Annotated in this window: 43 protein-coding genes and 8 pseudogenes (2 of these 51 cut by a window edge); 26 read left to right on the top strand and 25 right to left on the bottom strand. The window is 58.8% G+C overall.

Going from position 1 to position 57671, the window contains the following annotated elements; translation table 11 throughout:
* Together ACST81_RS27670 and ACST81_RS27665 are read right to left on the bottom strand one after the other, a co-directional pair.
* A protein-coding gene (locus ACST81_RS27670) for a BON domain-containing protein (protein WP_438754792.1) crosses the window boundary here: on the bottom strand, window positions 1–270 show its 5' portion. It extends 48 nt beyond the left edge of the window; 270 of the gene's 318 nt are visible here — the first part of the coding sequence; the start codon lies at window positions 268–270; its stop codon lies beyond the left edge, outside the window.
* Window positions 207–482, bottom strand: coding sequence for a hypothetical protein (locus ACST81_RS27665; protein WP_438754791.1), 276 nt, complete (start codon window positions 480–482; stop codon window positions 207–209). Before ACST81_RS27665 ends, ACST81_RS27670 begins: the two co-directional genes overlap by 64 nt.
* Before the next feature lie 30 nt (window positions 483–512).
* On the opposite strand from ACST81_RS27665, the pseudogene ACST81_RS27660 reads away from it, so the two are divergent.
* From ACST81_RS27660 to ACST81_RS27605, 12 genes and pseudogenes are all read left to right on the top strand, one after another.
* Window positions 513–626, top strand: a pseudogene (locus ACST81_RS27660) (arginine deiminase family protein); the annotation flags it as partial.
* 20 nt (window positions 627–646) lie between these two features.
* A complete protein-coding gene (gene argF / locus ACST81_RS27655) occupies window positions 647–1651 on the top strand; it encodes an ornithine carbamoyltransferase (protein WP_438754789.1) in 1005 nt (334 codons plus the stop codon).
* A gap of 1 nt (window position 1652) precedes the next feature.
* The gene (gene arcC / locus ACST81_RS27650; protein WP_438754787.1) at window positions 1653–2576 is read left to right on the top strand and encodes a carbamate kinase; all 924 of its coding nucleotides are present in this window, start codon (window positions 1653–1655) and stop codon (window positions 2574–2576) included.
* A 300-nt stretch (window positions 2577–2876) separates the two neighbouring features.
* Window positions 2877–4490: an MBL fold metallo-hydrolase gene (locus ACST81_RS27645; RefSeq protein WP_438754785.1), complete on the top strand. Its 1614-nt coding sequence runs from the start codon at window positions 2877–2879 to the stop codon at window positions 4488–4490.
* Between the two features lie 70 nt (window positions 4491–4560).
* A complete protein-coding gene (locus tag ACST81_RS27640; RefSeq protein ID WP_438754783.1) occupies window positions 4561–5511 on the top strand; it encodes an ABC transporter transmembrane domain-containing protein in 951 nt (316 codons plus the stop codon).
* 262 nt (window positions 5512–5773) lie between these two features.
* Window positions 5774–6346: a GNAT family N-acetyltransferase gene (locus tag ACST81_RS27635; RefSeq protein ID WP_438754781.1), complete on the top strand. Its 573-nt coding sequence runs from the start codon at window positions 5774–5776 to the stop codon at window positions 6344–6346.
* A 49-nt stretch (window positions 6347–6395) separates the two neighbouring features.
* Window positions 6396–7376, top strand: a pseudogene (locus ACST81_RS27630) (bifunctional enoyl-CoA hydratase/phosphate acetyltransferase); the annotation flags it as partial.
* Window positions 7373–8575: an acetate/propionate family kinase gene (locus ACST81_RS27625; RefSeq protein ID WP_438754779.1), complete on the top strand. Its 1203-nt coding sequence runs from the start codon at window positions 7373–7375 to the stop codon at window positions 8573–8575. The pseudogene ACST81_RS27630 and the gene ACST81_RS27625, both read left to right, overlap by 4 nt.
* Window positions 8576–8637: 62 nt before the next feature.
* The gene (locus ACST81_RS27620; RefSeq protein ID WP_438754777.1) at window positions 8638–11028 is read left to right on the top strand and encodes a phosphoketolase family protein; all 2391 of its coding nucleotides are present in this window, start codon (window positions 8638–8640) and stop codon (window positions 11026–11028) included.
* Between the two features lie 372 nt (window positions 11029–11400).
* Window positions 11401–14073 carry a cation-translocating P-type ATPase gene (locus tag ACST81_RS27615; protein WP_438754775.1) on the top strand — a complete coding sequence of 891 codons (2673 nt, stop codon included), beginning with the start codon at window positions 11401–11403 and terminating at the stop codon, window positions 14071–14073.
* A 90-nt stretch (window positions 14074–14163) separates the two neighbouring features.
* On the top strand, window positions 14164–14826 hold the full coding sequence (locus tag ACST81_RS27610) for a CBS domain-containing protein (protein ID WP_438754773.1): 663 nt from the start codon (window positions 14164–14166) through the stop codon (window positions 14824–14826).
* 252 nt (window positions 14827–15078) lie between these two features.
* Window positions 15079–16332 (top strand): MgtC/SapB family protein, encoded by a 1254-nt coding sequence (locus tag ACST81_RS27605; RefSeq protein ID WP_438754772.1) that lies wholly within the window; start codon window positions 15079–15081, stop codon window positions 16330–16332.
* Window positions 16333–16525: 193 nt separating this feature from the next.
* Here the strand turns inward: ACST81_RS27605 and ACST81_RS27600 are convergent.
* The 5 genes and pseudogenes from ACST81_RS27600 to blh all read right to left on the bottom strand — a co-directional run bounded on the left by ACST81_RS27600 (window position 16526) and on the right by blh (window position 19702).
* A pseudogene (locus ACST81_RS27600) lies at window positions 16526–17249 on the bottom strand (sulfite exporter TauE/SafE family protein).
* Window positions 17231–17662 carry a YeeE/YedE family protein gene (locus ACST81_RS27595; protein ID WP_060503999.1) on the bottom strand — a complete coding sequence of 144 codons (432 nt, stop codon included), beginning with the start codon at window positions 17660–17662 and terminating at the stop codon, window positions 17231–17233. The pseudogene ACST81_RS27600 and the gene ACST81_RS27595 overlap by 19 nt, the downstream one beginning before the upstream one ends.
* Window positions 17659–18069, bottom strand: coding sequence for a YeeE/YedE family protein (locus ACST81_RS27590; protein ID WP_438754770.1), 411 nt, complete (start codon window positions 18067–18069; stop codon window positions 17659–17661). Before ACST81_RS27590 ends, ACST81_RS27595 begins: the two co-directional genes overlap by 4 nt.
* Window positions 18066–18413, bottom strand: a complete 348-nt coding sequence (bigR, locus tag ACST81_RS27585; protein WP_438754768.1) for a sulfite-sensing transcriptional repressor BigR — start codon at window positions 18411–18413, stop codon at window positions 18066–18068. The genes ACST81_RS27590 and bigR overlap by 4 nt, the downstream gene beginning before the upstream one ends.
* The gene (gene blh, locus ACST81_RS27580) at window positions 18407–19702 is read right to left on the bottom strand and encodes a bifunctional sulfur transferase/dioxygenase Blh (protein WP_438754766.1); all 1296 of its coding nucleotides are present in this window, start codon (window positions 19700–19702) and stop codon (window positions 18407–18409) included. The genes bigR and blh overlap by 7 nt, the downstream gene beginning before the upstream one ends.
* A 732-nt stretch (window positions 19703–20434) precedes the next feature.
* On the opposite strand from blh, the gene ACST81_RS27575 reads away from it, so the two are divergent.
* The 7 genes from ACST81_RS27575 to dhaL all read left to right on the top strand — a co-directional run bounded on the left by ACST81_RS27575 (window position 20435) and on the right by dhaL (window position 28599).
* A complete protein-coding gene (locus ACST81_RS27575; protein ID WP_438754764.1) occupies window positions 20435–20989 on the top strand; it encodes an SIS domain-containing protein in 555 nt (184 codons plus the stop codon).
* A gap of 38 nt (window positions 20990–21027) precedes the next feature.
* Window positions 21028–21981: a sugar-binding transcriptional regulator gene (locus ACST81_RS27570; protein WP_438754762.1), complete on the top strand. Its 954-nt coding sequence runs from the start codon at window positions 21028–21030 to the stop codon at window positions 21979–21981.
* 278 nt (window positions 21982–22259) lie between these two features.
* On the top strand, window positions 22260–23207 hold the full coding sequence (locus tag ACST81_RS27565) for a substrate-binding domain-containing protein (protein WP_438754760.1): 948 nt from the start codon (window positions 22260–22262) through the stop codon (window positions 23205–23207).
* 113 nt (window positions 23208–23320) lie between these two features.
* Window positions 23321–24829, top strand: coding sequence for a sugar ABC transporter ATP-binding protein (locus tag ACST81_RS27560; RefSeq protein WP_438754759.1), 1509 nt, complete (start codon window positions 23321–23323; stop codon window positions 24827–24829).
* Entirely contained in the window at window positions 24819–25781 is a 963-nt protein-coding gene (locus ACST81_RS27555) for an ABC transporter permease (RefSeq protein WP_438754757.1), read from the top strand. Before ACST81_RS27560 ends, ACST81_RS27555 begins: the two co-directional genes overlap by 11 nt.
* 102 nt (window positions 25782–25883) lie before the next feature.
* A complete protein-coding gene (locus ACST81_RS27550; RefSeq protein ID WP_438754755.1) occupies window positions 25884–26768 on the top strand; it encodes a sugar phosphate isomerase/epimerase family protein in 885 nt (294 codons plus the stop codon).
* A 25-nt stretch (window positions 26769–26793) separates the two neighbouring features.
* Complete coding sequence (gene dhaL / locus ACST81_RS27545; protein ID WP_438754753.1) at window positions 26794–28599, top strand: dihydroxyacetone kinase subunit DhaL; 1806 nt, start codon at window positions 26794–26796, stop codon at window positions 28597–28599.
* A 342-nt stretch (window positions 28600–28941) separates the two neighbouring features.
* Here the strand turns inward: dhaL and ACST81_RS27540 are convergent.
* From ACST81_RS27540 to ACST81_RS27515, 6 genes and pseudogenes are all read right to left on the bottom strand, one after another.
* A pseudogene (locus ACST81_RS27540) lies at window positions 28942–29982 on the bottom strand (IS5 family transposase).
* A 291-nt stretch (window positions 29983–30273) separates the two neighbouring features.
* Entirely contained in the window at window positions 30274–31071 is a 798-nt protein-coding gene (locus ACST81_RS27535) for an inositol monophosphatase family protein (RefSeq protein ID WP_438754751.1), read from the bottom strand.
* A gap of 25 nt (window positions 31072–31096) precedes the next feature.
* Window positions 31097–32158, bottom strand: a complete 1062-nt coding sequence (locus tag ACST81_RS27530; RefSeq protein WP_438754749.1) for an ABC transporter ATP-binding protein — start codon at window positions 32156–32158, stop codon at window positions 31097–31099.
* Window positions 32155–34374, bottom strand: a complete 2220-nt coding sequence (locus tag ACST81_RS27525) for an ABC transporter permease (protein ID WP_438754747.1) — start codon at window positions 34372–34374, stop codon at window positions 32155–32157. Before ACST81_RS27525 ends, ACST81_RS27530 begins: the two co-directional genes overlap by 4 nt.
* A gap of 169 nt (window positions 34375–34543) precedes the next feature.
* Window positions 34544–35572: an ABC transporter substrate-binding protein gene (locus ACST81_RS27520; protein ID WP_438754961.1), complete on the bottom strand. Its 1029-nt coding sequence runs from the start codon at window positions 35570–35572 to the stop codon at window positions 34544–34546.
* A gap of 118 nt (window positions 35573–35690) precedes the next feature.
* Window positions 35691–36713 (bottom strand): ABC transporter substrate-binding protein, encoded by a 1023-nt coding sequence (locus ACST81_RS27515; RefSeq protein ID WP_438754959.1) that lies wholly within the window; start codon window positions 36711–36713, stop codon window positions 35691–35693.
* Between the two features lie 210 nt (window positions 36714–36923).
* Here ACST81_RS27515 and ACST81_RS27510 point away from each other — a divergent pair, with 210 nt between their 5' ends.
* Both ACST81_RS27510 and ACST81_RS27505 read left to right on the top strand, forming a co-directional pair.
* Complete coding sequence (locus ACST81_RS27510) at window positions 36924–37664, top strand: response regulator (RefSeq protein ID WP_438754957.1); 741 nt, start codon at window positions 36924–36926, stop codon at window positions 37662–37664.
* Complete coding sequence (locus tag ACST81_RS27505) at window positions 37661–39748, top strand: two-component system sensor histidine kinase NtrB (RefSeq protein WP_438754955.1); 2088 nt, start codon at window positions 37661–37663, stop codon at window positions 39746–39748. Before ACST81_RS27510 ends, ACST81_RS27505 begins: the two co-directional genes overlap by 4 nt.
* Here the strand turns inward: ACST81_RS27505 and ACST81_RS27500 are convergent.
* Window positions 39745–40365 carry a dual specificity protein phosphatase family protein gene (locus ACST81_RS27500; protein WP_438754953.1) on the bottom strand — a complete coding sequence of 207 codons (621 nt, stop codon included), beginning with the start codon at window positions 40363–40365 and terminating at the stop codon, window positions 39745–39747. The genes ACST81_RS27505 and ACST81_RS27500 overlap by 4 nt on opposite strands.
* A gap of 109 nt (window positions 40366–40474) precedes the next feature.
* Between ACST81_RS27500 and ACST81_RS27495 the strand changes: the two are divergent.
* Window positions 40475–41287 (top strand): annotated as a pseudogene (locus ACST81_RS27495) (hypothetical protein); the annotation flags it as partial.
* A 97-nt stretch (window positions 41288–41384) separates the two neighbouring features.
* Here ACST81_RS27495 and ACST81_RS27490 read toward each other — a convergent pair.
* On the bottom strand, window positions 41385–42566 hold the full coding sequence (locus ACST81_RS27490) for a Fic family protein (RefSeq protein ID WP_438754952.1): 1182 nt from the start codon (window positions 42564–42566) through the stop codon (window positions 41385–41387).
* Between the two features lie 305 nt (window positions 42567–42871).
* On the opposite strand from ACST81_RS27490, the pseudogene ACST81_RS27485 reads away from it, so the two are divergent.
* A pseudogene (locus ACST81_RS27485) lies at window positions 42872–43108 on the top strand (hypothetical protein); the annotation flags it as partial.
* 40 nt (window positions 43109–43148) lie between these two features.
* Here ACST81_RS27485 and ACST81_RS27480 read toward each other — a convergent pair.
* From ACST81_RS27480 to ACST81_RS27470, 3 genes and pseudogenes are all read right to left on the bottom strand, one after another.
* On the bottom strand, window positions 43149–43376 hold the full coding sequence (locus ACST81_RS27480; protein ID WP_438754950.1) for a DUF2798 domain-containing protein: 228 nt from the start codon (window positions 43374–43376) through the stop codon (window positions 43149–43151).
* Between the two features lie 605 nt (window positions 43377–43981).
* A pseudogene (locus ACST81_RS27475) lies at window positions 43982–44325 on the bottom strand (type II toxin-antitoxin system VapC family toxin); the annotation flags it as partial.
* Window positions 44303–44548, bottom strand: a pseudogene (locus ACST81_RS27470) (plasmid stabilization protein); the annotation flags it as partial. The pseudogenes ACST81_RS27470 and ACST81_RS27475, both read right to left, overlap by 23 nt.
* On the opposite strand from ACST81_RS27470, the gene ACST81_RS27465 reads away from it, so the two are divergent.
* Window positions 44514–44747, top strand: coding sequence for a hypothetical protein (locus ACST81_RS27465; RefSeq protein WP_438754949.1), 234 nt, complete (start codon window positions 44514–44516; stop codon window positions 44745–44747). The pseudogene ACST81_RS27470 and the gene ACST81_RS27465 sit on opposite strands and share 35 nt — an antisense overlap.
* Window positions 44748–44795: 48 nt before the next feature.
* Here ACST81_RS27465 and ACST81_RS27460 read toward each other — a convergent pair whose 3' ends face one another.
* The 5 genes from ACST81_RS27460 to ACST81_RS27440 form a co-directional block, all read right to left on the bottom strand.
* On the bottom strand, window positions 44796–45200 hold the full coding sequence (locus tag ACST81_RS27460; RefSeq protein WP_438754948.1) for a hypothetical protein: 405 nt from the start codon (window positions 45198–45200) through the stop codon (window positions 44796–44798).
* A 67-nt stretch (window positions 45201–45267) separates the two neighbouring features.
* Window positions 45268–45684, bottom strand: coding sequence for a hypothetical protein (locus tag ACST81_RS27455; protein ID WP_438754946.1), 417 nt, complete (start codon window positions 45682–45684; stop codon window positions 45268–45270).
* Window positions 45685–45845: 161 nt separating this feature from the next.
* Entirely contained in the window at window positions 45846–46703 is an 858-nt protein-coding gene (locus ACST81_RS27450; protein ID WP_438754944.1) for a siderophore-interacting protein, read from the bottom strand.
* 190 nt (window positions 46704–46893) lie between these two features.
* Window positions 46894–47862: an MBL fold metallo-hydrolase gene (locus ACST81_RS27445; RefSeq protein ID WP_438754943.1), complete on the bottom strand. Its 969-nt coding sequence runs from the start codon at window positions 47860–47862 to the stop codon at window positions 46894–46896.
* Window positions 47863–48143: 281 nt separating this feature from the next.
* Window positions 48144–48623, bottom strand: coding sequence for a carboxymuconolactone decarboxylase family protein (locus tag ACST81_RS27440; RefSeq protein WP_438754941.1), 480 nt, complete (start codon window positions 48621–48623; stop codon window positions 48144–48146).
* Window positions 48624–49048: 425 nt separating this feature from the next.
* On the opposite strand from ACST81_RS27440, the gene ACST81_RS27435 reads away from it, so the two are divergent.
* Together ACST81_RS27435 and ACST81_RS27430 are read left to right on the top strand one after the other, a co-directional pair.
* Window positions 49049–54664: a trifunctional serine/threonine-protein kinase/ATP-binding protein/sensor histidine kinase gene (locus ACST81_RS27435; RefSeq protein WP_438754939.1), complete on the top strand. Its 5616-nt coding sequence runs from the start codon at window positions 49049–49051 to the stop codon at window positions 54662–54664.
* A 9-nt stretch (window positions 54665–54673) separates the two neighbouring features.
* Complete coding sequence (locus tag ACST81_RS27430; RefSeq protein ID WP_438754937.1) at window positions 54674–55045, top strand: response regulator transcription factor; 372 nt, start codon at window positions 54674–54676, stop codon at window positions 55043–55045.
* A 45-nt stretch (window positions 55046–55090) separates the two neighbouring features.
* On the opposite strand, the gene ACST81_RS27425 is transcribed toward ACST81_RS27430, so the two are convergent.
* Together ACST81_RS27425 and ACST81_RS27420 are read right to left on the bottom strand one after the other, a co-directional pair.
* Window positions 55091–57376: a PAS domain-containing protein gene (locus ACST81_RS27425; RefSeq protein ID WP_438754935.1), complete on the bottom strand. Its 2286-nt coding sequence runs from the start codon at window positions 57374–57376 to the stop codon at window positions 55091–55093.
* 172 nt (window positions 57377–57548) lie between these two features.
* A protein-coding gene (locus ACST81_RS27420; protein WP_438754933.1) for a LysR family transcriptional regulator crosses the window boundary here: on the bottom strand, window positions 57549–57671 show its end. It continues 768 nt past the right edge of the window; the window shows 123 of its 891 coding nt (coding positions 769–891); its start codon lies beyond the right edge, outside the window; it ends in the stop codon at window positions 57549–57551.

Here is a 57671-nt window from a genome sequence, read left to right as displayed (position 1 = left end):
CCACGCGGCACGCTCGACTGCACTGCGTTCCGGCCAAGCATTCACATGACCTTCCAGAGTCACCTTGCCATCGGCGACCAGAACCGTGATTCCGTTGGCCTCAACTTCGGCTGTGCGTTTCAGTGCATCTTCGATGCGTTTCTTCACATCGAAACTGGAAACGTGCGGCTTGACTTCGATATTGTTGCTAACGCCAATGACGCCGGTTAGGCGTTTGACGGCATCAAATGCCGCGATTTTTTGGTATTGCCACTCGACCTTGCCAGACAACGTGACCCAGCCCTTCGTGACTTGGTCTGTACCGCGTCGTTCGGAACGGTTGTATTCCAGTTGATTGAATTCAAGGCCCGCTTGGCGATTTCGTCATCCGCCGTCGTGTTGGTCCCAAATGGGCGCACCTCGATTTCCTGAGCGATGCCGCGTACGCCCCTTACTCTGCTGACGACGTTTTCGACCTCAATTTTCTGAAAATAGCTGGGCACGTGGCCAGTCAGGGTGACGACCCCGCTGTCACGCTCCTTCGACGCGCCGGTGTCGAGGTCATCACCATCGAGGGGGCGGAACTCAGCCGTGGCCGAGGGGGCGGTCACTGCATGACATGCCCGCTCATCCGCGATCCCATTTAACTCATACCGGAGGCCCGAAAATGTCGATCAATCTCCATGGACGCAGCGTGCTGACGCTTGATGATCTCAGCCCGGATGAAATCCGGTTTCTGCTCCGGCTGGCGGCCGATTTGAAAGAAGCAAAAATGGCTGGAACTGAACAGCCGCGCCTATCGCGCAAAAATATCGCCTTGATCTTCGAAAAGGGTTCCACCCGCACGCGATCTGGCTTTGAAGTCGCCGCCTTTGACCAAGGCGCCCACGTCACTTATATCGGTCCTTCCGGGAGCCACATCGGCCACAAGGAAACGATGAAGGATACAGCGCGCGTCTTGGGCCGCATCTACGATGCGATCGAATATCGCGGATTTGCCCAAAGCTCAGTGGAAGACCTTGCGAAATTTGCAGGCGTCCCCGTCTATAATGGCCTGACAAATGAAGCGCATCCAACTCAGGTTCTTGCCGACTTCATGACAATGCGCGAGTTCACCCACAAGCACCTGTCGGACATGGTCATGGCCTTCGTCGGTGATGGCCGGGATAACGTCGCGCTGTCGCTGGCAACAGGCGCCGCGAAGGTGGGCATGGATTTTCGCGTGGTTTCGCCAAGAGAGCTCTGGCCTGCCCCCGACGTCATCGAAAACCTCGCGGTCGAGGCTCGAAAGAACGGCGGCGGCGTATTCTCCGTTGGCGAGCATATTCGTCCCGGCGTCCTTCGAGCCGATTTTGTCTACACCGACGTCTGGCTTTCGATGGGCGAGGACGAGGCCTCCTGGGCCGACCGCATCCGCCTGCTGTCGCCTTACTGTGTGACGACAGAGGTCATGGTGGCAACAGAAAATCCCTATGCCAAATTCATGAACTGCCTCCCCGCGTTCCACGACAGGAATACGGATGTGGGCGCCCGAATTTTCCAACAGTTCGGCTTGGATTGCATTGAAGTAACGGATGAGGTGTTTGAGTCCAAATCCTCCATCGTCTTCGATCAGGCGGAAAACCGGATGCACACGATCAAGGCGCTGCTTGTCGCGACAATGGGAGGTTAGGATGCTGATCGTCGCGGCACTGGGAGGAAATGCGCTTCTCAAGCGCGGAGAGAAGATGACGGCGGAAAACCAGCGCGCCAATATCGGGCGGGCGGCATCCGCCTTGGCGGCTTTGATCGCGGCCGGCCATGATCTCGTCATTACGCACGGCAACGGCCCCCAGGTCGGGCTTCTCGCACTCCAGTCTGCAACGGCTCCGGGATCGCCGTTTCCCCTCGACGTCTTGGATGCCGAGAGCGCAGGCATGATCGGCTATGTGCTCGAGCAGGAGTTGGCCAACGTCATCGACAACCGCCGGTTCGCGACGCTTCTGACCCAGATCAAGGTCGATCCATCGGATCCGGCTTTCGACCATCCGACCAAGTTCATTGGACCGGGCTACGATGTGGCCAAGGCACGGTCATTGGCCGGCGAGCGCGGATGGAAGATCGCTGCCGACGGCGATAAGTGGCGCCGGTTGGTTGCCTCACCCCGACCAATGGCGATCCTGGAGGTCCCAGTTATTGCCGGTCTTGTTGAACAGGGCATCATTGTTATCTGCGCAGGTGGTGGCGGCATTCCAGTCGTGGAACGCGAGGACGGCACGCTGATCGGCGTGGAAGCCGTCATCGACAAGGACCTGGCGAGTGCCATGCTTGCAAGAGACCTGAAAGCGGACATGCTGCTTTTGCTGACTGACGTCGATGCGGTCTATCGCGACTTCGGCACACCTGCCGCTTGCGCCCTCGGGCATGTCGACCCTGCTTCGCTCCAGGCAAGTGCATTTCCGACCGGATCGATGGGGCCAAAGGTTGCCGCAGCAATCGAGTTTGCGACCCTCACAGGCAAAATAGCGGCAATCGGCAACCTCGAAGAAGCCATCGATATTGTTTCCGGTAAACGGGGGACATGGATCGACGGCACGGTGCCACGGGATCCGTCGTAACTGCAAGCCCCGATGCCACCGCCGCCCGCTAAGCGCAACACATTTGAAAGGAGTGGCAACCGTGATGCAAAAGCTCCCTCTGTTTGTGCTCCTCATCATGATTGCGCTCGTTTTAAGCATCCTGTTCGTCAAACACTCTCAGGATAGAAAATATCGAACCATTCAGACCGAACCCTGGTTGGAGATGAACCGCCGCGCAGATCCATTTACGTCTATTTCGGAGAAATTTGATGCGCATCATTGTCCATCCAGTGCACGGATCTAAGCTGGCATACTGAACCGAAGCGAGGAGACCACTTTATGGCCCAGCCGATCATCCACTTCCACGGCGCTGCCGGGACCGTCACAGGCTCCTGCTTCCTTCTGGAGTACGACGGAAACCGGGTTCTAGTCGACTGCGGCATGTTCCAGGGATCGAAGACGGAAAAGGAGCTGAACTATCGCCCCTTCCCCTTTACCGCAGCGCAGATCGATGCCGTTATCCTGACCCACGCGCACATCGATCACTCAGGTTTATTGCCTAAGCTTGTCAAAGACGGGTTTGACGGGCCGATCTATGCAACAGCGGCGACCCTCGATCTCTGTGCCATTATGCTTGCCGATTCGGCGCATATCCAAGAGATGGAAGTCGAGCATTTGAACCGGCGCAACCAAAGACGGGCAAGGGACCCGGTGGCCCCGATTTACACCGCCACAGATGCGGCGGTGTGTATGACGCAGTTTCAGGCCATTGCATTCCAAGCTTGGCGTGAGGTCATGCCGGGGATTCGGTTCCGCTTCTGGAACGCCGGCCACCTTCTTGGGTCCGCGTCCGTCGAACTTGAAGTTGGGGACGGTGGCAATCGCCAGAGAATCCTGTTTTCCGGCGATCTCGGCCCGTCCCACAAACTCCTGCAGTTCGATCCGGAAGCGCCAACAGGATGGGACTACATTGTTTGCGAAAGCACCTATGGCGACACCACGCGCACCGAGGTGTCCGAAGAGATGCGGCGACGCAGGCTATGTGAGGAAGTCAAGGAAGCTGCGCGCCATCGCGACGGAGCTCTTATCATCCCTTCCTTTGCGGTTGAACGGACGCAGGAACTTCTCGCTGATTTGATGCTCTTAATGGAGAAACACGAGATTGCACCATGCCCGGTCATTATCGACTCGCCCTTGGCTGCCCGCGCCAGTCAGATTTTTCAAAAATACGCGCGGGTTCTCCAGAACGGCGATGCTTTGGTGCGGGCCATGAGGTCGAGGAATGTCCGGTTCACCGAAACTGCAGAACAGTCGAAAGCCATCGATTCCATTCACGGATTTCACATCGTGATTGCAGCAAGCGGAATGTGCGAGGCTGGCCGTATTCGACATCGACTCAGGAACTGGCTCTGGCGCGAAGAGGGAACGGTGCTGCTTGTCGGTTATCAGGCTGCCGGAACACTGGGACGTATCCTGTCGGACGGGGCCTCGATCGTAAAAATTCAGGGCGACGATATCATGGTGCGCGCCAGAGTTCGCAAACTGGACGTCTACAGTGGTCATGCTGACAGCACGGAACTTGAAGCCTGGGTCAAGGCGCGGCTGCCAGTCAGCAAGGCTGTCTTCCTGGTTCATGGCGAAGCGGAGGCCCTCGCGGGGATGCGACTGCGACTGTCGGGTGTCCTGCGGTCGGACCAGATCGTCGAACCGCGGCTGGACGCCGCCTATCGTCTTGACGCTGAAGGCGTCGTGGATATCTCTCCGGCAGCGCCTCCTCCGCGCATCGATCCGATTCAAGCGGGCCATCGCGACTGGCACAATGACGCTCAAGCTCTCATTCTTGACCTTCAGGAGCAATTGGCAGCGGCGGCTGACGAGAAGGCGCGAGGCGTGATCATCCGCAGAATTCGGCGGGCATTGAGCGACCAAATGGACCAAGTTGGGGAACGGTGATGTCCGGTTGACGCGAACATTCACCGCCGAAAACTCGAGACAGACGCAACATTGAAATGGAAAATAGTCGGTGAAACCGTCTTTGCAGGAGTGGCAAACTCCACTGTTTGACAACTCATTGTTCCGCTTCATATGGCGCGTGAGTGGCGCCCATCAGGTGGGTGTCGCAGCTATTTCTGTGGTCCTTTTTGCAATTGGCACAGTTCCGCTGGAGCTTCAACGGAGGATTGTGAATACGGCAACCGACGGAGGGCCTTTCCGGACGATTGCGGTTCTCGCGTGTCTATACGCAGGGCTTTCACTTTTCGAAGGCTTCATCAAGCTCGGCCTGAACATCTATAGAAATTGGATCGGGGAATCGGCCATTCGTTGGCTCAGGCTGACTGTCTTTGAAATGGCCGCGCAGCCGCAAACGAAAACTCCTGATGTCAGCGAGGGCGTCCAACTATCCATAGTGATTGCTGAGGCCGAATCCATCGGCGGTTTCGTTGGCGACAGCTTCTCTCAACCATTGCTACAGATCGGAATTTTGACGACGGTCACATCCTATCTCATTTATCTGCAGCCGCTCATGGGACTGGTGATCGGCCTCGTGTTTCTTCCACAGGTTGCTTTCGTGCCGATTCTGCAAAATGCAATCAACCGGCGAGTCGGTGAGAAGACCTCAATCATGCGCCAAGTGAGTGTCTCCATCGTTGAAGTCGGGGGTGTCTACGACACCGATGGCACGCAGCGGTCGCGTATTCAGACGGTGTTCGAAATCAACATGGGTATCTACAAGATCAAGTTCTCCATGAACTTCGTAATGAACCTGATGACCCAGATGGGTTACATCGGGATCTTGGCCATTGGCGGATATTTCGTTGTGACGAAGAAAACTGAAATCGGGACGGTCATCGCGTTTTTATCCGGCCTGGGCAAGATCAACGACCCGTGGGGAGAGCTGGTCGATTGGTATCGTAGCCTGCGTGTCACCCAGGTAAAGTATGATCTGGTGAAAAGCGTCATGCAGAGCACTTAAAGGCAGCTGGTTTGCTCAACAGGCAGCTGGCGGCAGTATGCGAAGACATCGTCGTGCAACTCATACGATGACTTCTTCCTTACGGCTATCCAGCTAAAAGCAGCGACTTCCGTCGCTTGGCACACGCGATTTTCCAGGTCTTGCGCTAGATCAAAGTGCCGCCAGATTGGACCGCTATTATCCTTGACCAAAGCGCAAAGCAGTTGACCCAGCGCAACGGCGCCAACCAGTAACTGTTCTGCCGGCCCGAAGGAGACATGAAATGCTCGAAGATACCGATGACGACCTGACAACACGCACTGGTTTCCGCTTCCATGTACGCCAAGCTACGCCGCAGGACGAAGCGATCGTTGCCGAGTTTTTCGCGCACGTGACGCCGGAGGATATCCGATTTCGATTCCTCTCCGGCATGAAGACCGTATCTCACCAACGGCTCGTCGCAATGACGCGCGTCAATGATCCTCGGGTGGTGAATTTCCTGGCGTTTGCTCCGAATGAAACGCTGTTGGCAGTGGCAATGCTGGCGGCTGGCGAAGATGCTGAGCGCGGAGAAGTCGGGCTGACGATCCGCAATGACTTCAAGCATCAGGGGATAAGCTGGGAAATGCTCGCGCACATCTGCCGCTACGCAGAGCGACACAATTTCAAGAGCATCGAGTCCCTGGAAAGCCGTGCAAACCACGCGGCGATCGAGCTGGAGCGCGATATGGAGTTTCAGGTCGTCGACGACGAAGACGACCCGACTGTGGTCGTGCTACGCCGAGATCTCAAACCACAGCCATCTTCCGACGACGCCCCGCTCGATGGCAGCGAGGTTTCGCATATGTTGCGTTGACCTGTTGAGAGCAACCGCTCGGTTCGGAGCGACGCAGCGATCGAAGCTACCGCTGACTGATGAGAGCTGCACAAGAACGGATTGGCCAATGGACACGATGCCGGGACACGGTCGCTACGCTTCCTTTGTCCGCAGAGCGATCACCCTTTCACCGATGCGGACGGCAATGGTCCACCCTTGTTCAGTGGAAACCCTCCGCTCTGCAATTGATCTGAAAACCCAAGGACTTCTCGACCCGTTGTTGATCGGACCAGAGCACAAGATCAGGGCGATTGCCGAGGCGGCGGCACTTTCCCTTGCCGGTATCGACATTGAGCCAGTGGAGCACAGCCATGCTGCAGCGGACCGGGCCGTCGAACTCGCCTCGACCGGTAAGGTCGCGGCATTGATGAAGGGCAGCCTGCACAGTGAGGAACTGCTTTCCGCCGTCTTATCACCCGCCTCAAGGCTTCGAACCGACCGGCGCATCAGCCACGTTTACGTGATGGATGTGCCCGCTTACAGCAAGCTGCTGGTTATCACCGATGCTGCAATCAATATTCGGCCGAACCTCGATCAAAAAAGGGACATCTGCCAGAACGCCATCGATCTCATGCGGCTTCTCGGCGTTGAAAGGCCGCTCGTTGCAGTGCTCGCAGCCGTCGAAACCGTCAACAGCAAGATGCCTGCAACGCTGGACGCCGCCGCCCTAACGGTGATGGCTGCGCGCGGCCAGATCGACGGCGCGATTGTCGATGGTCCGCTTGCCTTCGACAACGCAATCAGCATCAAGGCAGCGCAGGCTAAATGCATCAATTCGCAAGTGGCAGGCCAGGCAGACATCCTTCTAGTTCCCGATCTCGAAGCCGGAAACATGCTGGCCAAGCAACTCATCTATTTCGCAGGCGCGGATGCCGCAGGACTTGTCCTTGGCGCGCGCGTTCCCATTATCCTGACAAGCCGCGTGGATTCGGCCAAGGTTCGCATGGCCTCGGCAGCCCTCGCTGTGCTGACCGCCGCAAAACGCCATGAACCAAAGGCGATCGCATGACGGGCAAACTCCTCCTGACGTTCAATGCCGGCTCATCGACTGTCAAGATTGGCATTTTCGAGTTGGGTGACAAAGGGCTGGAGCGGTGCGGCAAGGCGGTTGTTGATTTCGGCTCCCATTCGCTGCAGCTGACTGCGAAGGATGCTACGACGCACCTCGACCTTGCTCGACTGAGTAACAGAAGCGACGATTTGTCGGAACTGATGGAAGAGGTCTTCAGGGCGCTGTCCGGTCATTTTGATCTTGGTTCGGTAACGGCTGCAGGCCACAGGGTCGTTCATGGCGGCGATCTCTTCTCCGGTCCAGCCGAGTTGACTGCCAGGACCCTCGAGCAGATCACGTCGCTGACGGATCTTGCGCCACTTCACCAGCCACAGGCGCTGCGACTTGTCAGAGCGGTCAAACACCTGCGGCCGGATCTTTTCCAGACCGCTTCATTCGATACCACGTTTCACGCCGCGCAGCCGGATCTCGTGCGCCGGTTCGCAATTCCGCGCGTCTATCACGAGCGAGGTATCAAGCGATACGGGTTCCACGGTCTTTCCTACCAATCCGTTTCAAGCACCTTGGCCTCGAAGTCGCCGGAAGTCGCCCATGGCAAGATCATAGTGGCTCATCTTGGCAGCGGCGCCAGCCTGTGCGCGATCGATAATGGGACCAGTCGTGATTCCAGTATGGGCTTTTCAACGCTCGACGGTATCCCGATGGCCACGCGTCCCGGCTGGCTCGATCCCGGTGTGCTCCTGCATTTCCTGGGACCGCTCGGAAAGACCGTCGGGGAGGTGGAGGAAATTCTCTACCACCAGTCCGGCCTGCTCGGCGTCTCTGGTGGATTGAGCGGCGATATACGTGAGCTCTTCGACAACGATGGAACGGTTGCAAAGGAAGCAATTGACCTCTTTACGCTACGGATCGCCGGTGAAATCGGTCGGCTTGCATCGACGCTCAAGGGAATCGACGCCCTGGTGTTCACGGCAGGCATTGGCGAGAACCAACCACGGGTTCGCGAACTCGTCACCGAAAGGCTTGTTTGGCTTGGCGTCGAGCTGGATAGGCGCGCCAATGACATGAACGCATTCAAGATCAGCACGGCCGCGAGCCGGATCGCTGTTTACGTTATTCCAACGGACGAGGAAATGGTGATCGCCGAAGAATGCCTCGCCGTCCTCAATTTGCGGGATTTGCCACCGCAATCATAAGCCGATCGTGGATGCAGTCCGCCTCCGGCGCAACGGCCCCGATGTACCAAAGGAACAAACAGATGCAGTCCGATACCTCCCTGGCCTCAAATCCTGCGATAACTTCGGAAGAACTGACGCTGATTGACCGCTACTGGCGCGCCGCCAACTATCTGTCCGTCGGACAGATCTACCTTCTCGACAACCCGCTCCTGCGTGAACCACTACAGGCGGAGCATATCAAGCCCCGTCTGCTTGGCCACTGGGGGACGACGCCAGGCCTCAACTTCATCTACACCCATCTCAATCGCATCATCCGAGATCGTGATCTCAGCTTGATCTATATCTGCGGGCCGGGTCATGGCGGGCCGGGTATGGTTGCAAACACCTATCTTGAAGGAAGCTACAGCGAAATCTATCCGAACATATCGCAGGACGCCGCCGGCATGCAGAAGCTGTTCCGACAGTTTTCCTTCCCGGGCGGGATCCCCAGCCATGCCGCGCCGGAAACGCCAGGCTCCATCCACGAGGGCGGCGAACTCGGTTACGCACTCGTGCACGCCTATGGCGCGGCGTTCGACAATCCGGATCTCATCGTAGCCTGCGTTGTTGGCGACGGCGAGGCTGAAACGGGGCCGCTCGCCGCGAGTTGGCAGTCAAACAAGTTTCTCAATCCGGCCCGCGACGGCGCCGTCGTACCTATCCTGCATCTGAACGGCTACAAGATAGCCAATCCGACGCTGCTGGCCCGCACAAGCGACGAAGACCTCGACAATCTGTTTCGCGGCCTTGGGTATGAGCCCTTTTTTGTTGAAGGACATGAACCAGCGGACATGCACCGGCAGATGGCCGCCACCCTCGACGCCGTTTTCGATCGCATTCGCATCATTCAGCAAGATGCGCGCGAAAGTGCCTCGCAGGAAGGTTGCCCGCGCTGGCCGATGATCGTGCTGCGCAGCCCGAAGGGCTGGACCGGCCCGAAGGAAGTCGACGGCAAGAAAGTCGAAGGCTTCTGGCGGGCGCATCAGGTGCCGGTGGCCAATTGCCGGGGAAATGCCGACCACCGCAAGATTCTCGAAGACTGGATGCGCAGCTATGACCCGCAAGACCTTTTCGATGTCGGGGGACGGCTCAAGCCCGAGCTGCAGGCACTGGCGCCGATGGGTGAGCGGCGTATGGGCACCAATCCCCATGCCAATGGCGGACTGCTGCGCAAGGAACTCGTTGTGCCTTCGATCCGGGACTACGCTGTGCCTGTGACCACCCGCGGCGGCTCCATGGTTCAGACGACCGAAATTCTCGGACACTATCTGCGTGACGTCCTCAAGCTCAACGACGAGAATGCCAATTTCCGAATTTTCGGCCCCGACGAAACGGAATCGAACCGTCTTGGGAGTGTATTCGAGGTTACCAATCGTCTCTGGATGGAGGCGATCGAACCATACGACGTCCAACTCTCGCGCGATGGCCGAGTGATGGAAGTCCTGAGTGAACATCTGTGCCAGGGTTGGCTGGAAGGCTACCTGCTCACCGGGCGCCACGGGTTGTTTTCCTGCTACGAAGCTTTCATCCACATTATCGATTCGATGTTCAACCAGCATGCCAAATGGTTGAAGGTGTCGCGGGAGCTTCCATGGCGCAAACCGGTATCGTCGCTCAACTACCTGCTGACATCGCATGTCTGGCGGCAGGATCATAATGGTTTCAGCCATCAGGATCCCGGCTTCCTAGACCTTGTTGCCAATAAGAGAGCCGACACGGTGCGGATCTATCTGCCCCCGGATGCCAATACTCTCCTTTGGGTCGGCGATCATTGCCTCAGAACCTGGGACCGCATCAATGTCATCGTCGCGGGCAAGCAGCCGGAACCTCAATGGCTGACAATCGATGAGGCGGTAAAGCACTGCGAGGCCGGTATCGGCATATGGGACTGGGCCAGCAACGAGGAAGGCTCGGTCGAGCCAGACGTCGTGATGGCCTGCGCTGGAGACGTACCGACCCTGGAGACTCTGGCGGCTGTGAAGCTGCTGCGCGAGGCAATCCCTGAACTCAGCATCCGGGTCGTCAACGTGGTCGACCTGCTTTCCCTTCAGTCGCGAGAGCATCATCCGCACGGCCTCTCTGACGACGCGTTCGACCGCCTGTTCACCAAAGACCGGCCGATCATCTTTGCCTATCACGGCTACCCCGCCCTCATCCACCGGCTGACCTACAAACGCACCAACCACGAGAACATCCACGTTCGCGGCTTCATTGAGGAAGGCACCACGACGACACCATTCGATATGACTGTTTTGAACGAGCTCGACCGCTTTCACCTGGCAATAGAGGCGATCAAGCGCGTGCCTGGCCTGAAGGAGAATGCCGATGCGGCCATCGCCGCTCTTGAGAGCAAACTCGTGGAACATACCCGTTATGTGCGCGAATATGGCGAGGACATGCCGGAAATCCGTGATTGGAAATGGGACCGGTGATGCGCATGTCCGGATCGAAACCTTGCTGGGACAGAAGTGCAGGCGGATCCGGCTGGGACAGCGCCGGTTCTAGCGGGCGAGCAAGGCAATCGCAGTCGTAAGGCTCATCCAAGGCGACGGATCAGTGCCAGCCAGATAGAATTCCAACGGGTGCCCATGTGGAGGTGGCCTTGGGATCGGCGGGCAACCTGCTCGAAGAAGAAACCTGGCTGTCCTGAACGCGTCGCGGGTGTGGATTCGCCGTCGCGCCCTGTTCAAGATCAGATGCTGACGTTGACCGATATCAATGTCCAGGAGCATCATGAACACTACACTCCGGGATCATCGTCGGCTCTTTGTCGCGACGATCAACCGTCTGATCTGGAGTGTCGTATGACCGCCACCGCTCAATTGCCTCGTGACCTGCAGGCCTTCGGACAAGGGCCTGGAGGACTGACCAGTGTTGAGGCTGCCGAGCGCCTGGTGCAGTTCGGTCCGAACACCATCCCCGAGCCCAGAGCGGCGTCCCTGTTGCTGATCTTTATCAGGCAATTCCGCAGTCCACTGATTTACATCCTCCTTGTCGCAGCTGCAGTATCGCTCGCCGTCAGTGAACCCGAAGATGCCATTTTTATCGCCATCGTCCTTCTGCTGAATGGGTTGATTGGTGGCATTCAGGAGCATTCGGCCAGCCGCGCAGCCGCTGCGCTACGCAATCTTGAGCAGCCCTATGCGAACGTCATTCGTGACGGAGAAGCACGAGAGATCGAAGCTCGCTTGCTCGTTCCCGGTGATCTCATCCGCATTGAGGCCGGCGGCAAAATTCCTGCTGATATCACTCTTATCGAGGCGAACGGCCTGCTGTGCGATGAATCGCTGCTGACAGGGGAATCAGCGCCGGTCCACAAGCACATTGGCCTTGCCGATGTGGCTGGGGAACATCGGAACTCGGACCTTGCATTTGCGGGATCGTTGGTCACCCGGGGCCGCGGCAAGGGTCTGGTGACCGCCACCGGCCCCTCAACCCAAATCGGCAAAATCGCTTCTGAAGTCGGCAAAGCGTCCATTTCCAAGCCACCGCTGATGATCCGGCTGGCGCATTTTTCTAACAGGATCGCCTGGCTGGTCGGCATTGCCAGTGCCGTGCTTATCACGGTCGGATTGATAAGAGGGTTGCCTTGGAACGAGCTGTTGATGATGTCGATCGGACTTGCGGTCAGCGCGGTTCCCGAAGGTTTGCCGATCGCCATATCAATCGCGCTGGCTATCAGCATGCGCCGTATGGCCAGGCAAAATGTGATCGTCCGCCACATGACGGCGGTCGAATCCCTTGGCTCGTGCACGATGATCGCTACCGACAAAACAGGCACTCTGACCCTCAACGAGCTGACAATTACCGATATCCGGCTTCCCGACGGCACTTGCCTCGAACTTGACGCTGGCACGGATCTCGATAGTTGCGAGATCCGCGGCCCAAACATGAGTGTGGCGGACGCCCGTCAAAAGGCCGCACGCCTGCTCAAGGCTGCCTCATTGCCGAACGAGGGCGCGCTCACCAAACAGGAAGCCGGTTGGCAGGGTATCGGAGATACAGTCGACGTAGCGCTTCTGGCAGCTGCCCGCAAAGCGGGTCTTGAGCATAGGGTCATGCAGGATGCCTATCCGCTTCTGGCACGCATCCCCTATGAGCCTGATCTAAAATATGCAGCCTCCTTCCATCAGCGGGGAGACAGTGTCCACATGTTCGCCAAAGGATCGGCTGAAACCTTGATCGATATGGCCGATCGCATGGATGTGGGTAATCGTAACGTGCCGATCGACCGTGAGGGGCTCCTCGCGCAAAAGGAGGAGATGGCAGGACGCGGCCTGCGCGTGCTCGCCTTTGCCGAGGGCGAGATCAAGGCGGCCAATGACCGCACATTTGGTCACCATCATCTCGTCGACCTTGTCTTCCTGGGGCTTGCGGGTATGCAGGATCCTATTCGTCTTGAAGTACCCAAAGCTATCCGAGATTGTCATGCCGCCGGCGTCGAGGTCGCAATGATCACCGGAGATGACCCAAGGACAGCCTCCGCCATCGCCTGCCAGGCAGGTCTGAAATTCCGGCCTGATCAGGTGGTCGTGGGTGATGATGTCCGGAAGGCGGAAGACGGGGGGCCCGGTAGGCTGGACGCGTTGACAAAACATGCTCGAATCTATGCGCGCGTTGTACCGGCTCAAAAGCTCGCGATCGTCCTGTCGCTTGCCCGCAACGGGCACTTCGTCGCGGTCACCGGCGATGGTGTCAATGATGCGCCAGCCCTAAAACATGCCCATGTGGGCGTCGCGATGGGGCGAAAGGGAACTGAAGTCGCCAAGGAAAGTGCCGACATCGTGGTATCGGACGACAACTTCGCGTCCATCGTGAGCGGTATTCGTGAAGGGCGTGTGGCCTATTCGAATATCCGAAAGGTCATCTTCATGCTCGTGGCAACGGGAGCCGCGGAAATGTTGCTTTTCCTGCTGGCGATCCCGCTCGGTCTGCCCATGCCCCTGCTGCCGGTGCAGTTGCTCTGGCTCAATCTGGTGACCAACGGAATTCAGGATGTCGCGTTGGCGGGCGAAAAGGAGGAGGGAGACGAACTGGAGCGACCGCCCCGCCGCCCGAGGGAACCGATCTTTGACCGGCTCATGGTTCGCCGGATCGTTCTATCGACTCTGACGATCGGCGTTGGAGGCTTTGCCATCTTCTGGTGGCTGCTACAGCAGGGATACGAGATTTCGCAAGCACGAAACCTGCTGCTCCTGCTTTTCGTGATATTTGAAAACTTCCAGACGTTCCTCAGCCGCTCAGAACGCAGGTCGATCTTTGCATTGACCTTTTTGGGCAATCCGCTGCTGCTTTTGAGCATTGTCGCGTCTCAGGCACTGCACCTGTCCGCAATGTATATTCCCTGGTTGCGCGAGACACTGCAACTCACGCCGATTTCACTCACACAATGGGCCTGGATCTGCGTCGCCGCTTCCTCGATTCTTTTCGTCAATGAACTGGATAAATGGCTAATACGCAGATCGACCGTGATTTGAGTACACTGAATTGCGCTGCATCAAGGCGGTGAACGCCGCAATCCGCGAAGGTGGCGACGAACTAAGTTATAGCTGCCTTAGGAGAAGACGATGCTTGCCAGGGACCTGATGACAACGAATGTGGCCTATGTGACGGTGGGCACGAGCCTCAAACGGGCGATACAAATTATGATCGACCGAGATGTAAGTGGCCTACCGGTGGTCGACGATGCTGGAGGCGTATGCGGGATGTTGACCGAGGGAGACTTATTGAAGCGGCACGAGTTCAACGGCGGGCATGAAATCGGACACCTTCAGCCGGACGTGGCGTTTTTCGAAAGGTTCGTCAAAGAACACGGGCTGGCGGTAGACGATTGTATGACGGCGGATGTCGTCACCGCTTCGCCGCAAGCAACGCTCGCTGAAATCGTCGCATTGATGCGCCGTCGTAACATCAAACGGATTCCAATTCTCGCGAACGGCAGACTCTCGGGAATCGTCAGCCGACGCGACGTGCTCAAGGCCATTTCTGCAACACCAGACTCCGTCGCTCGTGGTGATGATGCATTAAGGCTGGCAGTTTCGACGCGGCTTCAAGAGGAATTGGGACTTGGCCGGGAGAAAGTGGAGGTCAATGTCCGGGATTCAGTGGTGGAGGTAATTGGCGAATTCGAATCCGATGCTGCGTGCGAAGCAGTAAGGATCGTGACCGAAGCTATCGCTGGCGCCAGTTGCATTGTCACCCGAAAGGCTCGGCCAACTGCGGCGCACTAGCGATGCAGAATATGGACGGCTCCTCAGGTTCGGATTGCGCATCTTTGCGTGCGCTGGGTCGCTTCCCGGCCAATACGGAGTAATCACGCAAAGCGTTGGGATTTTATATAATGGTGATCAACACGAGCCGGTCTGGGTACCGGCCATGCCGTGCTATCCTACAAGTTAATCAGTGGGCACCCATGAAGATCAGGTCTGTTTCGCTGGCGAGCGGGCTTCCGGCTCCACTTCCAGGAAACTGGGAAAAGTAAGATGGACTCGATCATTCCACGTCTTGGCCTCGCCCTCGCTATTGGCCTTCTGGTTGGGCTTGAACGTGGTTGGCGGGATCGCGATGCCCCTGCAGGCAGTCGCACCGCCGGTATCCGGACGTATGGAATTGCGGGATTGCTCGGCGGCGCGTTCGGCACTTTGCTGCAGGAACAGAACGGCGGAGTGATCTTCGGTTTTGGGTTCCTGGGTTTCTCACTGAGTTTCAGCTGGTTCAAGCTGCGCGAAGCGCGTCGTGATGACGATTTCAGTGTCACCGGAGTTTGCGCAGCGCTCTGCGTTTTCGCGCTTGGCGGAATCGCAGTTGCTGGAGATTATCAGGCTGCCGCCGCGGCGGGCGCCGCCCTTGCAGCACTGCTGGCAAGCAGGGAAGCGCTCCATGGCCTCCTGCAGCGCCTATCATGGATCGAGTTGCGCTCGGCCCTCGTTCTCGCTGTGATGACCGCGATCATCCTTCCCCTCATTCCTAATCGCACAATCGATCCATGGGGCGGATTGAATCCCTGGGAAGTTTGGCTCTTCACCGTGCTGAGCGCAACGATCTCCTACACCGGCTATATCGCAGTCCGGCTGCTTGGCTCGACGAAGGGCCTGCTCGTCAGTAGCCTGGCAGGAGCGTTGGTTTCCTCAACCGCCGTCACAGCCAGTTTCGGACAGAAGGCCAGAAGCGGCGAGGCTCCTTTGCCGTTGGCTGGGGCCGCGATCCTAGCGGCCGTTGTATCAGTCCTTCGGGTCATTGCGATCGTTCTTGTTATCGCGCCAGCGGTCTTTCCCTTGATCGCCCCTGCTGCTCTTACAGCGGCAACGGTCCTGGCCCTTACCGGCGGCTCGTTGATGACGTTGCACGCCGCGCGACAAGAAGAGACAGTTACCGCGCGAAACCCGTTCGAACTCGGCCCCATTGTCGTTTTTGCCAGTCTTTTCGCGCTGACCACGACCCTGAGCGCCGCGCTCGTGTCCCGTATTGGCGACAGCGGACTTGTCGCCCTTTCGGTCATCTCCGGGACATTCGATGTTGACGTTGCGGTCCTCAGCGCCTTGCGCGCAGGCCAGGACGGCCTGCCGCTGCCGTTGATTGCCATCGGCCAGGCAGTGCTTGCGGCTATCGCCGCCAATGCCGTCGGGCGGCTGATCGTCGCAATCGCATCGCGAACGCTCTTTTATTGGTTGCCGATAGCGATCGCCTCCGGACTGGCGATGAGCGCTGGTGTTGTTGTCTTCCTGGTGACCCGATAACTGGCATAAGGATGAAGGCAATCATCGCCACGTCGCGCGTCACAGAAAACGCCGGCACGCCGGCGGATGAACTCATCGAGGGCGGACGCATTCCGATAATCTTTGGCAGCACGCCCTATCATCTCCGGTGGGCGATCCAGCGGTAGCAGCATGATATACAAGCGCCCACGGAATGACCGAACGTTGACCAATTTTATGCCATTACCCCACCGAGGCTTCGGTACAGCACGTATCCGGCAACCATGAAGATGAGCCCCGCAAACATACGATTGAGCAGTCCTTTATAGATGCTGAGACGCGTCGAGAGGACCATGCCAAACACGCCACCGACAATCCCACCGCCCACAAATTCAACCGCAAGCATCCAGTCGACGAGCCCTGACGCCGCATAGTTGATGGCCGTCGCCAAGCCGAATGCGCCAACAGATAGAAGCGATGATCCGACTGCATTGATCATCGGCATGCCTGTTGCGAGGATGAGCCCTGGGACGATCAGGAATCCGCCACCAATCCCGAAGAAGCCGGATGCAGCACCCGAGGCCAACGCAACAGCTGCGGTCGTCAGACATATTTTGGCATCAACAGGGCGTGGCGCGGTCGGGACGACTTTTTTTGGACGCAGCATTAACCCGCCGACCACTACCATGACGATACCGAACAGAAAGAGAAGACGATGGCGCAGCGCCACCAGACGTGACCCTTCGCAGCATGGATCCCGAAGTTGGCAAAGGCATTGACGGAGACGGCAAGTGCACCCGTCCCTATAGCGACATGTGGCTCGCCGACACCGACGACATAAAGCAGCAGCGGCGTTGCGAGGATTGAGCCGCGCCACCGAGAAGACCAAGCATGAAACCGACGACGACGCCGGAGCCAACTGCTGAGACGATCGAATAGGTCACGATCCGCTCCTCCAGACACGGTCGTGCAGCGTCATACCGACGATCATGGCTACCACAAAGACGAAGGATTCAACGAAGCCTACCGACAATGATGCAACCGCCGGGCCGGGGCAGAAGCCACCGAGGCCCCAACCAACGCCGAACAGCGCGGAGCCAATGACCAACGGGGCGTCGATCGCATTTTTCGACGGAACATGGAAGCTCTCATCGAGAACCGGGCGCCGCATGCGGTACATGATGCGGAACCCGACGAACGCCACAAGAACCGCGCCGCCGAGAACAAAGGCAAGGCTCGGATCCCAGGCCCCGAAGACGTCAAGGAAGCCCTGCACACGCGCCGGGTTCAGCATGCCGGAGAGCGAAAGCCCGAAGCCGAACACTGCACCGGATGTTAGGGCAGCGGCCGTCCGACAGATCCAACGGGTCATTGTCCGACTCCTCTCAGAACTGCCACAGCAACGACGCCTGCGGTCAGAAATGTTGCGACGGCCACCATCGACCGGGGTGAAAGCCGGGCGAGCCCGAGCACGCCATGTCCGCTCGTACATCCAGACCCCATCCGTGATCCGAAACCGACCAGCAGGCCCGCGCCGATGATCAGCGGCCAGCCAGCAGAAATCTCGACGGTCGGCCACTGCCCGAAGCTGTATAGGTAGACAACCGGACCGAGGAGCAGACCGACGACGAAGGCAAGGTTCGTTGCGATCCCTGCTCCTTGGGCAAGACGCGCAACGATTCCGCTGATCCCGGCGATACGACCGTTAACGAGAAGCAGCATGACGGCCGACAAGCCGATCAACATGCCTCCGATGAGCGAAGGAAGGTAGTGTGTCATTGTCCTTCCTCCTTGCAGAAGATTGTATAGAGAGCGGCCACGAGCTGTGCCGCCTTTTCTTCCGTCAAGCTGTAGAAGATCTGTTTGCCTTCTCGGCGGGTGATGACGATATTCGCCTCGCGCAGCACCGTCAGTTGCTGCGAAAGATGCGGCTGGTGAAGATCGAGCTTCGCCTCCAGTTCGCTGACGGAGTGCTCACCCTCCACGAGAGTGCAGACGAGCATCAGCCGGGCGGGATGGGCCAATGTCTTCAGGAGACCGGACACTTCGGCTGCGCGCGCTGCCATATCCTGCGGCGTCATTGAAGATGGTTTGCTTGCGTCTTGATCTAAGGCCATCACCATGCGCCCCCCTCCAGAGCGTCCAGTGGGAATTTGAGATACCGTCTGCCGTTGGCCTCAGGCTCCGGAAGCCGCCCCGCACGAACGTTCACCTGCAGGGCATGCAGGATTAGTTTTGGCATGGTAAGCGTTTCGTCCCGCGCCGTGCGGATCTTCACGAACCCCTCTTCCGACATGCCGACGATGTGAGAGTTGCTCTTCTTCTGTTCCGCGACCGTGCTCTCCCAGCGCGGGAGCCGTCCATCGGGCTGATAGTCGTGTCCGGTGAAAATCCGCGTCTCTTCCGGAAGTGCCAGAATGTCCTGGATCGACTTCCATAGCGTGTGTGCGTCGCCGCCAGGAAAATCAGCCCGTGCCGTGCCGCTGTCCGGCATGAAGAGCGTGTCGTGGACGAAGGCGGTATCACCGATCACGTAGGTGATGGAAGCGAGCGTGTGGCCGGGCGAAAACATCACCTTCGCGTCGATCGAGCCGACCTTGAAGGTCTCGCCATGTACGAACAGTTTGTCCCACTGCGAACCGTCTGTCTCGAGTTCTGGCCAGTGGTAGATGTCCTTCCAGAGCTTTTGAACGTCGATGACTCGCTCGCCGATAGCAGTGAGTGCGCCAGTCTTCTCCTTCAAGTATTGGGCGGCCGAGAAGTGATCGGCGTGGGGATGGGTATCGAGAATCCATTCGACCGTGAGTTTGTTCTCCCGGATATATTCGAGGATCCCGTCGGCATTGATCGTCGCTGTCGCACCAGCCTTTTCATCGAAATCGCGGACCGGATCGATAATGGCACACTTGCCCGTATCCGGATCCGATACCACGTACTGGATGCTCCAGGTCCGTTCGTCGAAGAAGCCCTTGACAATCGGACGGCGGGCAAAGCGTTTGTTCAGCCAGTCGACGGCAGCCGCCATGTCCATCCCGTGCTCTTGGCCAAATGCCATCACGTCATCTTGCCTCATGCCCCCGTCTAGGACCTCGCCGATAACGTAGAGCAGTAATGCGCGGGTACCGGACTTGCAGTGAGCGACGACCGGGCCGTCCGCCTCATCCATGGCCCCGCGGAATGCGCGGACGTCGGCTTCGGTGATTGTCGCGACCGTGACTGGCACGTAGGCGTAAGTCATCCCTGCCCGGTTTGCAGCCTCTTTCTCGGCGTTCGTTCCCGGTTGCGCTGGCTCCTCCCAATCTGGACGGGCGTTGATCAGAGTCGTAAACCCCTGTTCTACAAACGACCGGAAGTCTGCCATGTCGGGTTGCGGCATGACCGAGAATTTGTCGTTTATCTTTGTGAGGGCCATGATGGTGATCTCCAATATTTACATTATACAATTAAATATAATGTATATTGATATCATTTCAAGCCTTGGAGCTTTTAAAAAGCTGCTTGACCGTCGCCCATGCAAGCCCACCGATCAACTTAACAGTGGTCCTCCCTGCCGACGATGTTTCCCACATCAGAGAGGAAAGGCTGTCTGCCTTGACCTCCGAGTAGAACACCGTGCGCCGGAACCAGTGAAGGCTACCGCTCCCTCGCCTTGAACCAATTCGAACCACCAACCCGTTAATTTCCACGATAGAACCAAATCAACTTGCCTGGCCATTCCTGCGCGTTATGGACAGCAGTCGCCGGGCCCTGACCCCGCGGAAAGATCATCTCTCATGGGGCTGGCTCGTAATGGTCAGCCACGGGGCACCCTTTGCTTGCCGTCGCGTTTATATCTCGACGGTCGTGGGAAGATACATACCTGGGCCACCGGCGCAATTGCAGATGTCGATCGGCCAGAATATTTCAATAGCGGGTTGATGGCACAGTGAAGCGGTTCCCTTAAGCTAATGCGGAGGCAGAACCGTCTTAGCCAGCGCCCTTGATGCAATTTGAAAGATGAGGCTGTTGCCGTCGAGTTAAAACGTCTATCCGCGATTTTTTGGCATATGTATAATTCAATTTACATTGGATCCCCTTCGCCTCTTGGAGAGTCGCTGGTAATCGGGTTATTGGACACCGGACATGAATCGAACCGGAGTCTGCCGTGACCTCATTGTATCACACCGCCCTCCATGAACTGGCCGCCGTTTTCGAACGCCTCGATCACCCGCAAATCGACGCGGCCATCGAGGTCATCGCGTCCGCGCGCCGCATCGCCCTTTATGGTGTCGGCCGGGAGGGTCTACAGATCAAGGGGCTCGCCATGCGCCTCTTTCATCTCGGCCTCGATGTCGCCGTCGTCGGCGACATGACGGTGCCGCATCTCGGCGAAGGCGATCTCCTGATCGTGTCGGCCGGACCGGGCGATTTTTCAACGATATCCGGCCTGATGGGGGTGGCAAAACGGGATGGCGCGAAGACGCTCTGCTTTACCGCGCAGCCAGATGGGCCATGCCCGAAAGCGGCCGACCATGTCGTGCACATCCCGGCCCAGACTATGGCAAACGATGTCGGCGCGAGCGCGTCCTCAGTTCTGCCGATGGGTTCCCTCTACGAAGGGGCGCAGTACATCCTGTACGAAGGCATGATCCTTAAGCTCAAGGAGCGGCTTGGCGTGACGGCCGAAGCCATGCGCGGCAATCATACCAACCTCGAATAGGAGCAAACCCGTCAGATGTTCGGGAGCAGGGAGGCGGCGTGAACAACGGATTTACACTGGAAGCGGAAAGCGACCACCTCAAGGCGCGCATAGCCTGGTTCTATTTCGTTGCAGGCATGACGCAGCAGGAAATCGCCGATCAGCTCGAAATCACAAGACTGCGCGTAAACAAGACCATCGGTGCCGTGCGCTCCGAGGGGGCCGTCGTGGTCGACCTGCGTATGCCGATGATCGACTGTATCAAGCTTGAGGAGCAATTGAAGTCACTCTTCGGGCTCGAGGAGGTGATGGTCGTTCCGGCGGTTCAGGACATGCTCGGCTCGCAGCGCACCATCGGCGAGGCGGCCGGCATCATGCTCGACAGCCATGTTTCGCGCCGTCACGGCATTGGCGTCAGCGGCGGCCAGACGCTGAGCTATGCGGTGCGCCGCATTTCGGAACGCCGTCTCAAGACATCGTGGGTCGTGGGCATGATGGGCGCGGTCACGCGCGGCTCCGGTACCAATACGTTCGAGCTGTCGACGGCGCTTGCCCAGTCGCTCGATGTCGAATGTCACTATCTGACCGCCCCTATCTATTGTCGGACTCGCGAGATCCGCGAGGTGCTGCTCGCCCATGACGAGATCGCCGCGGTCATGGCCAAGGCGGAAGAAGCGGAGATCGCGCTCGTCGCCTGCGGCGATCTTTCCCACCGCTCGCGCGTCATGCCGCTCGGCATCATCAAGGAGAACCTGCCCTCGCTTCTCGAAATCGGCGCAGTCGGCGAGATCCTCGGCTGCTTCCTCGATCCCGAGGGCAATATCCTTCCACATCCGATCAACGAGTCGATCATGGCGCTCCCCTTGAGCAAACTGAAGGAAAAGCCTGTTTCCATCCTCGCTTCTGGGGGCCGCAACAAGCTGCCAATCATCCGCGCCGTGCTGCGCGGAAAATACGTCAACCGGCTGGTAACTGACGATGTGGTGGCGCGCGCGCTGATCTACGAATCCTGAAAACTCTTAAACCCAAGATTTTCCAAACATAATCAGAGCCGCCTGCGCATCATTGCCGGGCGGCTTTTTTGCATGCGCGCAGATTTCCCGCCGCTCACCTCGCGCTGCGATATAGATGTAAAAAAAAAATTACACATACTTGTATTTCTCAATTTACATCTGATACAGTGTCTGCGTGGATGTGGATCGGGAGGAGGTCCGCGGCCGTCGGCAAAGCAAGACACGGTCACGGATGGTTTTTCCGGTTTGGAAACCACAGCCCTTTTGTGGAGGAAATCATGAAGAGACTTACCCTTGCGCTGCTTGCTGCAGCGGCACTCGCCGTTCCCGGCGTGGCACTGGCGCAGGACGCGCCCGGCACGACCAAGAAGGACAGCTACCGCTTCGTCATCATTCCGAAGGTCGTCCATCCCTGGTTCGACAAGGTCAATGACGGCGCCAAGCAGGCAGCGGCCGTGATCAAGGCGCAGACCGGCTCCGAGGTGCAGATCGACTACAGCGCGCCGCAGCAGGCCGACGTCGTCCAGCAGAACCAGATCCTTGAAAGCTCGATCGCCACCCGTCCCGACGGCATCGCTATCGACCTTCTCGATGCCAGCGGCAACCGTGCCTCGCTCGAGGAAGCCGTCGGCCAGGAAATTCCGGTCACCATTTTCGATTCCGTTCCGCCTGAAGGTATGGATCTGACCAGCATCGGCAACGATTTCTGCGAGCAGGCCAACATCGCGTCGCGTCGCCTCGTCGAGTTGCTCGGCGGAAAAGGTGAAGTCGCGATCATGATGGGCGTGCCGAGCGCGCCGAACCATGCCATCCGCGCCGAGTGCCACCAGAAGATCTTCGACCAGCATCCCGAGATCAAGGTCGTCGCGACAGGCATCGACAATGACGACATCGAGACCGCGCAGAAGCAGGCCGCAGCGATCATGCAGGCCAATCCGAACCTCAAGGGCTGGGTCGCATCCGACGCCGCAGGCCCGATCGGCATCGGCCAGGCCATCCAGGAAGCCGGCAAGGTCGGCCAGGTCACCCTCGTCGGCCTCGACAACCTGCCGGAAATGCTCCAACTGATCCGTGACGGCGTTGCCGACTCGTCGTCGTCCACCAAGCCTGAAATGCAGGGGTACTGGGCTGTCATGACCATGTGGCAGAAGGCCATCGGCCTCGACACGCCGAAGTATATCGACACCGGCATCGCCATCCTGAACAAGGACAATGTCGGCGAGTAGAACGCTCGGGGTCATCGGCCTTCCCGGCCGGTGACCCATTGCACGCCCGGCAGGGCGTGTTCCGCCGGGCGCATGAAGCGGCCGAGGCGGTCTCAGAAGACCAGGATCCGGATATGGCATTTCTTGAAACCAAGGGTATCGGGCGCGATTTTCCCGGCGTCACCGCGCTCAACGGCGTCGATCTGAAATTGGAACTCGGCCGCGTGCATATTCTCGCCGGCGAAAACGGCGCGGGAAAATCCACCCTCGTCAAGATCCTCACGGGTTCCGACACGCCGAGCCGCGGCACGATCTCCATCGACGGCAGACAAGCCGCCGAACATCCTGATCTCTTCAAATATGTCGGTTACGTTCCGCAGGAACTCAATCTCTTCCCGCATCTGAGCGTCGCCGAAAACCTGTTCATTCCCTATGCCGTCTCGGGCTTTTCCTCCCGCTATGTCGATTTCAAAAGGATCGAAACGGAAGCGCAGGTCTATCTCGACCGCTTCGCCATCGAGGCGCGGCCGTCCGATCTGGTGCGCAACATCTCCGTCTCCGACCAGCAGTTGCTGCAGATCGCCCGCGCCTCCACCAACAAGCAGATGAAAGTGCTGATCCTCGACGAGCCGACCTCGTCGCTGACGCGCACCGAAGTCGACCGTGTGTTCAAGGTCATCAACGATTTCCGCAGCGCCGATCATGCGATCGTCTTCATCTCGCACAAGATGGACGAGGTCTTTTCCATCGGTGACGACTACACGATCCTGCGCAACGGTGAGAAGGTCGAGGACGGCAGGATCGCCGACATCACCGAGACCGATCTCATCAGGGGCATGTCGGGTTCGGAGCTGTCCTTCAGCGAGAATTTCTGGCCGGTCGCCCAGCCGGCAGTCCCCGACGAGACCATCATCGAGGTCAAGGGTCTCTCCGGCCACCGTTTTCAGGACGTATCCTTCACCCTGAAGCGCGGAGAAATCCTAGGCTTTGCCGGTCTCGTCGGCGCCGGGCGCTCCGAAATCATGCAGACCATGTTCGGTTTCCTCAACGCCAAGGCTGGCACCGTCACCGTCAACGAAAAGCCGTGGACGCTCGGCGATACGAACTACAGCGTCCGCAACGGCATGCTGTACCTGTCCGAGGAGCGCAAGCATCACGGCATCTTGCCGATGCTGTCCGTTCGCGAAAACGTCGGCATCTCGATCCTTGCGCAGACGACAAGCTGGCTCGGCATTTCCGCACCGAAAGAGAAGTCGGCCGTGGCGGAGATCATCCGTACCTATGACATCAAGACAGACAGTATGGGCAAGAAGATCGCCCTGCTTTCCGGCGGCAACCAGCAGAAGGCGATCATCGGCCGTGCCATGGCGACCAAGCCGGATGTGCTGATCTTCGACGAGCCGACCAAAGGCATCGACGTCCGCACCAAGGCGGAAATCTATCGCATCATGAAGACGCTGGCCGAAGGCGGCGTCGGCATCATCCTCGTTTCGTCCGAAATGGACGAACTGCGCAAATGCGCCAACCGCATTATCACAATGTATACCGGCAAGATAACCGGCAGTTTCGAGACCGCGACGACGAGCAACAAAACGCTCGTGGGCGCGATCTTCGGTTCGGAGACCAAGACCCATGCAGCGTAAGCCCCTCTCCCTTCTCGCGACGACCCCCCTTGCCGGCGTCTTCGTGGCGCTCGTCATCATCTTCATCGTCTCCGCGATCCTGTCGCCATACTTCCTGACCTCCTACAACATGTCGGTCATCGCCCGCTCGCTGGCCTTCGTCGGGCTGGTCACGGTCGGTCAGGCAATGCTGCTGATCCTCGGTGAGCTTGATCTTTCGCTCGGCGTGATCGGCGGCCTCTGCGGCGTCATCGCCGGCATGCTGATGGTCAATTTCGGGATCAATCCCGCCGTCGCCTTTGCCGGCGGTCTAGCGATGGGTGCCGCCCTCGGCTTCTTCAACGGCTTCATGGTCACCTCAATGCGCCTGCATTCGCTGGTCCTGACCATCGGCACGGCCGGCATCTTCGGCGGCATCAACCTCGTTCTGACCAAGGGCGTGGCAATCACCAACATACCCAAGGAAATCCAGTTTCTCGGGCGTGGCGATCTGTTCGGCGTGCCGGTGCCCTTCGTCATCATGATCGTTGTGCTGGCGATCGCCACCTTCATTACGCTGAAGACCCCGTTCGGCCGTTACATGTATGCGATCGGCAACAACAAGGCCGCCGCCCGCATGCTCGGCATCCGCGTCGACCGTATCCGCGTACTGGTTTTTACCATTGCCGGCTTCCTGTCGGCGCTGGCGGGCCTTCTGATGGTCGCCCGTCTCGGCACGGCGCAGCCCTCGATCGGCGAAACCTGGGTCCTGCCTCCGATCGCGGCCTCCGTCATCGGCGGCGTGGCGACCACGGGCGGCATCGGTACGCCGCTCGGCGCGATCCTCGGTGCGGGCATCATCGCCATCATCGAAAACATCATCGTGCTGTTCGGCGTCTCGCCCTACTGGCAGGGTGTCGTCAGCGGCGTGATCGTGGTGCTCGCCATCTCCTTCGATGCGATCTCCCGTCGGTACATCCGCAAGGAATTGTGAGCCACCCGGCGGCCCGCCCGCCGACCCTGTCTGTGAATGAACCGGACCAGCCCCGCGCCAGTTTTGTGGCGCGGCTCCCGGATCCATGTTTGGAGGAACGACATGAAACTCGGTTTGAACCTGTCTTTTGCGATCAAGCGCTGGCTCGGCGGCGAGCGCCTTGCCTCCGTCATCAAGGGCGATCTGGGCATGGACCATGTCCAGTTCACCTGGGACCTGATCGACCCGTGGTGGCCGGAAACGCCGCGTGACCGGCTGGCTCGCGATTACGCCAAGGCGTTCGCCGCGGCCGGTATCACCATCGAAAGCACGTTCGGCGGCCTCGCCTCCTATACCTATAACCATTTCCTCGCGCCGAACGATGATCTGCGCGCCATGGGCAAGGAGCACCTGAAACGCGCCATCGACATGACCGCCGAAATGCAGGTGCCGGCTGCCGGCATGCCCTTCGGCTCCTATTCCGCCGACGATGCCGTCAATCCCGCCCGCCGCGAGGAAATCTACAAGCTCGCGCTGCAGTCGATCGTCGATCTCTCGCGCCATGCAAAGGAGCGCGGCCTGTCGAAGCTGATGATCGAGCCGGTGCCGCTTAAAACCGAATTCCCGTCGTCCGCCGCCGATTCCCTGCGGCTGATGAAGGACCTCGACGGTGCCACCGACGTGCCGGTGCGTCTGCTGGTCGATTGGGGCCATGCGCTGTTCACGCCGCTCTTCAAGGAAGAGGCGGACATGGATCACTGGATGCGCACCTGCGGCGAGTACATCTCCGCCTATCACATCCAGCAGACGGACGGCCTGTTCGACCGCCACTGGAATTTTACCCGCGACGGCATCGTGACGCCGGAGCGGCTCAAAGATTTCTGGCAGAAACATGCGCTGACCGACCAGACCTATCTCCTGGAAATCATCTATGCCTTCGAGGAAACGGACGAGTTTGTTCTCGAAGACATGAAGAAAGCCGTGGCGCTGCTGAAGCAGGCTGCCTGAAACGACGATTTTAAGGACTATTGCCGTGACCAAGACAAAAAAACTGATGAATTCCCCCGAAACGATCATTCCGGAAATGATCGAGGGCATGCTGGGCGCGCATTCCGATATCCTGACCTCCTTCGGAGCGACAGGCCGTGTGCTGGTTGCGATCGACGGCCCGCGTGACGGCAAGGTCGGCATCGTCGTCGGCGGCGGCTCCGGTCATGAGCCAGCCTTCTCCGGCTATGTCGGGCGCGGCCTCGCCGACGCCTCGGCCATCGGCAATGTCTTCGCCTCCCCCTCCCCGGAACCGATCCTTGAGGCCACCCGCGCAGCAAATGGCGGCGCGGGCGTCCTTTATCTTTATGGCAACTATTCCGGCGACGTCATGAACTTCGACATGGCGGCGGAAGATGCCAAACGCGAAGGCATCGAGGTCCGCTCGATCCCGGTCACGGACGATGTCGCTTCCGCAAGCTCCGAGCGCATCGGTGATCGTCGTGGCATCGCCGGCGATTTCTTCGTCTTCAAGATCGCAGGTGCTGCCGCGGACCGTATGCAGACGCTTGACGAGGTCGAAGCCGTAACGCGCAAGGCCAACCGCCTGACCGCGACCATGGGCGTGGCGCTCGGCGCCTGCTCGCTGCCGCAGACCCTGAAGCCGAATTTCGAGATCGGCGACGACCAGATGGAAATCGGCATGGGCGTGCATGGCGAACCCGGTATCCGCCGCGCCGCCGTCGAGACCGCCGATGAAGTCACGGCCGAACTGATGGAGCATATCCAGGGCGAATTGAAGCTCACCAAGGGTGACAAGGTCGCCCTTTTGGTCAATGGCCTCGGCTCCACCTCGCCGATGGAACTCTATCTTCTCCACCGCCGCGCCAAGATGATCCTCGACGATCTCGGCGTCTCGATCCACAAATCTTTCGTCGGCGAATATGTCACCTCGCTGGAAATGGCGGGCGCGTCGATCACCCTGCTGAAGCTAGACGACGAGCTGACCTCCCTGCTCGACCATCCCTGCCTGACCTCCGTGCTGCGCGTCGGCACGCCTCCCGCACCGGCATCGCAGGAAGCGGCGGATCGGCTGAAGCGCATCGCCGCGGCCCAGCCCGTTGCGACGAAGGCGCAGGCAGCATCCAGCGCTGGCGTCGACGGCGAGGGCGATCTGACCGCAGAAATCTTTGCCGAAATGATCCGCAAGGTCTCCTTCGCTATCGAGGACCGTGCCGATTGGCTGTCGGAACTGGATGGCGTCATCGGTGATGGCGATCATGGGGTGACGATGGGCATCGGATGGCGTGCCGTGCGCGCGGAGATTGCCGAGATCGGAGCCGACGAGAGCATCGGGGACATCTGCAACCGTATCGCCAAGGCATTTCTTGATGCCGTTGGCGCATCCTCAGGCCCGCTCTATGCCAGCGCCTTCCTGCGCGCCGGCGAAACCACGGGCGGCCGTCACCGCCTCGATGCGGCGGGTCTCGTTGCCTTCCTCGAAGGCGCATCGAACGGCATCCGCGAGCGCGGTAAGTCGGAGCCTGGCGACAAGACCATGGTTGATGCCTGGGTGCCGGCGGTCGAGCAGGCGCAGAAGGCTTTGGCCGAAGGCGGCGACCTCGTCGATTGCCTGCGCGCCGCAGCCGCCGGTGCGGAACGCGGCATGAAGGCCACCGCCAACATCGCCGCCCGTCGTGGCCGCTCCGCCAAGCTCGGAGAGCGCTCGCTCGGCCATATCGATCCCGGCTCGGCCTCAACTTTTCTGATGATCGATGCCATGCGCCAGTCTTTCGAAACCCAGACTCTCGACCCGGTCAGCCGCGCCCAGCGCCTTACTCGCGTATCCTGACCGGGACCGGATGCAAAACGCTACCGCGTCAATGGTATGCGGTGGCGATTTTTGAGGAAGCTCACTTGATCCACAGAAATCACAGCTCAGGCAGCGCGTCTGTAGTTCGGCTTCGTCGAAATTAGACGCGCAGCCATACGTGATTGGATATTGCTTCAACAACAACATTCGAGCCATTGATTGAACCGAACCGTCTCCAATTTAAGTCGTATTACTCACCTGGACGCCTCGAAATACCCGAGAATTTGTGCTGAGCCGTGTGTGGTGATGGCCTCGTGACGGTTTGCCGACAGGTTCAGGCCGGATTTGGTGGTGTCGCTCCCCCTTTCGGGGCTGCACACATCATGCGATGGCGCGTCGACCCTCGTGGAAAACGTATCGGAGCATGTCCTTCTGCCTGGCAAAGACGTGCTCGACGGCGGACCGGATCTTTGATCGTCGCCCATTGGCTTTCGACATCGCTTCCGGCATTGGCTTGCCCTTCGGCTTTCGCTGATGGATGTCCGACTTTAGGCCGTTCTTTTCCAGCCACTCCTCGTTGGTCTTCGACCGGTAGGCGCTGTCTGCCCAGACGGTCGAGGCCGTGTTGTCCTTGGCCACGACGTTGCGGAGTTGCGCGCCATCGTGGGCGGCCGCACTCGTCACCGTCCATCCCCGGATAAAACCATGCGCCCGGTCGATGCCCGCATGGTTTTTGTAACCGAACATCGGAATAGCAATGTCATGCTGCTTCGTCGCGGCTGATGTCGGCGTTTCCGTGGGCCGCTTGGCCTCGGAATACTTCACCGTCCAGCGTGCGTCACGGTCCCTCTGCGCAAGCTTGGCGGGCTTGTCCTTCCAGGCTTCAGGGGTCTCGCCTGCCTTGATTGCGGCCTTCTCATCCTGGCTGTTGTGCTGCTTTGGTGCCTGGATGATCGTGGCATCGACGATCTCGGTGCAAACGCGAAGCGTTTGTCGTTGGCCGCCCTTGGCCAGATAGCCCGACTTCGAGAGATGCTTGTCGAAACGGACAAACAGGTTGTCGATGGCACCGGCACGCACGAGGCTTTCGCGGAACAGCCAGATCGTCTTGGCATCCGGCACCTTCTGCGACAGGGACAAACCAAGAAACCGCATGAACGAAAGGCGGTCCTGGATCACGAACTCTGCCTGATCGTCTGAGAGATTATACAGCGCCTGCAGCACCAGGACCTTGAACATCATGACCGCCGGGAACGGCGGTCATCCCCCTTCCGAGCCATCGGAACGCTTCAGCGCTTTGGCCAACGGCTTCTCGAACACAGACCACGGGATAATGGCGTTGAGCTTCTCCAATGGGTCCCCGACGGCGCTCAGCCGCTCGTAACGCTCGTCCAAATCCCAAAAGCCTGGCTGTCCTTGCATAATCCGCTCCCGCCAAATCACACGCCGGATTGAATCACCATTTGCCGAAAAGGGGGAGGTTTTTAGAGATGTCCACCTTGCAGTTATAGTTGCAATTAAACAGAAATGCGCTGCTGCCAAGGTCAGGATAACTGAGGGGGGTTCAGCTTGTGACGAGTGGCTGCCTTGGTCCATTACAAATGGCATCAGCGGTTTCCCGACCGGAATTTGGAATGCATTTCCGACGTAACGGGCGGGAGGTTAACGCGGTTGCTTTTCAGCAAATTGGAAACTCGAAGACTGAAAATCGGTTTACAAATTTGCGATCCTTCGCAGATCCTCGACTGCGCCGGGGGCTGCGGCAAGAACCGGCGCACCCTTTGTCAGCCTTTCGCCATCCACCGGAAACGGATGAAACCAGCCGCCCGCCTCACGCACCAGGCAAAAGCCGGCCATGCAATCCCAAGCGTGCATATAGGGCTCATAGTAGCCGACGAGGCGACCGGCGGCGACGTAGGCGAGCATCAATGCGCCTGAACCGTTGCGGATGAAATTGCCGCCGGCATCCAGCAGCGATTCCACCATCTTGCCGACAAAGGCCGGAGTTACGTAGTTGTTGGCGCCGATACCCGTCACCGCGTTTCGAATGGTGCGTTTGGGATCAAGCGTCAGTGGCTTGTCGTTCAAGGTGGCACCCTTCCCGAGCGCACCGGCATAGACTTCATTGTGGCACGGCGACACGATGACACCGATGACCGGGTTTCCGTCGTAAAGCACCGCAATCGAGACGCACCAGTTCGGCATGCCATTGACGAAAGGGCTGGTGCCGTCGATGGGATCAACAACCCAGGTATAGCCGGAGGTGCCGTCGATCAGTCCGTATTCCTCGCCGAGAAAGCCGTCATCCGGATTGGCTTCAGCGACGCGGGCACGCAAAAGGTTTTCCACCTCGCGGTCGGCGATCGAAACCACATCCTGCGGATCACGTTTGGTTTCGATCAAAAGGGTTTCGCGCGCCTCGAAATAGCCGAATGCCACCTTGCCCGCTTCTTCCGCAAGCGTGCGCGCAAGGGCAAAGCGGGTTTCGATCCCGGAATTTTCAGAAATCATGTTGGGTCCTCTGTATGCTGATGCTTCAGCTGTTTATCAGTGCAATACCACGGGCCTTGAAGCCGATGGCAACCGGGGTCTGTGGTGCCAGCGGCCGCTCGACGGCGGGATCGACGACGAAGAGCGTGCCATCCGCTGTCTGTACCTCATATTCCACATGATCGCCCAGATAGGCTGCATGGGTGATTCTGCCGCCGAAGGGAGCATCCGCGGCTGGTTCCAAGGTGATCGAATTGGGTCTCACGGCAAGTTTTGCCGAACCGGTCCGGGCATCGCGTGCCGGTACACGGTGTTCGAGAGCGCCGATGCGGATGGTGGCATTCGCCCCCTCCAGCCGGATGACTTCGCAATCGACCACATTGGCTTCCCCCATGAAATCGGCGATGAAAGAGGAAGCCGGGGCTTCGTAGAGATCACGCGGCGACCCGGCCTGGGCGATCTCACCATCCTTCATGACGATGATTCTGTCGGAAACCGCAAGCGCCTCGTCCTGATCATGGGTGACGTAAACGGCGGTAAAACCGAGGCGCTGCTGCAACTCGCGGATTTCGGTACGCACCCGGCGGCGCAGGCGCGCATCGAGATTGGACAGAGGCTCATCCAGAAGCAGAACCTGCGGCTCCAGCACCAGCGCCCGGGCAACCGCGACACGCTGCTGCTGGCCGCCGGAAAGTTCTGCCGGCAGGCGACCGCCCATGCCGGCGAGACCGACGAGCTTCAGGCCCTCCTCGGCGCGCTCCCTCGCCTCCTTCTTGCCGAAGCCGGAGGATTCGAGACCGTAGGCGACATTGTCGAGCGAGCTCATATGCGGGAAAAGCGCATAGGACTGGAACACCATCGACACGTCGCGGGCGTTTGCCGGCAACATGGTTACATCCTTGCCGCCGATCAGGATGCGGCCGGCGCTTGGATGTTCCAGGCCCGCCAGCATGCGCAATGTCGTCGTCTTGCCGCACCCGGAGGGGCCGAGCAGCGTGACGAGCGTGCCGGGCTCGATGGTGAGAGACAGGTCGGGAATGGCGGTGAATGCACCGAATTGCTTGCGAACGTGTTCGAAAACAACGGAGCCGGCTTGCTGATTGATCATGCGATTATCTCCTGACGAGAGGATGGGGCAAAGCCGGCGACGCGGTTTTCACGGCGCAATCGCCGTTCGCCGACAAGGAACTGGAACCCGGCGATGATGATGACCATCACGGCGATCAGCATCGAGGAATAGGCGATGGCCACGCCGTACTCGCCGTTCTCCACGAGGCCGACGATGTAGGATGTCGCCATGTTGTATTCGGCGCTGACGAGGAAGATGACGGCGCTGATCGAGGTGATGGCGCGCACGAACGAATAGACCAGCGCCGCCGTGATCGCCGGGCGCAGCAGCGGCAGGATGACCTTGCGGATCGTCCGGAACGAGGTGGCGCGCAGCGTCAGCGAGGCCTCGTCCAGGCTCTTGTCGAGCTGGCTCATCGCCGCCACCCCGCCGCGCACGCCGACCGGCATGTTACGGAAGACGAAGCAGGCGATCAGGATCAGGGCCGTGCCGGTCATTTCGAGCGGCGGCAGGTTGAAGGCCATGATGTAGCTGATGCCGATGACCGTGCCGGGAATGGCGAAGCTCATCATCAGCGCGAATTCGAACAGGTTGCGACCGGCAAACTTCTGCCGGACGATGATATAGGCCGTCAGCAGACCGACGGCAGCCGTCAGCGGCGCGGACAGAAGCGCGATCTCCATTGTCGTCCAGAACGAGTTCCAGGCAACGCCCGTCCAGGCAATCGTGCCGTTGACGACCTCGACCGAGAATGCGCGCGTATAATGTTCCAGCGTCAGCGAATGATCGAGGCCCCAGGTCTTCACGAAGCCGCCAAACAGGATCATGCCGTAGACCACAAGGGTGAAGCCCATCCACGGAATGACCAGCGCATGCACCCCGATCGAGACCGATTTGGGCAGGGCGCTATGGGCGCCGCTGTCACCCTTGCCGGTGACGGTGGCAAAATTCTTGCCCGCCAGCCAGTAGCGCTGGGCAAGAAAGGCCGAGAGCGTGAAGCACAGCAGGATGATGGCCAGCACGGCCGCCCGCGAGGGATCATTCTGCGAGCCGACCACGGCGAAGAAGATTTCTGTCGACAGGACCCCGTGGCTGCCGCCGAGCACCAGCGGATTGCCGAAATCGGCCATGCTTTCAATGAAGCCGATGAGGAAGGCATTGGCGATGCCGGGCTTCATCAAAGGCAGCGAAACCCGCCAGAAGGTACGCCAGCGATCGGCCCGCAGCGTTTGCGAAGCCTCTTCCATCGATGGGCTGACGCCCTCGACGACGCCGATCAGGACGAGGAAGGAAATCGGGGTGAAAGACAAGACCTGGGCGATCCAGATGCCTGTCAGACCATAAAGCCAGCGCCCGGGCTCGACACCGAAGAGATCGGCAAGTGCCTGCGTGACCACACCGGCACGGCCGAACAGGAGTGTGAGCGCGAGACCGACGACGAAGGGCGGCGTGATAATCGGCAGGATGGAGAGCAGCCGCAGCCCCTTCTTGAAGGGGAAGCGTGTGCGTGTTGCGACCAGCGCGAAGGCAAGGCCCAGCACCGTCGATCCGCAGGCCGTCATAATGGCGAGCCACAGCGTGCGCCAGGCAACGCCGCAGCGTTCGCCACCGACAACACAACCGAGGCTCCAGATCGAACTGTCCTGGATATTGCGGGTAAAACCGTCCGGATTGAACGAACCGTCGAAATCCTGGAACGCGCCGACCAGCATGCTGCCGACGGGATAGAACACGAAAACCGCCACGAGAAAGACGAGCATGGCGATCGAGGCGACGACAAAGGCATCGCCCTTCATCACGCCCCGTTCGGCAAGGCCGAAGGCGAAGATCAAGACGAAGGAAATCGACGCAAGGATGGCGCCTGCGCCCATCGAAGGCTGTCCGTCCGCAAGCGCGCCAAAAAGGCTCTCGCTCATTGTCCAGGTCCAGCCGGAAAAGCCGATCGCCAAGCCTTGCAGCGCGAGATAGGTAAGCCCAAGCCCGCCCAGCAAGGCAAGCAGCCCGCCCCTGCGCTCAGGATTGACGAGGAAACGCACGCCCACGGCCGCGGCCACGATCAGCGCGGCGATCGCCAGCCATGCCCTGCCATGGACGAGAAATTGCAGGATGCCCGGCGCGACCGATGTCTCATCCGGAAAACCTGAAAGCCAGCTGAAGCCGAGGAAACCGCCTTCGATGCGGTACCAGGGCACGACGAGAAAGGAAGCGACGGCAAGGCCAAGGGCGATGTCCAGTCTGCGGTTGCGGTGATCCATGGCGATCCTTGCGCGTTTAAGACGTCATGTTGTTGAAAAAGCCGAGGCTTCCCGAGGAAGGCATCCGGCAAAAATGAACCTGCCAGCATTCGCCGGCTACGAGGGCCGGCGAACACCGCGGGAGGAGCTGGCCTGCGGTAGACCTAGAGGTCCCCGCAAGGCCAGCCGATCAGTTGGCCTTGGCGCCGATCTCGCGGTCCCAGCGCTCCAGCAGTTCCTTGCGCTTGGCCGGGTCGCCATAGGTCTTGAAATCATAGTCGATCAGCTTGATGTCTTCGAACTTCGGCGCTTCCTTCGGCACTTCGGCCGTCTTGTTGGAGGGAAGCTGGAAGGACTTGGCATCCTTCATGCGCGACTGGACTTCCGGGGTCAGCGCCCAGTCATACCAGAGCTTGGCATTGTCGAGGTTCTTGGCGCCCTTGACGATCGACATGGAACCGATCTCGTAACCGGTGCCTTCGCAAGGGGCGATCGACTTGACCGGGAAACCTTCCGCCGTCTGTGCAACGGCATCGTGCATGAAGACGATGCCGATGGCGGTTTCGCCGCGGGCAGCAGCCTTCACCGGCGCCGAGCCAGACTTGGTATATTGCGAGATGTTGACATTGAGCTTCGACAGGTAATCGAAAGCCTTGTCCTCGCCCATGATCTGGACGAGCGAGGCAAGCGCCGTATAGGCCGTGCCAGAGGAGTTCGGATTGGCGATCTGGATTTCGCCCTTGAAGGACGCATCGAGCAGATCGGCCCAGCACTTCGGCTCCTTGTAGCCCTTGGCCTTGAAGATATCGGTGTTGTAGCCCCAGCCGAGCGCGCCGGCATAGACGCCGACCGTCTTGTAGCCCGAGCTTTCGGCCTGCTTCTTGGCCCAGTCGTTAAGCTGGTCGAGCATCGGCGACTTGTATTCGAGGGTCAGGTTTTCTGAGGCCGCCTGGAGATGCGGGTCGCCTGTACCGGCCCACCAGATATCCGTCTTCGGGTTGCGGGCTTCCGCGCGGATCTTGGCATAGGTTTCGCCGGACGACAGGCGAACCATGTTGACCTTTACGTCGCTATGCGCCTTTTCGAAATCACCCTTCATCTGCTCGCAGATGACCACGTCCGCCGAGCAGATGAGGTTGAGATCGCCGGCCGCATACGCATTGGCTGCAGTCAGCGTCGTTCCTGTAAAAAGCATGAGAGACAGAGTTTTCAGTTTCATGGGGCATCCTCCTGTTGCCTGTTGGATTTGGGTGCGAACGAGACACAGCAAGGCCATCGGCCAGCTTCTAGGCGGCACGTTCGCAGTTTTCGGATTGGGTTATGCCGAAAGCTCTCGATCAGTTCGTGGCGGCGATCACCGCGTCAAACCTCTTGAGCAACCGACTTCGCTCTTCCGGTGAACCGAAGGTGGCGAAGTCATAGTCCACCATCTTGATCAGTGAGATATCGGGGGCGGCGAGGGGCAGCGTCGATTTCGCATTGGATGGTACCTGGTTCTGGCCGGCGGCAGCGCCCGTACCCTGCCCTTCCGGGCTGAGCGCGAAATCGGCAAAGCGTTTCGCCTCTTCCAGATGCCGCGTGCCCTTGACGATACTCACGGCGCCGATCTCGTAACCGGTGCCTTCGCAGGGCGCGACGATGACAAGTGGCGAGCCTGCTTGCTTCTGAGTAACGGCATCATGCATGAAGGAGATGCCGATCAGCGTTTCGCCGCGGGCCGCCGCCTTTACCGGCGCGGACCCTACCATCGTGTACTGGTCGATATTGCGGTTGAGGGCGACGATATAGCGGAAGGCTTCCTCTTCCCCGAAGAGCTGCACGAGGGTCGCAAGCGTCGTGAAGGCCGTGCCGGATGAATTCGGATTTCCGCTGCGGATGTGGCCCTTGTACGCCTCATCCGTCAGATCCTTCCAGCAGGTGGGCGCCGGCAACTTCAGTTTGCGCAGGAGATCGGCATTGTAGGCAAAGCCGAGCGCACCGGCATAGATGCCTGCCGAACGGCCGCCGGACATTGCAAAGAAATTCTGCGCCCACGGCAGCATGTCACGCTCATGGGCAGGCTGATAGGGTTCAAGCAGATTTTCCGAGCCAGCCTGCAGATGCGTATCGCCCGTGCCGCCCCACCAGACGTCAACCGTGGGAGACACCTTTTCCGCGCGGATCTGGTTCAGGATGTCACCGGTGCTCTTGCGGGTCATCGCGATTTCGAGGCCGGACTTCGCTTCATACGTGGTCTTCATCGCGGCGCACCAAGCCTCGTCGACGCCGCACAATACGGTCAATGACGGAGCCGTCATGCCGGCCGTAACGCTGCATATCCACAAGGCCACGCCCGCGCCGAAAGCGGTGATGCTTCTCACGATATTCCTCCCATTTGGAACGGCGAGCGTCCCAATCTCCATCCTCAGGATGTCACATCCGTCGCGTACCGCAACCGAAGAATGGTTACCGATCTTTCAACGCAAGGGCGGAAAAATGTCAAAAATTACAAATGTGACAATCCGCATAATGTGTGCCCGCTTTGAAGATCGCGACAGGCCTGCTTATGATGCGCGCGGGAGGACGTGCATGTGTTGAATGAAAGAATAAGGATCCTGATCGTCGAGGACGATCCGGATATGGCGGAGCTCATATCGGATCTGGTGGAGGCTGAAGGCTGGACACCCCTGACGGCTCCCTCGGCAGAAGAAGCCGCCGCGGTTCTGGCGCGCGAAACCGTCCATCTCGTCTTGGTGGACCATAACCTCCCCGGCACCTCCGGCCGCACGTTTGCCCAGCGCCTGCGGGCACAGGCCGATATCGGCATTGTCATGGTGACAGCTGCCGGAAGCGCCGCGGACAGGGTCCTGGGGCTGGAAACCGCAGCCGATGACTACGTCGTGAAACCTTTCGAGCCCATCGAACTGACGGCCCGAATCAAGGCAGTGCTGCGCCGGACGATCCCATCCCTGAAGCCCGAACGCGAGACGGAGCGCGAGCATGTGTCCTCGGCCCTTCGGCTCGGCGACTGGTCGATTGACCTCAAAAACCGGAATGCCATCTGCCTAGGCGATCCGACCAAGTCTCTCACCAGCGCCGAATTCGCCCTGCTCGAGATTCTGGCCGAGGCCCCGAACATGCCTGTCAGCCGGGCACATATTCTCGACCGGCTCGGCGCCGAGAGCGAACGGTATATCGACCGCAATGTCGATGTGCTGGTGCTGCGCCTTCGCCGCAAGATCGAACGCAATCCGGACCTGCCGCGCCATATCCAGACCCGCCGCGGCAAAGGCTACGTGCTGAGCACGGAAAGCGGGGACGTTTCGTCGTGATCAACAGGCCGTTTCTCTCCTCGATCGCCTTCCGCCTGCCCTTGGCCATTATCTTCATCTGCGTGCTCGTCTTCAGCCTGGCGACGGTCGCCATCTACGGCCTGCAGCGGGCACGCGAAGAGATGGCGGCCTACGGCCTGCAAGCCTTTTCCAGCCTTGCCAAGGCGTCACTGGTTTCGCGTCAGGTCTCTGACTTGGTCTCCAGCGCCCCCTTCCTGATGAATGCAACCTCGCCCTATCGCGTCTCCAGCGAAAGCCGCAATGTCGTCGTGCAGGTGGATGCCCTGCTGCACGCCATGCGGCCGGAAAACGACAAGGCCTCGATTGAAGACTTTGCCGATCCCCACATCATCGAACTCCTGGAGACCATTCGCGCCCAGACGACCACCTTGGCAGATGATGCGGAGGCGGCCCAGCAACACAAGGCAGAGGCTGCGGCAGCCCTGGGGGAGATCGCCACGGGCAGCGGTATTGCAGATGCCGATCTTCGCCGGCAGTTGAACGGGATTGTACAGTCGGCCTCCAATTCCGACAGCCTCTTCCAGCTTGGTGAACTGCGCCGACGTTATGTCGGAGAAGCGTCACCGCGCCTTGATCGCGCCTCTCCGGATACGCGTATTTCCTCGAAGGAGCTTGCCCCCTACGAACGGGTTTTCGAAGCCCAAACGCGCTACCTGCTCGAGATGTTTTCCATCCGTGCCGCCGTGTCGCAACTGCACTCTGTTTCGCGCGATCTGTCTCACGCAACCGAAAGCCAAAGCGAGACCGTTGCCGAGGGTCTCAATGAAGACCTTGCCTCGACGTCGGATGCGCTGAGCCGTCTGCTGGTTATCGTCGCGCTTGCGTCCGTGCTCGTGCTGGTGATGGCAACCTTCTCCATTCGCTCCGTCATGCGCGTGTCGCGCGGCATTGTTGCCCTTTCCGACGGCATGAATGCGCTGGCCGAAGGGCGAAAGGACGTCGATACGCCGACCTACAACGGCACCGAGACGGAACTGGTGCGGCTTCTCGAAGCGTTCCGCGCATTTCGCGACAGTGTCGAGCGCGTATCGCGGCTTCGTCTTACCGCGGAGGCGGCAGCGCGAACCATACGCTCTACCTTCCGGAGCATGAACGAGGGCATCGCGCTGTTTAATCCCCATGGCCGCCCCATCACCATGAACCGGCGCGTCATGGAACTGGTGGGTTGGTCGGGATCGGTGCGAAAATTGCCTCTGCGCGCGTTCGTGGCGCCTCTGCAGGAAATTGACCCTGCACTTTTGCCCACGGAGGCCGAGCCCGGTTTGCTTGAGGGACGCTCCGTGCTGCGCCACCGCTCCGACACCGGACGCGTGACGGAAATTTCTTTGTCACGGCAACCTGACGGCGGTATCGTGCTTCTTGCCCGCGACATCACCGATATGGATAGGCAGGAAGCGGAAGCCGCCAAGATACAACGCCTCGACGGCATTATGCGCATGACGCATCAGGTGAGCCACGAGGTCGGCAACATGATCGGCATCATCACCGGCAGCTTGGGATTACTGGAGCGGGAGACAGGCTTTAACGACCGGCAATTGCGCCATCTCGCCCGCATCCGAAAGGCGGCGGATCGGGGGCGCTCACTTGCCGGCAGCATGCTCTCCATCGGCAGCCAGCAACCGATCCATCCGGATGCAGTAGAACTCGGCAGTCTCCTCCGCGGCATGGCCGATGTTCTCGAGATCGCTGTCGGCGAGAAATGTCATTTAGACTTCGAGATTGCCGATCGTCTGCCGAAAATCATGGTCGATCCGGCGCTCTTCGAACAATCGGTCCTCAACCTCTGCCTCAATGCCGCAGCGGCAATGCCGAAAGGCGGAAAAATCCTTATCCGATGCGCCCCGACAGACTCCGGCGTGTGCGTCAGTGTCACGGATCACGGCAGCGGCATGACCCCGGAATCCGTCGACAAAGCTTTCGAGCCTTACTTCACCACCCGCAACGCAGAGGGCGGCGCAGGTCTTGGCTTGGCTGTTGTATATGGTTTTATGCGTCAGTGCGGTGGTGACGCCAGGATTCTATCGTCCCCCGGAAAGGGTACAACCGTGGAGTTAGCTTTTTAGGACGCAGCGTCGATCATCCTGATCCATCCGGCGGCACGGCGGGCAGTGTCCGCAAGCACGGGCTTCGGTGCCTTGTACCACTCGTTTTCCGGCAGTTCGCGCTTCAGACGAACGAAGCCGACGGCATCGTCAAGCGTTGGGAACTCGTCCGGCAACGTTATATGCAGGAAGAGCGCCACGACCGCGACGGAGCGGGAGCGACCGCCGCGGCAATTGACGAGAATGCTGCCGCGCTCGCGCCGCGGATAGGATGGCTTGTCCGGCAAAATCTGCTCCAGCGCCGCACGCAGAATGTAATGGCCCGCCACCATCTGGGTTTCGGGGTTTCCGGCGTCATCGATGAGGCCGATCTTGTAGTGGCGGATCTCGCCGGGGCCGTAGACGCTGCCTTCATGGTCGGACACGACCTGCGGCTGCTCTACGAAGTTGAAATCGAGATTGACGGCACAGTTGACGACCGTAGTGGTGCCGTGTCTGCGCAGAAGATTAAGGTCGTTCGCCCCTTCCTTGCCGGAGATGAAAAGATCGACGCCATACTGCGGATGGCGCTCGTAGATCAGGCTGAGCTTTGGTAGTTCGCGTGATTGCTGTTCGGGCGTCCGTTCCAGGTGCTGCATGTCATGTCTCCATCGGCGCCTGTGCGGCTGCCATTCATTTCTTAGATTGTCAGGCGCGGGCCGCGATCTGTCCCGGCTGCGCCTTTGTCTTCGCAATGCGGCTTTCGGGGTCATGCGCGTCCACCGCGATCCGTTCGAGCCGATCATGTGCATCCGCGAGGCCGACAGCCCGCTGGCGGAATATCGCAAGATCACCGGCGAGATCCTGAAACGTATGCCGGACGAAGATCGATATTCGCGGTGGGCTGCCGAAGCGGTTCGATCCTTCTTGCTCCTGCGCCTTGGCCTGCATCTCGGTCTTCGCCAGAAAAACCTGCGCCAGCTTCGCGTCTGCCCGCGCGGTCATTTCCCGACATCGGAGCGGCGGCTCGAAGACCTAAAACGCGGTGAATTGCGCTGGAGCGATCGTGATGGCGGCTGGGAAGTGCTCATCCCATCCGTCGCATTCAAGAATTCCGGTCCATCGTTTTTCGGGCAAAAGCCGTTCCGCTTGATCCTGCCGGACCTGCTTGATTTCTACAAATACCTGGAGGCGTATATCGACAAGCATCGCGGCGTGCTGCTTGGCAGCGCAAAGGATCCTGGCACATTCTTCGTCAAGACGATGAAAACGACGAGCCTCGACGCGGCTTATGACTCGACGAAATTCTATGAGGCCTGGCGGACCGTGATTCAGCGATAGGGGATATTTAATCCCTATACCGGTCGCGGCGCTATCAAGGGGCTGCTGCCGCATGGGCCGCCTAATTTGCGGGATTTTCTCGCAACCCATATCCTCAAACAGACCGGGTCTTACGAGCAGGCCAGCTATGCCATTCAGGATACGCCAGATGTCGTGCAGCAGCACTACGGTCGTTTCTTACCGCACGACAAGGCTGCACTTGCGGCCAAGATCCTGAACCAGGTTTGGGAAGCAGCGTAAAAGCTGACCGCTTCTCGATGCGGAAACAACATCCGCATCGAGAAGCTTCAAATGGTCATCGCCTTGATGAAAATCGAACCTTCGGCCCATCTATTTCTCATGAACTGAGAGGCAAGGGATCCGTGCCCTCGCTTAGAATTGCAAGGTATCGTTGATAGCTGAACACGCGGCCACGCTTGCGGCCGGTCACCTCATCAACAATGCCCAATCGCTCCAGATCGGCGAGTGCGGCGTTGACGGTTGGTGCGGACAGACCTGTTATCTGAACAATCTGGTTCGCTGTGTGAAAAGGGTTCTGCTGGAAAAGCTCGTGAATACGAAGGGCCGACCCTGCTCTATCGCTCTCCATCGTGATCCGCTCCCGATCTTCCTTGAAAAGATCGACGATCTGGGTCGCAGCCTCAAACGCTTGATTGGCAGTGTCGGCAACGCCGGCCAGGAAAAAGTCCAGCCAAGCTTCCCAGTTTCCATGCTCACGGACTTCTTGCAATAACCGATAATATTCTCTCCGATGGGACTTTAAATAGAGGCTGAGATAGAGAAGCGGCTTCCGCAAAACCCCGTTCACGCAAAGATACAGGGTTACAAGCAGACGGCCGATCCGACCATTGCCATCGAGAAACGGATGGATCGTTTCAAACTGCACATGCAGCAGGCCAGCTTTGATTAGCGCCGGTAACCGCGATTGGTCGTCATGCATGAAGCGCTCGAACGCATCCAGACAACCGGCCATTTCAGTGACGGGTGGTGGTACAAAGAGTGCGTTACCGGGGCGCGTGCCACCAATCCAATTTTGCGAGCGGCGGAACTCTCCAGGATCCTTGGTGCCTCCCCGCCCACTGTGTAAGAGCCTGGCGTGCATCTCACGGATCAGACGCAACGACATGGGCAGCGTTTCCAACCGCTCCAAACCATACATCATGGCGTCAACATAGTTGGATACTTCACGGATATCATCAACCGGCTGCCCGGCTTGAGCTTCGGTCTCAAACCGCAAGAGATCAGAAAGCGTGGACTGCGTACCTTCGATCTGCGACGAAAGAACGGCTTCCTTTCTCACATACATATAAAGAAACAGCTCCTGTCTCGGCAGCAGCATTGTGATACCATCCAGGCGTCCTAACGCTCGCTCAGCCAAGCTGAGGCGTTCTAGCAATGAAAGCACATCAATCGCCGGCTCGGGAGGCAATGGCGGGGGTACAAATGCCCGCACTGTTTCACTAGCGGCGACCGTCTCGACGAAACGACCCAGGCGGTTTTTGGATTGGGAATCAGACATAACCAAATATCAGCCGCGCCCCTTATTTAAGCAAGACGCCTTTCACTTAATTAATCGACAGACTTAGATAAGCGCGCTTAATTAACGCGCCGGCATTGAACTCCTGAGCTTTGATCCAAGCGACATCGGCGCCTAATACGATGAACGGGCGCCATTGGAAGTGACACGCCCGATACATCCTTTGTTAAAGGTCGCCTCATATTCCCGCTCGCCCACGGCACTGGTGCCGAGAGAAACGGAATGAGCATGCCCAACACGATCTTTCATCACGTCATTTTCAGCGAAAAATATCCCAATTCTGCGAACTGCGTATCGCGCCGATCACATCCAAGCGGATGCTGGAGAACATCCGGCCCTTCCTGATCAGCTTAATCATCTATAGGAAGTCGCCCCCGCTCGGGAGTGTCCAACTCGATTGGACGGCGATAGGCCAAGCCTGCGATATCGAAGCTGAGCTGACGGTAGAACTGAAAAAGCAGCTCCGGCCGGGATTGGAAGCAATCATCCGATGGCTCGACGGAGCACCAGCAGTCGAAGACCAAATTTCGTAGCGGGGCCAAGTTTTTACAGAGGACCAAGCCGTCAGATAAACCGCGCGGTAATGCGGCCAGCGATCATGAAACCCAATTTGCCGACCCCCAGTGAAAGCACAAATGCGACCGGCCAGGCGATCAGGAAAGCCCCGCTCCATTCCGATACTGTCCGCCCGGACAACCCGAGATGTAGGAAGCTGAAAAAGCCGGTCATCAGAAAAGCCATCATGCCGGAAATGAAAAACTGAGCAATTATGATTGTTTTGGGATCGTTCATGGTGTCTCCACAGGTTCATAGTGGAGCAGGCGCGCAGCCGGACACCACCCTTCATAAGGTTGATGCCGTGGGTTCGCATAGGCGACTTTCCTGCTTTCGCAGGGGCTGGAAATAACCACACCAGCCTGAAACTTTTCGACGGTCCCCATTTAACCAAGCACGCGAGACAGTCAACCCCCTCGCAGACCAAGCGGATGTAACCCCATGTGCCGCGGGCTGTTCTTTAGAAGCCAAACTCTATCTGTGGGATGCACACTTTAGCCGAGCTGTTTCGTCGGACTTGTGGGAGTGTATTCATGGGATTGGCGTGCTTTCGCATGGTGCCGGGCCGCCGCGGCCGAATCAAGTCAGTTGACCGTTCCGCCGCGTGCACGGCAGACATTCACCAGAATCGTGAAGCTCCACCGCAGGCGAAGTGACGTGTTTTGTATCCGTCCGACCGAGACCCCTTTGAATATTGCGTGGAATTGATCAGACCCTGTCCTTATTCCCATGCATAAGGACAGTTGGACGGATGGAGATTTTGGGAGGAGACAGCGGGTCTCGGGTGAGCCGTATCGAGGTGATCAACACCGGTCGGCGGCGTCGCTTTACTGAGGATGAGAAGCGATCGCTGCAATCATGCCGTCGGGCGCTGAGATTCCACGTCCCCGGCAAGTAGCGCTGCCCAGCATCTCCCCGTAAGCGAGGGCCGCGCTTTCGGTCAGGCCGAATACGCGGTCGGCAAAACGACGGTGCCAGTCCTGCAAACCCTGTTCCAGTTGGTCGGCGCGCTGGTCCGGCCTTATCTCTGGATACCGAAGGCGATCTCGGCAATCGCCACCGTTGGCGGCGCAAGTTCGGCATCGTGCCGAACCAACCAGGCGATCACCGCTTCGTCGGGAACCTTCAGGCTCTTGGAAATGACATTGTATTGAGGAAAAACAAAGCCCCACGCCCCGGTGCGGATGGCGATTTTCACCGATGACGGCTTCCAGTTCGATGTCGGTACCGTACTGCGTGGCCGGCCGTCTATAGAATGTAGCGGCGGGCTCACGCCCCGATTCCCGGACCTCATATGGTTCGAGCGCCCGCTCGACCACATCGGCAATCGAACGGTTTTCGCGGCGCAACAGCCGGTGGGTGAGGTCGCGTGCCTTGGAACTGCGGACAGAGAGTTGTGGTTCAGCCATTTCGAACTCCTTCAGACATCAATATCGCGATACCTTTTTAGCCATCAAGATGGCAGGTGATGGCGCGCTATCAGATCCGTCGGCCCTGGGGAACATGCTGCGTGCCGGCGAGACCAACCAGAAACGTACAACAAAGCGTGGCTACCAACCGCTCAGGGTGCATGGCGCGTCGTCCATTGCCGTTTCCATTCACCACTGAAACGGCTATGAATTTTCCGAACGAGCAGAGAGAGCGCGATGTTCAAAGTTATCCTGTCCGCAATGCTGCTTTTGACGATGACCGCTGGCTGGGCGCCCGCTCATGCGGGCGAGCCTGACGAGGTTGTTGCCGGCCTCTATGCAGCGCACCCTTGGACGGATGTGCCTCCGGGTGGCCACCACTCCAGCGCGCGGCTTCGTCATCCTTTGGCGCCAGATGGATATCGCGAAGCACGACATCTGCATGATCGCCGTCCACGTCCTCTATGGAAACACATTGCCCCTCCTCGACGAAGACGACAAAGGCCCGGATGGGCGTCCCATCAGGATACCTGCTTTCGACGATGCGCAATTGGCCCATAATCGTCGACGGCGGGGCAAGGCAGTCATTCGCATAGGCCGATGCGAAACCCGCCAGCAGCGCACCACCGAGATATGCCATCTTCACAAACATATTGCCTCCCGATGTCGCCCCGTCAGAATACCCATGCATGGCGCTGCTTGCGCAGCCACCTTCCGGATTACCCGGTCTTTCGATAGGTGAAGGGCCAAACCGGAGCACCGTCCTCCTGCGGCAACTCACCCATCGCCGCCGGATTGCATGCACCGATCGATGTCAACGCACCGTCAACACTCCTCTGGAACGGGTGCACCGTTACGCCGAGATCTATGCGGTAGATTTCGTTCTGTTCCGCATGACGGGCCAGGAAAACATTCGTGTCGGCCTGCTGCACATCCAGCTTTCCGGTATAGGTAATGAACCGGTCGCCACCTTCCGCATGCTCCTGCAACTCTCCGGTCTTCGTATCGATCCAGAAAAGCACCGGGCTTCCCAGTTCCTTGTCGGCGGCGGATATCGTCAGGGGTCCGGATGTGCCGACTGTTTCCGCGACCGCGACAGGAGCACAAAGCAATGTCTCGGCGTGAGCAGGCAACATTGTGAGGACGCCGATCAAGACCATCACGCGAAGAACACACCACATTATGGACCTCCACCAGTCACCCACGTCCTCAGTGTTTCAGGCAACACCCCACGGCAATGGTTTTGCCGATGTAGCCTGACCAAGGCGGCTCGCTTATAGAGGGACAAGCATTCCCGTCACTCTTCCTCCGCTCGCCCGGAGCGCCAGTACGATACCACAAGGTGCTCCATGTTTGTAAGACGCCGCTCGTTTCGCAAGAAGGCGCGAATGGCGCGGAACGTCTTGAATTCGCAACCCGCCCAGACATGGATTCTTTGGTCGCCGCCGGGGAACTTCACTCCTTTCACTGCATCGACCAGTTGCGAGGGAGCATCGTCCGCGCGCCCTTTTCGGAACAGCCACTCGATATCGATCGCCGGGGGCGCGGACAAATCCTGCGCCTCCCCCTCATCCGACACCTCGACATAGGCCTTGCCTCGCGCGCCGGCCGGCAAGTGCTCAAGCATACGGCCAATGGCGGGAAGCGCGGTTTCGTCGCTGGCGAACAGATACCAGTCCGCAGCGACGAGCCCGCCGCCACCTGGACCGATCACGCCGACACGGTCTCCGACCGCCGCCGTTTGCGCGAAAGCAGATCCCGGTCCCGCGTCCGCGTGCAGAACAAAATCGACGTCGAGCGTGCCGGCAGCCATATCCACGGATCGGACGGTGTATTTGCGCATGATCGGCCGAAGGTCCGGCTGGTCCCATGAGATCACGCCATTGGCCCCAACATGCGGCCATTGCGGTTCCATAACGTCCGGATGCTGTATCATGAGATTGAAGTGGAGCGCATCGAGGCCTGCAAAACGCGCGACGTTCTCACCAGCGAAAGTCAGACGACGCATATGCGGCGTCACGTTACGACAGTCCACGACCTCGAGAATCTGAAAATTGGGTGGGCGGACGATTTCGCCGCCGTCTCCTGTCCAGGCAATATCAGGCGGATCGTCTCCGGCAAATTCCAGGATATGCGAGGCAACGGACAGGCGCACGAAGCCACGTTAGCCGACGGCATAGTAACAATTATGGAACTATGTGCCGACCGAAATGCTCTGAAATATAAGAGAGACCCGGCTTTCGCCGAGTCTCAACAACTGAGTTAAACGTGTTATCTGCCACAATTCAAGCTATCAGGTGTCTTCCGTTCGGTAAGATTAAGCGCGCGCCTGTGTGCGCCCGAGATCAATAATCCCAGAAAACGGGCACCCAGCGGAAAGCATCGCCAGCGAACGCTACGCGGCCGGTCGAGGGAAACGGTAGGTGTGTTGCCACCAGCAGTTCACCACTTGCCGCCAGTTGCCGCAGCAGCTCGACCCGGACGCGAGCCGCTTCTTCAGGGTCGTGCTCGAACCCGTTGTGCCAGTCCGGCTGATCGAAGCCGACGGCGAACACCGCATCGCCGGCAAATGTCAATGCGTCGCTTCCTGACGCCACACGGATCACGCAATGACCGGGGGTGTGCCCGCCCGTGCGGCGCGCGGTGACGCCCGGTGCAACCTCATGCTGCTCGTCAAACGGTCGCAGATAGCCGCGATAGTCGTGGAGAAATTTCTTGGCGGTTGCCCGAAGTGCATCGGGGAAGCCCTGCGGCATTTGAGTGTGAGAGAAATCGGGCGCTTCCCAGAATTCGATTTCGGCGGCCGCGACATGGATGCGCAGGTCCGGGCGAAGACGTTCCTTCACTCCCTCTACGACGAGGCCGCCGATGTGGTCCATGTGCAAATGGGTGAGAACGAGATCGGTCACGGACGAAAGATCGATATCTGCGGCCTGCAGCCGTTTGATCAGCTGGCCAGCCCGCGGCAGATTCAGGTCCGGGTCAAGCCCCAGCCCGGCATCGAGGAGTATGGTTTGGTCACCGCTGCGCACGACCACCGCGTTCAACGGCCAGTCGAATGCATCCGCCGGCAGGAACATGTTTTCCATCCACGACGCCCGAACCGCGGGGTCGGCGTTGTGCCCCAGCATCTGCGTTGGCAACGGCAGAACCCCGTCGCTGACGATCATCACGTCGATATCACCGATCCGTAGCGCGTAGCGTGACGGAACCAGCTCTCCGGCACCCGTCTTGCCGGGATGGAAGGCGTTTTCCGAAGGGATTTTCATCTCGTGCGGACCGGAGGTCCGGGTTTTCGTTATTGACTGCGACATAACGCACTCCTATGTTGCTGGGATATGAACCTGTCTCTGCGGGTGGCACGCTAAAGCCGCGTGCGGCTATGGAGCCGATGTTTTGGACAGGACCGTTTCGAGCGTTTCTTTGGTGACGGCTCCCGGTACTTTTACAACCGCCCTGAAGCGCCAGTAATCCAAACTTAGGTTTAGGACCGATCTACATTCAGGTCGACTTCGCGCCCCAGGGAATGACCGGCGGCAAGGGGCTTCGCCAGACGCACAGGCGACCCTGACGGATCGCCTGCCGCTGGAGCGCGTTATGCCAAGCCGGCCTTGTCGAGTCCGTAAATCTTGTCTGCGGAACCGGGGACTGAGCGCATGGCGACGCTGACGCGGTTCCAGGCGTTGATGGACATGATCTGGAACGTGAGATCCGAGATCTCTTTCTCCGAAAGCTGGCCACGGACCCGTTCGTAAAGCTCGTCCGAAACGCCGGTGTCCGGAAGCTTCGTCAGCGCCTCCGTCCAGGCAAGCGCCGCCCGCTCACGGGGGCTGAACAGGGTGGAATCTCGCCAGCTGGCGATATGGTGGATACGAAGAGGCCGCTCCTGGTGGAGCGTCGCTTCCTTGGTGTGCATGTCGAGGCAAAACGTGCAGCCATTGAGCTGGGAGGCACGAATATCGACAAGATCGAGAATTGACTGCTCGATCGAGCCGTTCTTGACCTCGTTGCTAAAGGCCATCAGGCCCTTGAAATGTTCAGGCGATAGCTGTGCGTAGTTCAGCCGCTGTGTCATTGTCTTTTCACCCGGTGCTTTTTGAAGGATGTGTCGGAGCTGAGCGTGGAACCCGTTCCACGCAGAGCCGGTTTATGGTCGTTCACAGGCGAGCAAGGGTAAAGCTATACATCTGTTTGGTGAGCACGCAGGCTGTTGACCCCACGCCCATGGCGGATCAGGCCGATCTCGTCGTTCGCCCTTGCATCTGTTCCGTCAGCCGTCCGGTATATTCCCGGTGCCTTGACGCGACTTCGGCGAAGATGGAGGATCGGGTAACACGGTTTGTCGTTCGCCCCTTTCCCTAAAGGCTGCTATCGCGATAATGCTGAAACGGGACAGGAGTGAAACAGACCGGTTTCAACGCCGCTTGGCGCACCCGATGATCGAGCAGGGCAACTCTTCTGAAATGTATTTGATCGGCGGCCGATTGGATTAGTGGAAAAATGACGCCGAATTTTCAGGCACCGACAACCTCCAGCCATTCGAAAGCCCGCGCAGACTTTGACGGCGTTGGGGCCGCGGTGTTCTCGCTTCTTCGCAAATCGGCAGGCGATGTCGGACGTCTCAAAGCAGACGCAGATACGGCCTGGTATCGCGTCACGCTCGCCGAGAACTCCGCCGTTCTGGTTCGCATGTGCACCAATGAGCCATCTGCGAACCATGTCGTTGAGCGTTTCACGAGGGAATACGAGCTTCTCTCAGGCATGGATTGCCCGGCGGTTGTCCATCCGTTGGGCATTTATCGCGACCAAGGGCGTGCGGCACTCATCCTGACCGACCCCGGTGGGGCCTTTCTCGATACGTCACTGCCGGATTCCGGCAGACCTCGTAACTTGATAAAGGTGCTGGAGGCCGCATGCAGACTGGCCTCGTCGATTCACCAAATCCATGAGCGCGGCCTGTTCCACGGAGACATCCGCCCTTCGAACTGCATATTCGACAAGTCAGGTGATGTAAGATTGACCGGGTTCGGTTTAGCCGGTCAATTGATCCCGGATGCGAACGATCCGCCGGCAATCGATGTTATCGCAGCTACCCTGGCCTACATGTCGCCGGAGCAAACCGGAAAGATGAATCGCTCGCTGGATATGAGGAGCGACCTTTACGCGTTCGGGGTCACTCTGTTCGAGCTCTTCACTGGCGGCCTCCCTTTCGAAGCCGGCGACGCCCTTGAATGGGCTCACCGCCATCTCGCCAGCCAACCACCCAGACCGAGCGACCGGAACCCCATCATCTTCCCGCAGATCGACGCCATCATCCTGAAACTTCTAAAGAAAAACCCAGATGACCGATACCAGACCGCGCGGGCCGTGGAAAACGATCTTCTGCGCTGCCTTACGGATTTTTCGGCCACGGAGACGGTGGAACATTTTCAACCCGCCAGAAGCGATCTTCTGAACCTGCAACAAAATGCCCCGGCGCTCTTCGGGCGTGATGACGCACGGCAGCGTTTGATTAACGCGGTCGATAGGGTCGTCGCCAGCGGCGAAAGCGAGTTCGTGCTGGTTTCAGGGCCAGCTGGTGTCGGAAAATCTTCGCTTGTCGAGGACCTGTTCAGCAGTCTCGACGGCAGACGCCTGCTGCTTGCCTCAGGGAAATTCGATCAACACAAATGGGAGACCCCTTACGCAACGCTCGCCCAGGCATTTACGGTGCTGGTACGGCAAATTCTTGCGAAGGATGAAAGCGAGTTGGCCGAGTGGCGTCAGGCCCTTTCAAATGCGTTGGGCGGCAACGCCCAGCTCATCATCGACCTGATCCCGGAACTGGTCCATGTCATCGGCCCCCAACCCGCGACCGCACCGGCGGATCTTGCGACGGCGCAGGTTCGATTCCATTTCGTCTTCAGAGCATTCATAAATGTTTTCGCGACGACGCAACATCCGCTCGTGTTGTTCATCGATGATTTACAGTGGCTGGATACCGCGACATTAGATCTGATCCAGCGGCTTACCAGCGATCCTGAGCGTCGCCCTGTGCTGATCATAGGGGCCTATCGCGACGAGGATGTCGGGCAAAGCGATATGCTCGCGAGTGTCCTTGCCAATCTGCGGTCGCTTCGGGGTCGAACAGAGGAAATCCGATTACCGCCCCTGCGACGCGAGGATCTTTTGGGGTTGCTCGCAAACCTCCTTTCAACCTCCCCCGAACGTGTCAGGACAGTGGCGAATCTGATTTACGAAAAAACTGGAGGCAATCCGTTCTTCGCCATCCGGTTCGTCCGTCAGCTAGCGGCCGACGGTTCGTTGTTTTTCCAACCGAACAGTTCAGAATGGGATTGGAGCCCCTCGGCAATTCGCGAGAAACGCCTGACGGAGAATGTCGGTCAGTTGTTGTCCCTGCAACTTGATCGTCTACCGGCAGCTACCCGACACGCATTGGGCAAACTCTCCTTGCTGGGAAATATCACGGATGCCCGCACGGCAGCTTTCGTTTTGCAGGCGCCGGATGGGGACCTACGAGACTTGCTCGATCCGGCCATCGACGCGGGCCTCGTCAAGTTAGCGAACAACACGTTGTCCTTCGCCCATGACCACGTGCAAGCTGCGGCATATTCCTCCATCGACCTCGAATCGCGGACCAGAGATCACCTCGATATCGGCAGGCTTCTGGTCGCACACATCGCGGAGCATGAACTCGAGGAGAGGATCTTCGAGATAACAAGCCAGTTCGATCGGGGCTCCCCCATCGTGTCCCCTACAGAAGCTGCGACGGTCGCGAAGCTTTACCTGCTCGCCGGGGAGCGCGCGAAAGCGGCAAGTGCCTATGCCACGGCGAAAACATATTTCGAACGGGGGCGCGCGCTCGTTACCGGACGTTGGCAAGATCAATACCAGCTGCTTTTTCAACTTGAACTCAACCAGCTGGAGAGCGAGATCGTTATCGGAGATCTCGCTGGCGCCGAAACTCGGCTTTCCGGACTGACATCGGCGGCGCGCGGTTTTGCTGACCGGGCCAAGGTCGTTTGCCTTGCGGTGCTTCTCTATTTCACAACTGGCAGAAGCAGCCGGGCGGTTGATATTGGTGTTGAATTTCTGCGCGAGGCAGATCTTGGTTGGCCGGAGAGCCCGACGGAAGCCGATGTCCGCCGCGAGTTCGACAATATGCATCTCCTGCTTTCGGACACCCCGATCGACAATCTTGCACATATCATCGAGATGATCGACCCGCAGATCATCTCCGCCATCTCGGTCATGACTGAAGTCTTTCCTGCAGCCTATGCGGTCGATCGTCGGCTGATGGAGTTTCTGCCTTTAAGGATGACGAACCTCAGCCTTAAGCATGGTTATTGCGAAAGCTCTGCAGTGGCCTATTCGGCCCTGAACATGGCACTCGGTGCGCAATTCGACGATTACAAGACGGCCTATGCCTTTGGTGAACTGGCGCGGCGACTTGTCGACCAAAGCCGAAGCGGACGCTACAAAGCGCGCGTCTACTCGCTCTTCGCCGGGTTTACGACACCCTGGATCAGGCCATTGGTGGAGTGCGCGCCACTTATGGCAGAGGCGTTCCGAATTAGCTGCTCCACGGGAGATATGGCATTCGCTGCCTATAACACACGCAATCGCATTACCCACGAGTTCATGAGCGGAAAACCGCTCCAGCATGTGCAGAGAGAGGTAGAGCACGCCGTCGATTTCGCGGACAAAGTTCAGCTTGGCCTGCCAACGGAGAGGTTTTTCGGTCAGCTTCGCCTTGTCCGAAAACTACGGGGCACAGATGCGGCAACGTTCAGCGACGATGATGGCTGGGCGCTCAGGGAAACCGATCCGCAGCCCGGTGTCGCAATGATGATAAGCTATCATTGGGTTTTCCGGCTTATCGAACATTACCTGACCGAAGATTATGTTGCCGCGCAGCTTGCCGCCTCAAGGGTCGAAACGATCCGATGGGCTATGCGGTCCTCGATCGAAGAGGCGGAATACGTCTTCTACGCCGGCCTGACGTCAGCCGCGCTCGCAGAACACCACGCCGCGGAAAAACGTCGATTTCATCTGGATGCACTTTGTAACCATCACGACCGTATGAGCGCCTGGGCGGAAAATTGCCCGGCCAATTTTGGATGCCGTGAAGCGCTGCTGGGTGCTGAACGCGCACGGTTGGAGGGAAAGGAAAGCCTGGCGCAATCGCTTTACGAGACGTCCATCCAACGCGCCCGCTCCGGCGGGTTCATTCAGGTCGAGGCTATTTCCGCCGAGCTGGCGGGGCGTTTCTACGCCTCCAAAGGGCTGGGTGTTCCGTCTGACGCATACTTGCGTACGTCACGGGAGGCTTACAACCAATGGGGTTGCCTGACCAAGGTTCGACTTCTCGACTTCCGTTACCTTCACCTGAGCGAACGCCTGCCATCCTCTTTCCCGTCGCGCACGATCGAGATGCCCGTCGCGTCATTGGATGTCGAGACTGTTGGCCGGGCATCGAGAGTGCTTTCGAGCGAAATGGTGTTGAGCAAGCTGATCGAAAAACTCATGCATCTGTCGATCCAGCACGCCGGGGCTGAACGCGGAGCACTTCTGCTTTTCAACAATGGCGAGCTCAATATCGAAGCGACGGCGGTGACGGAGAACGGACAGGTCTTGGTCACGCTGGAACGCCGTCAGCACACAGTTTCGGAGTTGCCATCTTCCGTGCTGAAATACGTCTTGCGAACCAGGACACCCGCGGTCCTGGACGATCTGGCACCGGGAGCATTCGATGCATCCGACCCGTATTTCCGCGATCATCGGCCACGATCAATTCTTTGCGTACCCATATTTAACGCCACGGATGTGATTGGGCTGCTTTATATCGAGAACGGTCTCGCACCGGGCGTATTTTCACCGGATCGCATCGCGGTTCTGGATTTCCTCGCATCCCAGGCAGGCATCTGGCTGAGCAACTCGCGGCTCTATTCGGATTTGCAACGCAGCGAAGCCTGGCTGAAAGAAGCCCAGCGGCTCAGCCGGACGGGAAGTTTTTACTGGCACGACGATCTCGATGCTCTCGAATGCTCCGAGGAAATTTATCGGATTTTCGAATATCCGCCGGAGTTGCCGATCACGATCAGCGTCATCAGAGCGCGTGTTCACCCGTCAGACCGACAGGTGTTTACCGATCTGGTCGAGAAGGCGCGGCAATCGGGCCGTGACGTCGACCGGCAATTTCGCCTTCAATTCGATGGCGGCATCGTCAAGGAGGTTCGCCTTGTGACGCGCAGCGGTATCGACCTTGCCGGAAAACGACGGCATCTCGGCTCGCTTCAGGACGTGAGCGAAATGCAACAGGCACAGGACGCTCTCAGCAACGTGCGGTCCGAACTTGCGCATGTTTCCCGCACGGCAACTCTGGGCGTGCTCACGGCATCGATCGCCCACGAGGTCAGCCAACCCCTGTTGGGCATCGTCGCCAATGCAGAGACATGCCAGATCATGCTGGAGACGGATCCTCCGAATATCGAAGGCGCAATCAGGACCGCCCAACGGTGCCTTCGCGACGGATATCGCGCGGCTGAGACGATAAAGAGATTGCGAAACCTCTTCGGCAGCAAGAACGCGACGGTAGAGCAGATCAACATCAACGAAATCGTGCGTGAGGTCCTCACCCTGGCCGCCAACGAACTTCAGATGAACGACGTCATCGTACAAACCGACTTCGCGCAAGTCCTTCCCCTCGCATCGGGAGACCGGGTTCAGGTGCAGCAGGTGGTCCTGAACCTGCTTCTGAACGCGATGGATGCAATGCGCACAATATCCGCGACGCCGAAGGCGATACAAATTCGCACCCGAATCTCCCAGCCGAACGAAGTACGCGTCGACATCAGCGATTGCGGTATCGGTTTCGACCCTGCCCTCGCGGAAAAACTGTTCGAAGCGTTCTATACCACAAAGGCCGACGGCATGGGTGTTGGTCTGTCCGTCAGCCAGGCGATTATCGAAAGTCTGCAGGGCCGTTTATGGGCCTCCGGGAACGACAAGCAGGGAGCCACGTTTACGTTCACACTGCAGCGTGTACCGGAGCAAACCGCGAACTCCGCCTTAAAGACGGATAAAGCTCGCGGGGCTTCTCCGGGCAGCGCATAAGATGCGGGTATGAACAGTATGGCCAATTCACTCCGGATCACGATTATCGACGACGATCAATCGGTTCGGGAATCTTTGCTCGATCTTCTCGAGGTATACGGATATTCCGTCAAGACGTTTGCGTCCGCGAACGAGTTCCTGGAATCCTCGGCGATACCGGATACGAACTGCCTCCTCCTCGATATATCCATGCCCGGCATGGGAGGCGTCGCCCTCAATCACGAACTCAAGCGGCGCGCAATCGAAATACCCGTCGTGTTCATGACCGGGCACGCTCAAGAGGCCGTCATCAACGAGGCGAAAAAGGCTGGCACCTGCCTTTTCAAACCGTTCGCCAGCAGGGAGTTACGCTCTGCAATCGAGCTTGCCGTAACCCCGTGAATACACCGGGGCTGCTGGCGGGCCAGACACTCTCACGAGCGTCAATCAAAGGTCGTCGATTGGCAGCTTAAAGGCGAACGTTGCCCCTCTTGGCTCGCTTTTTTCCACCCAAAGCCGCCCCCCGTGAGCTTCGACGATGGACCGGCAGATTGCCAGCCCCATCCCCATGCCTTGGCCTTTCGTCGTGAAGAAAGGTTCGAATATGCGATCCGGGTCCTGGATGCCCGGCCCATTGTCGATGACTTCGATCTGAATCATATCCTCGACCCTGCTGACCTTTATCCTGAGAGTTCGATCGGAGGGGAGCGTTTCCAGAGCATCGAATGCGTTCCGCACGAGATTGACCAGAACCTGCTGGATTTGAACGCGATCGATCAGAATCAGTGGTAGGTCACGCTCGCTGTCGACTTCGACACGCACATCGCGTCGCACGGCTTCTTCGCCCATCAACTCCTTGGCTTCCGCAAGGACGGAGCTGAACGGTTCCTTGCGCCTTGCGTCATTGTTATGTTTGAACAAGGCGCGAATGCGGGTGACGACCTCCGTCGCCGTCCCGGCGCTTCTTACCACGCGCTCAAGCGCTTTCTGCGCCCTTTCGATATTGGGAGGATTTGCAGACAGCCACTGCTGACAGGCATCGGAACTCGAAACCAGCGCCGCAAGAGGTTGCCCAACCTCATGCGCAATGGATGCGGTGAGTTCGGCGAGGCTGGTCGCCTCGCTTGCCCTTGCAAGGTTGCGTTGCGCCTCGCCCAGTTCCTCCTGCGCACGTACCCAGTCATCGATGTCCAAGCATACGCCATTCCACTGGATAATGGTCCCAAGCGTATCGCGCATGGCCGACGTGCGTGTTTCCACCCATCTATACAGGCCGTCATGGCGTCTCAAGCGATGCTTGAGCACGTAAGGTTCGCCGGTCGCGAGCGAGTGGCCGTATTTCTCCCGCACGAGCGCGAGGTCATCGGGGTGGATAATCGAGTCCAGCGTTCCCTCGAGACGGCTCTGGCCCTGCCCATCCTTGTCTTCCAGACCGAAACCCAAAAACTCGCGGAGCTTCTTGCTTCTATAGATCGGCTTGCCATCCGGGGCGGCGCAATAGATCAGCGCGGGAAGCGTTTCGACAAGTTGCTGCAGCGACTGCTCGCTTTCACGCAGCGCCTGTTGTACGCGCATTTCATCGTCGACATCGATCGCCAGACCGTACCATTCGGTTATGTTTCCGTCTGCGTTGCGCAGCGGCTCGAACCTGCCGTCTGTCCAGCGGTAGACGCCGTCGCTTCCGCACCGTCGATATCGATTCAGGAAGGCCTCACCATTCCGTATAGCTTCGGCGGCCTTCGCGCGAACATGGGGGACGTCGTCGGGGTGTACAAGGGTCATCGCGGCAGCGCTCATTTCGGCGAAGGACGCCGTCGTGAGGCCAAGCTCGTCAAGATACCGTTTGCTGACATAGGAAATTTCACCTTCCGGCGTCCAGCTGCACACATGGACTGGAAGGGCCTCAATCAATTGCTGCAGATGCCATTCACTCCGTTGGAGGGCCTGTTCCGCATTCACCTGGTCATCGATATCGTGACAAAGACCGTACCATTGCAATATCTCCCCATCCCGGCCTCGCAACGCTTCGGCCCGGCTTGACATCCAGTGATAGGCTCCGTCGAACCGTCGGAGACGGTACCGGGAGGAAAACCCCTTGCCGCTTTCCAGCGACTGCACGATATCCGTTCTGAAACTGCACCGGTCTTCAGGATGTATGGCGGTTTCGATCATCGCATCGAGGCGGGACAAGCCGGGCCTGTCGATTTCCTCTACCGAGACCCCCAGATAATCGGCCATTCTCGTGTTGAAAAAATTGGGCTCCCCGTTTCGCGAAAGCCGCCAGAGATTGCTCGGAACGACGTTGACAAGCTCCAGAAGCTCCCTCTCCCGCTCATGGAGGGCATCGACGGTCTTTCGATGCACGTCGATATCGCTGGATGTTTCATCCCAGCCCGAGCTCCGGCGGGAACGTGACGAAAACCGACATTGTGGGGCTGCGACCAGATCCGCCGATCTTTTTTTGACGACGAATGCCGTGCAAAGCGAGACAGCCAGGAATTCCGTCCACATTGCAGCGTAGCTTCCGCCGCTCCATGCCATGGCTGCCAAGACCAGAAGAGACAGGAAAAGCCCCGATAACCCGAACTGGAAAGCCCGTCCCTCAAGGGAAATCAGTAGCGAGACGAGAAACGGGAGAAAACTGAAAACGGTGCCAAAGGCCCAAAACGCGATCGACCCGGCCAACGCCAGCGCCGTCAACCATATGAAGCGTCGTCCCGTTAACTCAGCCATCCCCGACTTCTCTTTTGTCGATCAACCGGCAACTTCCGCATTTCTGCATAGGTTGCGGTTAACCGATGGAGCACGGCAAACAGCTCGTCGCAGCCCCGACGTCATCATGATTTCGAGATACCTTAGTCCGGTTTTTTTGGCCAGCCAACCGCCGCTTTGGCTGCGGTGTGCTTTAGTCAGAACTGCGCAACACCTGCGCAATGAAATCCGTCAACAGCTGCATTCTCAGATTTGGCATTCGGCCGAAGGCATGAAGTGCCCGAAACGGAATTGTTTCCAGCGGACAAGCTGGCAA

It is taken from the genome of Pararhizobium sp. O133, from assembly GCF_051669845.1.
Classification (GTDB): domain Bacteria; phylum Pseudomonadota; class Alphaproteobacteria; order Rhizobiales; family Rhizobiaceae; genus Pararhizobium.
This window is presented reverse-complemented; position numbering and strand designations above follow the sequence as displayed.

Coding starts and splice junctions, on each gene's coding strand:
- ACST81_RS27620 (WP_438754777.1), top strand. CDS start 8,638: ATGCAGTCCGATACCTCCCTGGCCTCAAATCCTGCGATAACTTCGGAA.
- ACST81_RS27635 (WP_438754781.1), top strand. CDS start 5,774: ATGCTCGAAGATACCGATGACGACCTGACAACACGCACTGGTTTCCGC.
- ACST81_RS27615 (WP_438754775.1), top strand. CDS start 11,401: ATGACCGCCACCGCTCAATTGCCTCGTGACCTGCAGGCCTTCGGACAA.
- bigR (WP_438754768.1), bottom strand. CDS start 18,413: ATGGTGATGGCCTTAGATCAAGACGCAAGCAAACCATCTTCAATGACG.
- ACST81_RS27590 (WP_438754770.1), bottom strand. CDS start 18,069: ATGACACACTACCTTCCTTCGCTCATCGGAGGCATGTTGATCGGCTTG.
- ACST81_RS27430 (WP_438754937.1), top strand. CDS start 54,674: ATGAACAGTATGGCCAATTCACTCCGGATCACGATTATCGACGACGAT.
- ACST81_RS27555 (WP_438754757.1), top strand. CDS start 24,819: ATGCAGCGTAAGCCCCTCTCCCTTCTCGCGACGACCCCCCTTGCCGGC.
- ACST81_RS27595 (WP_060503999.1), bottom strand. CDS start 17,662: ATGACCCGTTGGATCTGTCGGACGGCCGCTGCCCTAACATCCGGTGCA.
- ACST81_RS27455 (WP_438754946.1), bottom strand. CDS start 45,684: ATGTTGCCTGCTCACGCCGAGACATTGCTTTGTGCTCCTGTCGCGGTC.
- ACST81_RS27610 (WP_438754773.1), top strand. CDS start 14,164: ATGCTTGCCAGGGACCTGATGACAACGAATGTGGCCTATGTGACGGTG.
- ACST81_RS27625 (WP_438754779.1), top strand. CDS start 7,373: ATGACGGGCAAACTCCTCCTGACGTTCAATGCCGGCTCATCGACTGTC.
- ACST81_RS27460 (WP_438754948.1), bottom strand. CDS start 45,200: ATGTTTGTGAAGATGGCATATCTCGGTGGTGCGCTGCTGGCGGGTTTC.
- ACST81_RS27645 (WP_438754785.1), top strand. CDS start 2,877: ATGGCCCAGCCGATCATCCACTTCCACGGCGCTGCCGGGACCGTCACA.
- ACST81_RS27605 (WP_438754772.1), top strand. CDS start 15,079: ATGGACTCGATCATTCCACGTCTTGGCCTCGCCCTCGCTATTGGCCTT.
- ACST81_RS27490 (WP_438754952.1), bottom strand. CDS start 42,566: ATGTCTGATTCCCAATCCAAAAACCGCCTGGGTCGTTTCGTCGAGACG.
- ACST81_RS27500 (WP_438754953.1), bottom strand. CDS start 40,365: ATGCAGCACCTGGAACGGACGCCCGAACAGCAATCACGCGAACTACCA.
- ACST81_RS27550 (WP_438754755.1), top strand. CDS start 25,884: ATGAAACTCGGTTTGAACCTGTCTTTTGCGATCAAGCGCTGGCTCGGC.
- blh (WP_438754766.1), bottom strand. CDS start 19,702: ATGGCCCTCACAAAGATAAACGACAAATTCTCGGTCATGCCGCAACCC.
- ACST81_RS27560 (WP_438754759.1), top strand. CDS start 23,321: ATGGCATTTCTTGAAACCAAGGGTATCGGGCGCGATTTTCCCGGCGTC.
- ACST81_RS27565 (WP_438754760.1), top strand. CDS start 22,260: ATGAAGAGACTTACCCTTGCGCTGCTTGCTGCAGCGGCACTCGCCGTT.
- arcC (WP_438754787.1), top strand. CDS start 1,653: ATGCTGATCGTCGCGGCACTGGGAGGAAATGCGCTTCTCAAGCGCGGA.
- ACST81_RS27520 (WP_438754961.1), bottom strand. CDS start 35,572: ATGAAACTGAAAACTCTGTCTCTCATGCTTTTTACAGGAACGACGCTG.
- ACST81_RS27535 (WP_438754751.1), bottom strand. CDS start 31,071: ATGATTTCTGAAAATTCCGGGATCGAAACCCGCTTTGCCCTTGCGCGC.
- ACST81_RS27525 (WP_438754747.1), bottom strand. CDS start 34,374: ATGGATCACCGCAACCGCAGACTGGACATCGCCCTTGGCCTTGCCGTC.
- ACST81_RS27435 (WP_438754939.1), top strand. CDS start 49,049: ATGACGCCGAATTTTCAGGCACCGACAACCTCCAGCCATTCGAAAGCC.
- ACST81_RS27480 (WP_438754950.1), bottom strand. CDS start 43,376: ATGAACGATCCCAAAACAATCATAATTGCTCAGTTTTTCATTTCCGGC.
- argF (WP_438754789.1), top strand. CDS start 647: ATGTCGATCAATCTCCATGGACGCAGCGTGCTGACGCTTGATGATCTC.
- ACST81_RS27425 (WP_438754935.1), bottom strand. CDS start 57,376: ATGGCTGAGTTAACGGGACGACGCTTCATATGGTTGACGGCGCTGGCG.
- ACST81_RS27530 (WP_438754749.1), bottom strand. CDS start 32,158: ATGATCAATCAGCAAGCCGGCTCCGTTGTTTTCGAACACGTTCGCAAG.
- ACST81_RS27440 (WP_438754941.1), bottom strand. CDS start 48,623: ATGACACAGCGGCTGAACTACGCACAGCTATCGCCTGAACATTTCAAG.
- ACST81_RS27445 (WP_438754943.1), bottom strand. CDS start 47,862: ATGTCGCAGTCAATAACGAAAACCCGGACCTCCGGTCCGCACGAGATG.